The sequence below is a fragment of the Flavobacterium sp. genome (genome assembly GCF_040402835.1).
Lineage (GTDB): Bacteria > Bacteroidota > Bacteroidia > Flavobacteriales > Flavobacteriaceae > Flavobacterium.
The window spans coordinates 23,197-66,402 of the sequence record NZ_JBBALW010000018.1 but is presented as its reverse complement, the minus strand read 5'-3'; the positions used below and the strand labels follow the sequence as shown (position 1 = coordinate 66,402).

Below are 43,206 nucleotides of genomic sequence, written 5' to 3'. Positions count from 1 at the left end.
GTAACTAAAAATCAAAAAGATAGCTTGTGAAAAATCCTTAACTTAATGACATTGCAGTAGCGCGTGCAAGTGTATCATTTTTTTATTTGCTTACTGGGATGTTTCTGATTGCTTTTGTGGAAAAGTTGATGCCATAGACTTGAAAGAAAGATAATGCTTCAATCTATAAATACATATTATGTGGAACGGTATGGCATCGGCTTTTCCGCTGAAGCAATTACTTCGGTTTTTCTGGCAAATAAAAAAATGATACTCTTGCTGGCTTCTCTTGGTTTTGTGGGTAGATAAAATGGCTTTAACCATAGGCAAATCAACTACACAATAAAGCCATTTTATCTACTTACAAAAGCAATGAAAATATTACCGATTTAACCACAACGCTGATAAAACAGTTGTAAAGTTTTTGCGAGAAACACTATTTCAAGTTTAAAAAAAGGGTTCTTACGGAGCAGTAAAAGTGGTTTGCGAAGGACGGTTTTTTGAGCGGCTGGGTGATGCGATGGGAGCTGCTCAAAAAGTTGTCCTGGAGCAAACCACAAGCGCGTTGGGTATGGCGGCTGTTTTACATAAATGATATTATAGCTTCATTGCAAAAACCAAAAAAACAATAAAAACGCTTTGTAATGAACTATAATACTCAATTATGTAACACAGCTTGGGGAAAAAAATTTGCTCACGGCGTACTTATTTGTTTTTTAAAGGAGTTCGCCGTTGCCGGGGGCAGGTCTGGCGCAAGTTGCGAAGCGTAAGTGTTTTTGTCTCAAAAACTGTGACAGTAATTTTTTTTGGAGTGTTGGCAAAGAAGTGCCTTTTGAAATGTAAAACGTTATTTTACCACCGAACTTTTGGTAGTTTCTTTTAAAATAAAAAGTTGATTTGGAAAGATAATTTTGATTTAGATTTTCACACAAAATTATTATTAAATAATTGAATTACTTCTTTGGCATCATTACCAATATCTTTTCCCTCGTTAATTTTTGAAATTTTTTCAAGATCCGGTATTGCTTGTGCTATATCTTTATTTCCAATAAGTATTTCTTCTCTCACATAATTGATAAAAGCCAGCGAACTTAAATAAGAATTATTTTCTTCCTTTGCCATTGTCATTGACTCAAAATATAATTGTCTTCCAACATCATAAAAACCTTTCCTAAAATAAAGAAGACCCTTTGTGGCTGTAAGACATATTCCTGAAAAATTTCTCGATTTAATATCTTCTCTTTTTACATCTTTCAAATATTTCTCGGCTTCTTCAATTTTGTTTTGTAAACATAAAGAATATATAATATTATTAAGTAAATGTGGGTCATTTGGATGTGATAACAATCCTAATTTGGCAACTTCAACAGCTTGATTACTGTCTTTAAGTTTTCTAGAAGCAATTTCATTACCAAATAAAACTCCCAATTTCGAAAAGGGTTGGTCAAAAAACCATTTTTTTGAAAAATTAATTGATTCTTGCCAGTTTTCTTGTTCTGCGTATTCTCTTGCATTTGCCTCAAATGAATTAATCAATCTGAAATCATTAATATTTATGTGTATTAAATTTGCTTCTTCTTGGGAAGCCCATTCAGCTTGAGCAAGTGAATTATCATTTGGATGGATTAATGATTTCTCAAATAATTTTTTACTTTTATTAACGTTATCATTTTTTAGTTCTACTGAAGCAATTGAACTTGCAAGTTCAGAGGTGTTAAAAGGGTGAAAATTATTTGAATCGATTAATTGAATCCCAGATTTTGTAAATATTGAATTTCTATCTCTTAATGTTGCTAATGCAATTTCCGTTGCGATTAGCCAAGGATCGTGTTTTGTTAGGTTACTTTTACGGACTATATCGTGAGCTAAATCAATATCCCCAATATGGTACATAAAACCTTGCTATGCTTCTTAAAATGAAACGGTTTTCTGGAGCTAGAAACAAAGCGTTTTTTATTGCCCTTTCAGCCTTTACATCTTGACCTAATATTGAATAATACCTTGCAAGTTCAACCCAGTATATGGGGTTGTAAGGACTTTCAATTAATTTCCTTTTAAGATTATTTATTTTGATGTGTATTTCAAGTAAATTGGATTTGTCTCCAAAAAGCTCTGGTTTTGATATATCTAAACTTAATTCAATTTCTGTTTTTTTTAATTTTAAAACATTATTTGCCGCATCAATAATCGCTTTAGTTGCTATTTCTTTATTTTGCAAAACAAAATTTGAAATATCTCTAACTGTTTTATCATTTTCTTGATTACAAACTAATGCTACTCCTAGAATATCTCCTGCAATACCGATACATTTTGAATCATTCCAACTATCGATTAAATCAGAAATGTCAGGTTTAAATGACGAATCTAACTTAATACTTTTACTTCCGTTTAGTTCTCCTAATTTGGCAGTATTCTCGAAGCTACGCCAATTAGGAATTATATGCCTGTCTTTTTTTTCAAAGAAATTTGCCAATTTATTTAGTTATTTTATATTCAGCTTTACGAGCTAAAAGATTAAAAATTTCTATGAATCTATCCATTTGGTAATTATTTCCAATTGACTTTAAATTTTTAATATGACCTCTTTTTCTAGGATCAGGATAACAAAGCATTTTTATAGCTTCTAATAGTTTGGATTGGTCTGTAATATTTTCGGTATGCTCTTTTATAACTAGTAATGATTCATCAAAAGCATTTATCCAATATGGTAATGCGTTTTCAAAATTTAATGATATAATATTTATAGACGGATTAATTTTTTGAGACATTAATGCAGTCATATTTTGCCCAGTAAAATAATAGGTAGCCATACTACCTAACAAATAGCAATCAATAGCAAAAACTTTATCTTTCCATTCAGGCATAACGTATCTGTGAAAAACTTCTGGTGGAGCATAACGAGTATCGCCTGAAAAATTTAAATTCGAATGAGGAGAAGATAAAGTTTCACTTAAAGCTCTTCCTAAATCTCCAACTTTTGAAATACCATTTTCAAACACAAAAACATTTGATGGTTTGACATCTTGATGCGATACATCAATACTATGTAGTTGTTTTATGCCAGTAGCTACATTATGAAGAGATTTAAATTTCCAAGCATCGTCAATTAGACTTGTGAAATTCAAATGGTTTCTAACATCTCCATTAGCTTTTTCAAATATCATATAATATACATTAGGAACCATAAAACCCGCAATGTTTTCAAATGATGCTTCTAACAATTTTGAAACCTTTGATAAATTTTTATTTTTACATCGACTTAAAATTTCTTTTTCAAAATTATATGTATTTAACATTTCAGTCATCGCTTCTAAAAGGTCAACATCAGCATTTAAAAAAGAAAGTATATTAATAGCTTTCAAAAATCCGATTTGATTATCTTTTTTTACAATATAACAAACTGAAAAATTACCACCTGTTGAACCAGTTTTAAATTTGGCCTTTTCAATAACTAACCATCCCGTTTTTAGTGTCCTACCCTCTAATGCGTGAACTGCACTAATTTGATCTTCTGCTTTGTTTAAAAAAGTATCGCTCATTAATTAATTTATTTTTCATTAATTATTAGGTTATCATTTGGAATTACTTGTAACCTCTATATATTATCAAATATATGTAACTTTTATAATTCAATTTTTACTATTTATTTAATGTTTTTTGAAAACCTATTTGAAAACTACTATTATTCTATTTCTATTTATCTATATGATAATCAATAAGATAATTTGATTGTGTTTATGACTTAATTCTCACTCATCTTATCAATTATTCCTATTATTTTTGTTTTTTTAATTCAGTATTTAATGTTTCAAAAATAGTCATTAGCGAAATGAAGCAAACAAAGATGCGAGTTTAGGAATACTTGGACTAAACGAGGATTTTGTGCAGCTGAATGAGATAATGACTTCCAAATACAGTAAAATAATTTTTAGTTTTTTTTAATCCCAGTTTGCAACTTTTTATTCAATTTATATATTCCGTCTATTTGTTCCCTAGTATGTTCAAACATTTTTAAAATATGCAATTGACTAAATCCCAATTCTCTATAAACACACAATTTAGTTAATGCTTCTAAATAAACAGATGCATAATATATGTCTAATCCTATTAATGTATTTTTACTTGAGCTTCTATGGACAATATTATTTCTAGTATTTACAATTTGCTTAATGTAACTATCCATATCATTTGTCAATGGCAAAATAATTTGGAAATCCTCTTTTAAACTTTCTAATCTTTCTTTGAAACTTGGCTCATTTGCGAATGCTAATTTATCTTCGAACAACTTTATTTCATACGGAGTATTTAATTTAGATATTATTCCTTCTTTTATTTTTTTAAAATCTGCTTTTGGTAATCTTTGATTTTTTTTAAATCGTCTGTGATAAATTTCAATTGCAAAACAACTATTTAAAAAAAAAGTTTCTCGGCTTAACCCTGTTTGGAAATATTTTTCTAAAATTAAATCAATACTATCAGATAAATTAACTGAAACAAACCACTTCTTTAACATTTCCTCAATTTCATTTTCAATTTCTTTAAAAATTGGAATTTTTATACCATTTAATCCCGCATTTTTGAAATTGTATGATTTCATATAAAAATCAACTGTTTCTTGAAAATCTCCATTTTCCATATTTAATGCATCATCATAAAAGAAAAAAAGGTCTTCACTTTTATCAAAAACTCCTATGAAAGCTAAAAATTTTTTAAATTTTCTATAAATTTCAAGAAACTCCCATACTGTACTATTTCCATTTAAGGATTTAATATTTAGTGTGACATACTCATTTAACAAAATACCGGTTTCCCTATTCCAATTTTGATTACAGCCAAAAGCAACTTCTAAAGAAAATTTTTCAAAATTCCCTAAAATTATTGTTTCGGGAAGTTCGAGAGACATTGTTTTATGTAGTCTCAAATTATTTTTAAAACCTGTTTTTTTTAACCAACCTTTTAAAGCTGGCATTCTGACAGATAATTTTGAAAAAGTCAAATCAACTTCATTTTCGATATGAATACCACTTATGATATAATTTATACCGAAATTTACTTCATCTCCACCGCAACCTATAGTTCTGCCAATAACATTACATTCTATAAAAGTAACTTCCCCAAAGCCTGTGAAAGCTCCATTTATAATATTATATTGTTCCGTGCCATCCATACTTATTGGTGCTTTAAACCAAAAACTCTCTCCTTCTTTAAAAAGTTGTACTCCATTTATAAGTTGAAAGTCATCATTTTTAGGTAAATAAATATGACCAAAGTATGATTTCATAATTTTTTTGAGCTTTTATTAATTGCAAAGTTTATTGGTCTTTATTTATTTTTTTGACAACTGTATCATAGCCACTTTTAATACATTCCAACATAGTTTTGCAGTATGAATATCTGGATTGAAATTTTTACTAATTTGCTCATACGGATGGATATAATTTCTAAAATCTCTAACTGTATGGCTAAACTTTTTTACATCTTCTTTTAATAGACCTATTTCATTAGCCGCATCAATAAAATTACTTAATGTCCATTCGTGGAAAGATTTTACTTTACCTTCTTTATCTTTTGGGGCCACATTTGTCTGATTGAAATCTTTTGGATTTTTAGATGCAAATCCTAATAATATCCCCTCAAGTGAACTTCCTATAATTACAATTGCCGACAAAGGAGCATTTCCCTTAATGCTTGCTTTTATCTCTTGAATTCTGGAGTTTAATATATCACTTATTATTCCGTCTAAATTTAATTCGTAAATTGATACTTCATCAAACTCTTGCCTAATGAAATCTTCTTCATTTACTTCCTTTTTAACATCAAAATTTATTTTATCAGCCTTGCTAAAAGAAATATCTTTTCCGTTTCTAACAACTTTCCAATCATCGAAAGCTAGATAATCATTAAAAGAATTGATATGTTTATCTAACAAATCATAATTTCCAATAAAATTTACAGGAGCAAAAACCATTTTAATGCACTTGTCAATCTCTGGCGTACCATTAATTTCTTCTAATTTATCATCAGTATATTTCCACCTTGATGGAAAACCTTGACCGTAAAATTCCTTATAGCCTAATTGATTAAAGAAACTTACTAAATTTGAACCCGAACGATATTCAGTTTCTTCGTTTATCAACTCCCTTAATTTCTCTAAAGTCTTTTTACTTAACACCATTCCTTAAATTATTTATTAATTAATTTTGAGATTATTAGGAATTTTATTTTGGGATTATCATCTTATTATCTGAATCATATCTATAATTTACAATCTCCTCTGAAAGTATTAAATCAATAGCTTCATTGATTATTGGTAATGGAACAACGAACCATTCCCGTGGTGTTAATCGTCTTCCTTTAGTATCGTGTATGTCAATATTTAAACAAACAGCTCCAAAGAAACGATGTAATAATTGTTCAAATTTTTGAGGATTGATATTGTAACATTGAATTGTTGAAACTAAATGAACATCAGCCATTAAATAAGTAGCTTCTTTAGCAGCATTTTTTATCCTTTCTTTTACATCTGTCTTAGAATATCCTATTTTGTATAGGTTTTCAATACTAGCAATATCTTTATGGGTTGATTTTGATTTTAGAACATAAATCCAACCTATTTCTACATCGGCTTCATTTACAATATTGGCATTTTTGAATAATTCATTTTCTATCGATTTATCACTATCTGTTAAAATTTTTCCGTTATTGTATAGTGCTTTACCTAATGAACGATATAACATATTACTTTCGGTGCCGTTTTCAAAAATAATTCTTGTTCTTCCGTCTTTTCTTATCCTTTTTCGTGATGGGAAATTACTTTCAACATTCTCTATATCTGCTTTTTCTAAATACAATAAAATACCATCTAATACATAAAATTTATGTTCCTCAAGATTTTTCTCTGCATTTTCAAATTCTCCTAATTTTCGTTTTCCCGATTTTAATTCATTTTGAACTTGAATAAATAAATGTTCGTATTTATCAAAATCTACACATTTTTTTCTTCTTGCAACAAAATCAGCTTCTTCACGGTCTTTAGAACTTGTTACGTTTTTTAATTTGAAAATATCTAATGAATCATCCATATCGAGAATTCCTAAATCATCATCGGCTAAAATATCACTCACTGAATTTATTTCAACTGTTTTATGATTTAAAAGATTAAACTGGTCATACTCTCTTAACGATTCTGTTTTTTTACTATCCCCTCTTAAATTTTTTAATCTCGATAATAACTTAAATTCAGTAACATTATTAGCCGAAGGTTCTCTTTTGTTCTTTTCAAAAAAAGAATTAATTTCTTGGAACGATTCGATAAGTCGCTCGTCCTCTGTTTTGATACTTGATACTTTTTCTTTAGAATCTAAAATTCCGAAATCATCATCATCAAAAATATCTTTCAATGTTTGCTTCTTACTCATTTGCTTTTGCTTTACGCTTTTGCTCTTTTAAAAATAGTATTGCTTCCGCTAATCTTCTTTCTTGTGGGTCGAATGATTGTATGCTTGGGTGTTCGTTTGTTCGTGCTACCCAGTTTTTTACTTTAGGCCATAGAATTATGGCTTCTTCTTCGGTCATTTGAATTCTACCCGCATCGATGGTTTCTTGAATAGCTTTAAAAACAGATGCTGTAACCGATTTAGAAAGTATTTCGAATGCTTTTTGAAACGGATTGATTGTATCAATCAAGTCAAAATCAATGTCGTCAATATTGACAAAACTGTCTGCCATACGAATAAAACGCTTGTCTCCTTGCGTTTCAATATTGGCATTTTTTATTACAGAATCTACCACTACATACTGACGGACTTCTTCCACTTGTTCGTCTGTCAAATCGGGATAGGTTTCTCTAATAATTTTTGGAATCAACACTTTATTTATTACTTCGGGATCAACATTACCAGGTAATGCTTTTATCATTGTTTCGTTTTGTAATATAGTCGCTTTTAAGTCTGTAATATCCGATTCTATTATCGCTTTTACTCGGCTTGAACTCGCTACTTTAAAACCATTTATTCTAATTGTATTTTCATCATCTTCCGAATCGTCATCATCTTCTCCGGGAAATTTAGGTTTGAATTTGAAATTTGGTGCTAATACTTGTTCCATCAATAATGAAGCTGTTATCGCTTTTAGCATATTATTGACTGACAATTTTACTTCGCTATCTTCCGCATCAGGTTGAGCTATTAAATTGGTAAATTGAGCGTGTGATTTATTATTACTATCTCTAGTACAACGACCAATAATTTGGATAATTTCGGTTAGTGAACCTCTGTAACCAATTGTTAATGCGTGCTCACAATATGGCCAGTCAAAGCCTTCTTTTGCCATACCTAACGCTATAATAATATCTATATCATCTGGACCAGTAATAGTGCGTAAAAACCCTTGTATTTTATCTCGCTCTTTTTGATTATCGTTTACTAAATCGGCAACTTTTAATATTTTATCTGATTTTTTACTTTTTATAAATAAAACTCCAGTTTCTGGGTCTTGATATTCTAATTCTCCCAAACTATCAATAATCCTGCTTACTTCTTCCGTTTTATCTTTGGTTGATTCGCCAGAATTAACACTTGGAATGTGAATGATTGTTTTTAGGTTTTCGTCTAATATTTCATCAATTGCCGATGTGTAACGTCCTTGATAGAAATGATAACCAATACCTAATGTTTTAAGGTATTCATAACCATTTAACTGTTCATAATAATCATATTTAACTCTTGTAAATTTTTCCTCTAATTCAGGTAATAAAATGGGCACACTATCTCCGCGAAAGTAGGAACCAGTCATTGCCACAATATGTGCTGATGATTTAGCCATAATGTTACGTAAAACTTCGCCTAGTCTGTTTTCGCCATCTACAGAAACGTGATGAAATTCATCGATTGCCAGTACTGTTTCGTTAAAAACTTTTTCATCAATACCATCACAAGCAAAGCGAAGCGTTGCGTGTGTGCATATTAGAATTTTTTCATCACTCTCTAAAAACTTTTTAAAAGCACCTACTTTACTTTTTTCTCCTCCAGGTGTGCAAAGATTGTATATTGGATTTGGTTCCCAATCTGCAAAGAAACCATATTGAGAAAGTTGAGTTTTGCTAAAAGAACTACCAATAGATTTTTCGGGAACTGCAACAATTACTTTTTTTAACCCTTGATTCATTAATTTATCTAACCCAATAAACATTAATGCTCTTGATTTTCCTTATGCTGGCGGTGCTTTTATGAGCAGATGTTGTGCTGAACGAGCTTCAAAAGCACGTTCCTGCATTTCTCGCATACCAAACGCATTAGTGCTTTTGCTTTTTCCTGTATGGTTGTATGAAACGTGAACTATATCTGGCATATTTTATTTTGTTAATGCGTTATAAATTTTTAATTTTAATGTTTCCGAATAATCTGCCTCATAAATGATAGATTGTATAATTTCAAACAGCAAATCTTTATCTACTTTGTTATCAGCTACATAAACTGCTATGTTTTCCATTCGTTCCATAAATATTGACACTCTATAATCTAAACCGTTAATCTCTAGAAAATATGCCGATAAAACGATTGAAGCTCTCTTATTACCATCTTGAAAACTATGATTTTTGTTTATTGAATGAAACAAATGTGTTACTTTATGTTCTAAATCCGGGTAATACATATCATTTTGAACGTGGTCTAATGTACTATCCAACAAACCTATATTTAAAACACCAAGAGAACCACCTGATTTTATTATAATTTCATCGTGTACTTCAATGGCGTGTGCTGTATCAAAATATATAAATGCCATTTATCTGTCTTTAAGTCTTTTGAAAATTTCGATGTTTTCATCTATTCTTTCCTGTAATGTTTTGCTTTGTTCACCTAAAAACTTTTGATAATCGCTTGGCGATATACTTTGAATGTATTGTTCTAATCTTTGGTGTACTACATCCCTAAATCCATAATCTCTGGTTGCCATTTTTATTCGAGCATCTTCTAATTGTGGTATCCAAAAGCGTTGTTCACTAAATTTTTTAATTAATTGATTTAATTCTATTGGTGTTAATTGACGACCTAACTCTTGGTATTTATTTTTCATTTCGTCGGCAATACCAATTTCAAACGATGCAATTAATTTTAGAATTTCAGAATACATCGTTTCTCTTGGATTTTCTGTATCTTCTAATTTTAATACTTGTTTGTATTCGGCAGCATTTTCGTTAAAAATTGCTTGATAAACAGCATCTGTATAAATGCTATATTTTGCTTTGCCCATATCTAAATATCGGCTTAAAGCACTTACGTATTCCTTACGATATTGTGGTTCTCGAAGCATCGCAACCAAATAATCTTCATCACGCTGATTGATAAATTTAGTTGAACCACCTAGTTTTTGGCTTAAACTATCTATTACAATATCTAGTATTGAACTTCGTATTGATTTCGCTTTTTCGCTTTCTGTGAGCAACATTCCAATATTTAAAAATGCTCTAAAATTGAAGATTGCAAGTTTATTTAACTTATTAAGTTTCTGTTTATCAGTTAATTGTTTTCTGATAGGGACATTGATGTCCCTATCAGAATCATCATCGTTTTTTGACATAGGGACATTGGTGTCCCTATGTGAATCTTCTTCGATATCAGCATAAATTAAATGAGCGAAAAGCGTTTTAAATTCTTTGAGTTTTAATCCTTTTAAAACACAATACCCATTATGAGAAAGTTCTTTCTCGGCAGTTTCTATGTATCTTTTTATGGTTTTTGGACTAACCTCGTAAAAATCTGCAATCTGTGCTGTTGTAAACCTAATTTCATCTTCATATACCATACCTGATATTCCTAAAAATTCTTGAAAATCTTTCAAAAACTCGGGATTGTTTAATATGTTCTGACGGTCAACTGCCGATTTGGTTAAATTATTTGTCATAATTCAATATTACTTAATTTTTATTTTTTTGATTTTCTCCGGAGAAAATAAATCCTTTTTTATAGTCATTTTTTCATATTCGTTGAAAAGAAATTCTAATCTTTCGACATCACTTTCAAAAGGTTTTAGCCTGTAACAACGCTCAATAGCTAAATCCAGTTCGTGATGTGCTTCCTTTAAACCTTTTGGCATCTTATCCGGATCGTATAACTGTGCCAATGTTTTTTCGGGATGGTTTTCTCTTTCTTCTAAAATTGCAAAAACGTGCAGATTTATAATTTCTTTCTGCTTTGTTGTAATATCTGGAAAGGGAAAGGTGTTATAAAATAAAGTATTAGAATATTGAATTCTAGTTTCTAGCCTCCCTGCTACAGTCTGAACCCAAACATTGTGTATTTTTGAGGTAATTAATGCAAATATCCAAGGTTCAGCATCAAAAATTGCTCTCGCGCCGTTTGAGATAATATATTCAGAACTTAAAAAACCAATTGGAATATAAATTCTTTTCTCTGAAGTGGTTTGAGGTATTACTATGGTAGAGTTCTGACTAAAAAAGAAATCTCTAAATTGATGAGATTTTTTAGCTAAATCTTGAGCGCTTTTATCCCTACTATTTAAACGAAATTTTTTCGTTTTATTAATTCTATCACTAATTTCAGGAATAAGTAAAGCTTTATCTAAAATCTTGTCTTCAATCCATAAACAAAAACGACAATAATTATTTAATAGTTCTGTTGCTCCAATAAATTTTCGAATAAACTTAATAGATTCGGGATTTTCGATTAACAGTTTATTTTTTTCTTCTTCATCTAATAATAAATTTCCACCATCTACAGGTTTATTACCCGAAATCATTTTTGGTAAATTTGAAATTGAATCGGTTTCTTTTGAAATAAAAATATTACTTCCTGGTTGCAAATATCCATTAATGTTTGTCGTACTTTTTTTAAGATTATCAAAATAAATAATTTTCTCTTTACTTAAAACATTACGTATACCAACTACAACTACTGTAACACCTGCATTTCCTTTTGCATTATTTGTCCACTTAAATGATGTATGAGCAAATCCTATTTCTAAATCTTTTGAAAAAATATATGGCCAGAGTAATGAAACTTGTTCGCCTTGACAAATAGAATTCGTAGAAACAAAAGCGTACTGTGAATTTATTCCTTTTATATAATTTGTAGCTTTAATAAACCAAGCACCTATGTAATCTAAATTTTTATAATTTTTAAAGCCTTTAAAAACAATAGACATATCTTCTTTCTGCTCTTTGTTTTGCATACTCGAACCTAAATATGGTGGATTCCCTAAAATATAAATTTCATCATTTTTACTTTTTGGACAAGCTTTTTCCCAATTTATTCTTGTAGCATTGCCTTGTGTAATGTGTCCCGCTTCTTTGAGAGGTAGTATTGGTTTTGCTTTACCAAAATCGTGCAGCTCGTCAATAAACACTTTATTCATTTGATGTTCTGCTAACCAAAGGGATAAAATTGCCATTTCGTGTGCGAAATCGTCTAACTCTATTCCGTAAAATTGAGATAGTTTTATTTGTGTAAAAACAATAGAAACCTGCGATTCTAGTTCGTGTATTTGTTGTAGAATTCTAATTTCTAACCGTCTTAATTCTTTGTAAGAAATAATCAAGAAATTACCGCTGCCACAAGCAGGATCAAATATTTTTAATTTGGATAATCGGTGTAACAGTTTTTTTAACTTTGCCGGACTTTCTTTGCTCTTATCGAACTCTTCGTTTAATTCATTTAAGAACAGCGGCTCTATTACTTTCATAATATTAGGCACGGAAGTATAGTGCATTCCTAAACCACTACGGTATTCAGGGTTTACAACTGCCTGAATCATCGAACCAAAAATATCTGGGTTGATTTCTCCCCAGTTTAAATTGCCACATTCTAAAATTATCTTCCTTGCTTTTGAAGAAAATTTAGGCGATTTGATAGTATCACTAAATAATCCACCATTTACATACGGAAATGCTTCTAAAAATGCTGGCGCATCTTTATCTATTTCTGTATTTAGTTTTAAAAATAAACGGTCTAAAAATGAATCAACATCACTTCCATTTACATTTGTATGTTGTCCTAATGTATCAGTAAACATTCCCTCAACAGGAAATATATTCGTGTCTTCAGCAAAAAAACAAAATAGAATTCTTGATAAAAATATGTTTAAATTATGTCCACCATCATCATAAATATCGGGGTTTTCGTGAACCAAAATATCATACAACTTCGCCATTTCATAGGAGGCGTTTCTGTCGGCTGTTGTATCATTTTTAGATTTGTAAATCTCGCTATTAGCCCAAGGCAAGAAAAAATGATAGTGTTTATCAATTTCAAGAATTGGAATATCCAGTGTTAAACCCGTTCTTGTATCTTTCGCTAAAAGTGTTTTAAAATCGGTAACAATAACAAAACGAGGATTGTGTTTTAGGGATTCCTCATTTTTGGTAATTTCATCAATTGTTGTTAACAAGGAATCTGAAAGAACTTCTTTGAATAAAACTTTCTTTTTATACAATACTTCGCCAGGAACTTTTGAGAGGTTAAAATCGCCTTTCTTTAGTCTAGTTACCGTTGTTCTTGATATACCATAAGCTACTAATAATTCATAAATAAAGGTTTCTTTATCGAATGTGTTTATTAGGTTTTTAAGATTTATTTCTACTTGTGAGCTATTCATACAACATCTTTGGTCAAATTATTTCACCTCTGTTTTTGGTGTTATTCTATTTCTTCAATAACCTCGAAATAGGTTTTTAGCAATAGGATGTAAATGTATGAAAAAGCAATGAAAATAAAAATGAGGAAAACCGTAAACGTAGAAAAATAAGGAAAAATAAAGCAAAATAATTTAGGGTGTAGGGTGTAAGGGAAAAACGTGTAAAAGATTTTTTATTTTTTAGTATTGAAATAAAACGGATTTATTTGTAATATTGGGTGCAAACTGGGTTTTGTGGTTTATTAATTTGCAGTAGTAAGTTCTTATGTTACTCGATTTATTTTTTGAAAAAAAATAAAAAATGTTTGTGTAGAAAAGTGGTTACACCACCCTACACCCTAAAAATGATGCAAATTGAAGCAAAATCCTCACCCCAGCCCTCTCCAAAGGAGAGGGAGCCAAAACAAAAAAAATCTGTGGCTAAATTTTTCTTTAGCCACAGATTTATATGATTAACACAGATTATAATTTTACTTTTTATTCTTCGCCTTCTCTGTTTTTCGCATCGACTTCCTCGTATGTGAATTCCTTAACTGCATAGACTGGTTTTCCTTGCCGCATTAATCTAGTGAAATTGTGTTTTTTTAATGCTTTCCCCAATTTATTTATTGTTCCGTCATTCAAGTTTAATTTTGTTCTATCGGCTAATTTGGTTGCTATCTGTGACGCATTTAAAAAAAGTGTTGCTTCTTCTTTTGGACAAGGTTCAAACCACGTTAAAAGTAGTTCTTCCTCTGGGCTTCGGAGTTGATATTGTTCGTTATTTTCGGTGATTGATTTTATTTCTTCCTGGTCAAACCAAAACCTAAAACCACTTTTGAAAAGAAACAACGCTTGTGAAAAAGCCATATTAATATCTACATCGTGCTGGTATTTTATGCCTTCCAACTCAAAACAAAGAAACCTTCTGCTTCCTGTACTGTCGTTTAAGAACTGAGCCGTGTTGACACTTCCGGCAAAAGATGCGCGTCTGGGCATTGTTTCATTGTTGTGTCCGTAGGCTTTTCTCATTCTGATTTGGGTTTTTGTAATGATTTCTTTGAGTGATCCAATTTCAGAACGGTTTAGATTTTCGAGCTCATCCAAATTAATTAACATACATTCTGCCAGTTGAACTAAAGTATCTTTATTGTTTGGGTTTATAGTACCGGAAAACAAGTATTCTTTCAAAGGTTTCGGAACGAGTTTTTCAACCCAGGTTGTTTTTCCTAAACCTTGTTTGCCACTAAAGACAATAACCGTGTGATTAATTACTTTTTCATCAAGAACACAGCCCACCATAGCCACTAACCATTTTTTAAAACATTGCTGCCAAAGGTCTTGTTTTGTAGTAGTTATTGTATTAGCTAATTCGGTAATATAATCAGCCCCACCCCAGCCCTCCCCAAAGGGAAGGGAGCTATCCGGTTCATAATTTGGTAAGTTGTAGAAATAATCTTCAAAAGGGTTGAACAGAACGCAAAAATCAGAATACAGCAAGTTCCGTAATGATGAAAGGTTTGTTTTAATTCTACCTTTTAAACATTCGCGAAGCATTGAATTTTCAATAAAATCGTTCATTACATTCCACTTCTTTTTAGCCCCACCCGACCTCCCCAAAGGGGAGGAGTTAGAAAGCTGCTGATATTCCAGTTTTCCTGATACAATGTTGTGCCGAAATACATACTTGTTTGATAAAAATAGCTCTAAACGGTCTATTTGGGTTGGTTTTGGTTTGTCTTCATCGTCTTCATCATAATCGATGGTTTTAGGTTTTTGTCCCTCGACTGCGCTCGGGATGACAGTTTTGTATTTTTCGTTTTTACCAAACTCGTGACTATTTCCGTAAGCACTATTTACTGCTTGAGTTACTTCTTTTTCGTCATAGCCAAAATCTGTTAGGATATATCCCAATGCTTCGTGAAGTGAAACACCTTTACGGTTTAGATTATTCGCTAATTGATAAACGAATACATTTCGACTGCCTTCCACAAATTGCACTTTTTTTTCAGTGAATTTTATGCAGTGGTTGTATAACGCTTCGCTGTTGTTGGTTGTCGGTTGTTGGTTGTCTGGAAGAGATTGCTTCACTTCGTTCGCAATGACAGCTTCTATGACTTCACTCGCAAAGACGGTTGCGTTTTCATTTAGATATAGATTTTCATCCCAGGAATAAAAGCATAACCTCGTTACATCTTTGCCTGATTTGTCTATTTCTAATTTTAAAATACTCTCATAATGTGCTTGTACTAAGAGAAACGCTTCTTTGTGATTTGCTTTATCGGAATTGATTTTTACTAGAATTTTTAATCCGTTACCTGATGGACTTATGAAACTGGCATAGGTAAACTCACTTTGTGCAGCTAGGTTCTTTGCATTTTGCAAATCGCTTGTGCTTAATTTGTCGATGTCGAGAATAATACAATTTGAATAATCCGCTAGGAATTCCAATTTTCGACCTCCAACAAATTTACCTGAAGGTGTGAATGCTGGTAGTGATTTTTTGGCTTTATTGTAAGCTTCTATTTTGTTTTCGGCAAGTGATTTACGCAAGTAAATGATGCCGGGTTTGTATTTTCCGGTGCGGATTTCATCCAAGATTACCGGAATTGATTTGTGTTCAACTACTTCGTTGAAATTCTTGAAGACTGTTATCATTGTTTTGTTATTAATGGTTTATCTTTCTTTTTTTCTTGATAAAAAAAGAAACAAAAAAATCAAGTCTTGGAATTTTCAGCGGTCAATAACAATCTCATATCCTAAAAGAAAAGAACTCGCTGCGCTCAAACAGCTTTTCTTTTTACGGATATTTCGATTGATTGACGCTCGCTTACAAATCCCTATGACGGAGAAATTCGGGTTGATTGCTTTTTTTGGTTTACAATCACAGCTTTCACAAGTTCCGTTGCAGCTGTTCATACTATCTTCCTTTAAAAGATTTGTTGTAATGCTCCGTAAGGAGTTTTTCAACATCCGAGAGTTTGTAGTAGATTTTGTTCCCAACTTGACTGAATGAAATTTTACCTTCGTCTCTCCAGGTTTGAGCTGTACGTTTTGAAATTTTCATCAATAATAGAAATTCTTGATTGTCCAGAAAGGTTTCTTTCTTAGGGTCTGCCTTGATAGAAATTTGAGATTGAATTGTGTCTAATTTGCTCATTAGATCTGTGAACTGGTCTTTTGTGAAGATAATTGCATCCATTTTTAAAAGTTTTAAATTGTTATGGTGCAAATGGAAGAAATAAAAAAAAGTCCGATTAGACTTATTTGGTCTTATCGGACTAAATAGTTTGTTAGACCTTATGGGTGTTGAGAAGTTGAAATGTTAATTTTAGAAAAAATCGGACTACAGTTTTATTTTCCAATCATTATTTGGGTTCTTATCGGTACGCGTTGGTGATAAATACGTTTGAATTGTAAGCATTGAAAGTTCATTTCCATTTTCATCTACATAATTATCACAAATGAATTTTGCAATTTCTTTTATCTTATATGCGATGTAAGGTTTGCCATTTGGTTTTACATCATTCATCATTTGTTTGTAAGCATCCGTTAAAATATTAATTGGACCATTTAAACGGATTTTTAAAGTTGGTGCTTTTGCTAATTTTGCATTGTTTAATTTTTCTTGTTGTTCTTTATCATATTCAGAACGCATTTTGCGTAGCGTTTGTAAATGCTCAATTTGATGGTTACATTGTTCGTCGTAGGCTTGTAAAGTTGTATTAATTGAAAATTTATCAGCTTGTTTATAAGCAAAAGCTTCTTGTGTTAAATAAATAAGTTTTTCTGAAAAGTCTGATAGTGTTTCAATATGATTTTTGACTTCATAATAAGAAAAATATCTATCATCCGAATTAGCGTTAATTAGTCTTTTTGGAGTTTTTGGTTTTGTTTGAACTACTCTTGCAGATTGCAGCTCGGTTCTTTTTTTATCAATTAAAATGTACAATTTATTGTATCTACTCATTGCCGTTTTGGAGCTGAAAAAAGCTTCGTTATTGGCTAATAATTTTTCGAGTTTACAAATCCATATTTCCGGGTTCTTCACCTGGTTGAATTGATAATCGATAAAGTCTGGAAATTGAGATTGTTTAAGTTGTAATATTTTTGCAATTAAGGCATTGCAATAGTTTTGAATGTTAATTTTATCTTCAACGATTATATCAAATAAAGGATTTTTGGTCAGTGCCGTAGGCACTGCCAATAATTCTACAAACTCTGCGGTTTGCATATTTTGATCCTTTGAATTCAATTGTAATATTGTTTTTTTTGTTATTCATTTGGTATTGAAAGGTAATTAAAAGCGGTTTTTAATGGGTCGCTTTTTGGAAGTACTAGTGTTTTCAACTAGCGTTCATTTATCACTCGTCTAGAATGCTCTAAAAATTACTTGATTTCTCTGATGTAAATTTATAACATAAAAGAAATTCTTGTTAATGGATTTCAATTGAAGTTATTAACAATCGTTTAATGTCAATAAAATAGGTGCTTGACACCTTTTTTAGAAAATATAATTGTCAACTGCTTTGTCCAATTCTTCACTTATGATTTTAGCATATACTTGAGTTGTACTGATGTCACGGTGATCCATAAGTTTAGAAACGTGCTCAATTCTCATTCCATTATTTAAAGCATTTGTCGCAAAACTGTGTCTTGATAAATGGAACGAAAGGTCGAAAGGTAAATTTATTTTTGTCGCCATTTTTTTAAGATGCCAGTTTGCCAATTTGTTGAAAGCTGCTGTTTGAAAATAACGTTTTGCTTCGCTGTTCAAATAGCCTTCTTTGTCCATAATAACCGGAAAGATAAAATCATCGTGATTGGCGTTTATCTTTTTGTATTTTTCTAGAATATCGATTGCCACTTTACCAATTTTGAACTGGTGTACTCTTCCAGTTTTACGGATTAGTTTTTGAATTTTATGTTCAGTTTCATTGTAATTAGAATATTGCATTTCGATAACATCACTAAAACGCAAACCGCCAGCATAGATAGAAAATAGGAATAAATCCCTCCATAGTATAGCTTTTTTACCTTCTATTAGCTTTATTTGGGTTAAATCATCAATCTGTTCCTTGTTAAGAAATAGTCTTTTAGAAGGGCTGATTTTAAGTGTGATTTTATTAAATGGAAACATTATTTCAGGAATTACTTCTTCTCTAATAGCGTCTCTGAAAATGGTTCCAAGTACTATTATCGTTAAGCGTTGCGTTGTTGCACCGTTTTTTAAGGTGTTTGCTAAGTAAAATTTATAGTCGTTTAAAAGCGCAACCGTAATTTCATCAAAATAGACATCCTTTGTTCCCATATATTTTTCAAACTTTCCAACCTGCGATGAATAGGCTCTGTATGTGGAGTAGGACAGGGAACTTTTAATTTTTTCCAATCGTTTGTAGGCATACTCAAAAAAGTTTGGCACTTCTTTACCCTTGATGGCTTCTTTTAGTTTTTTAACCGATACCGTTTTTATTTTGCGTTCCATATCTGCAACCTGACCTTCAGCATCTGCAATTTTTTGAGATAATGCAGCATTCATTCTAGCACTGTTGGAATGGTTCTTTTTTACTTTCTGCTTTGCTTCATCCCACTCGCTCTCTTTGAGCTTCACTCCAGCAGTGATAAATTTCGTTTTTCTATCTTTTATAATTCGGATATACAAAGGGCTGTGTCCTGTTTGATCAACCTGGTGTGTTCTTAAAATTAGTTTAATTGAAGCCATAATAATAGGAATTTAGAATTGTTATACTACTTTTGTAAAGTAATGCAAACGAGTGAAAGTGTTGTAAATACAAGGTTTTCAATCGGGTGCATCGTGATACGAAGGTACAACAAATGGTATAACAAAACAAGTATTTTGTTGCTTTTTTGTGCTTTATTCTGCTCTTGCTGATTTTATAAAGTCAATGAATACAACACTTTAAGTGCAAATCGGAGGGTTGGAGGAAAAGTTGTAGATAACTTGTATATATACTCAGTTTTTAAGCCAAAAAGTGAGTATATCCATCTTTTTTGGCTGTATATACGCAACTTTAGTTGCGTATTATTTTTTATAAATTAACTCAATAACAGGTTTAATACAATTTTGAAGGTACTTTTATTTGCGACCATTAATTTAGTAAATATAGTTTTAATTTTTCAATATAGTTTTTTTTGAAGCCAAAATATAAAAATCATCAAAACAATTCTCAATCAGCCCCGATTAAGGCGGTATCCTCGCAGCGAAGCGAAGAGATTGAGCCGAAAGCGGGAAATGCAATTGCAAATACAGGAGGACAATTCGCTCCAAATGAAATAAAAAATAGTGACGTTAGATTTGCTCTTGCAATTTCTTGATGACATCTCTCAATTTTGCGGCTTGCATAAAATCTAAATCTTTAGCGGCTTTTTCCATCGCTTTTCGGTTTTCACGGATGCGCTTTTCGATTTCAGGTTTCGATAAATATTCAGGGATGGGCTCGGCAGCGAAATTCATAGTGTGTCCCAATTCAAATTCTACCAATGGATTTTTGGTGAAAGCGCTGTCGATTTTCTTGTTCAATGCCTGTGGAACTTGATTGTTTTCGGTATTGAAATTAATTTGTTTGGTGCGACGGTAATTGGTTTCATCGATGGTTTTTTGCATACTTGCCGTAATTTTATCGGCATACATAATGGCTTTTCCATTCAAATTTCTTGCGGCACGACCAATGGTTTGCGTCAAAGAACGGTGGCTTCTTAGAAATCCTTCTTTATCGGCATCCAAAATGGCAACTAAGGAAACTTCGGGTAAATCTAAGCCTTCACGAAGTAAATTCACTCCAATTAGGACATCAAAAATACCTTTTCGTAAATCTTGCATGATTTCAATTCGCTCCAACGTATCTACATCGGAATGTATGTACCGACAACGAATGCTAACTTTCGTTAGATATTTTGCCAATTCCTCCGCCATTCTTTTGGTTAATGTGGTTACCAAAACGCGTTCGTCTAATTCGCATCGTAATTGAATTTCTTCAATTAAATCATCAATTTGATTCAAACTTGGGCGAACTTCTATTACAGGATCTAACAAACCTGTTGGACGAATAACTTGTTCTACATAAACACCATCGCAGCGTTGCAATTCATAATCGGCGGGAGTTGCCGATACATAAATGACCTGGTTTTGCATTGCTTCGAACTCTTCAAATTTCAAGGGGCGGTTGTCCATTGCAGCCGGAAGTCGGAAACCATAATCTACCAAATTCACTTTTCGACTTCTATCGCCGCCATACATCGCGTGAACTTGCGAAAGCGTTACGTGGCTTTCATCGACAACCATCAGGAAATCTTTAGGGAAATAATCCAACAAACAAAAAGGGCGTGTTCCTGCCAATCGTCCGTCTAAATAACGAGAATAATTCTCAATTCCTGAGCAATAACCGAGTTCGCGAATCATTTCTAAATCGAAATTGGTACGTTCTTCTAAGCGTTTTGCTTCCAAATGTTTGCCGATTTCTTTGAAATAATCGACTTGTTTTACCAAATCTTGTTGGATTTCCCAAATGGCATTTTGCAATACATCGGGCGAAGTCACAAACATATTCGCAGGGTAAATCGTGAGTTTTTCAAATTTCTCAACTACTTGCGACGTTTTAATATCGAAACTTTCAATTTCTTCTATTTCATCACCAAAAAAGTGAATTCTATAGGCATCATCAGCATAACTTGGATAAACTTCAACTGTATCGCCTTTGATTCTGAAATTTCCAGGTGTAAAATCGGCTTCGGTTCTTGAATATAAACTTTGCACTAAAGTATGAAGGAATTTGGTGCGAGAAATGACTTGGTCTTTCTCAATTGCAATTACATTTTTCTGAAATTCTACAGGATTTCCGATACCGTACAAACATGAAACCGACGCCACAACCAAAATATCTCGCCGCCCAGAAAGGAGGGAAGCGGTCGTACTCAAACGCATTTTTTCCAACTCTTCATTGATAGATAAATCCTTTTCAATGAAAACTCCCGTGACAGGCATAAAGGCTTCTGGTTGGTAATAATCGTAATAGGAAACGAAATATTCCACCGCATTATTCGGGAAAAACTGCTTGAATTCGGAATATAATTGTGCTGCTAATGTTTTGTTGTGCGCTAAAACCAATGTTGGTCTTTGCACTTCTTCAATAACATTGGCAACGGTAAAAGTCTTACCAGAACCTGTAACTCCTAATAAAGTTTGAAATTGGTCGCCATCGTTTAACCCTCGAACTAATTTTTCGATAGCTTGCGGTTGGTCGCCTTTGGGTTGGTAATCGGATACAACTTGGAATTTCATTGATTAGTATTTCAATCGTTTTGGATTTTGTCTTGTATCCCAAACGGATAGAATTATGATATGAGTTTCGTTTATTTCATAGAAAATATAGTAATTTTCAATTAATAAACCGCGAACATTTATTAAATCTGTTTTTTTGCCAATATTTGGTTGCTGAAGAAGTTTTTTTAACTCAGTTTGAATAAGTGCATTTAATTTCAGGGAATATATTTTGCTTTTATTTCTAAAATTAAAATATTCGAAAATGGTTTTTAATAGAAACTTTGCGGATGTTGACCAAACTATTCTTCTCGCAACCATCTTTCCATTTCTTCATTTAAAACATCATTTTCAACAAATTTTCCTTCTAAATATTCTTTTTTAGAATTTAGAATTTCCTTTTTTTGCTGTTCGGTAAGAATTATTATTTTGTGTAAATCTGAATCGTAACTTTCAATACTTTTAGATTTACTATCCAAAATAGTATTTATTGCTGACAAAAAGGCTTCATCATCAATTTGTGAAATTTTAGAAATCAGAATATTTTTAAGTTCAGGGGTTTTCATTATGTATTTATTTCTATCAAATTTACAAAAAAAAACAATTATAGCTTCTTAAAACTTCCAACTTTTTTGTTGTGCTTCACTCATGAAAGTCCACGCTACAATTCGGCTAGTTTTTTGTCCTTGCGCCATGTCAATCGTTTTTACTTCAACGGCACTGACTTTGTTTAAAGTCTTATACAAGCTGGAAAGATTTTCTTTTTTGGATACCAATGTAGTAAACCAAAAGCACTGCAACGGATATTTAGCACTTTCAAAAATCATTTGCGTAATGAAACCCAATTCGCCACCTTCGCACCATAATTCGGCGTTTTGACCACCAAAATTTAGAAGAGGTTTAATGATTTTTTCTTTGGTGGAAGGTTCCAAATTATTCACTTTTCGTAACGAACTTTTAGTTGCTTCGGCTGCAGATGAATGAAAAGGCGGATTACAAATTGTGAATGCAAATTTATCTTCGGGCGTTATTATATTTTTGAAAATAAAACGAGATTCTACTTGAAGTTGCAAACTAATTACGTCTATCAATTGCGGATTGTTTTCAATGATTTTCTTGCAATTTTGAATCGCATTTTCATCAATATCAGTTCCCACGAAACTCCAATTATAAACCGAATTTCCAATGATTGGATAAATACAATTTGAACCAATTCCGATGTCTAAACCTTGTATGGTTTCCCCTTCAGGAATAATTCTATTGTTGCTTGACGCCAATAAATCAGCGACATAGTGAATATAATCAGCCCTTCCAGGAATTGGGGCGCACAAATAATCTTTTGGAATATCCCAATTCTGAATTCCGTATTCCGAAATCAATAAGGAATTATTTAGTGCTTTTACAGCTTCAGGAATACTAAAATCTATCGTTTCTGTACCGTATTCATTGGTAAAAACAAACGCTTTAAGTTCTGGGCAACTTGCTATTAATTGGTTGAAATCGTAGCCAAAACGGTGTGGATTTCTTGGGTGTAAATTGGTTTTCTCGGTAATCGTTTTTGTAGTCATCTTTCAAATTTCAACACAAAGATAGGCAATAGAATTTGGAATTAGCGCTTTAATCCAAACACTCCATTAAAAGTAAATCTCCTTCATTGTGTTCAATGGTAACCAAGCCGTCAGCAGTAACAAAATTGCTGCTTCCCGTCCTATAACCAATCGTTAAAGTGTCGTTTTGCAACGGATAATATAAGTTAGTAGAATGAATTCCTGTAACATTACCAATCGGAATTAAAGAAATTGGCGTTTTTGCGGTGTACCATTTTTCGTATTTTTTCTGCAAAAGAAACACTTTGGAATGGTCGTCAAAAATCACGATTTTAAGTTTTTCACGGTACCGAACAATGTTTGTCAAGTTCGTAATCGTATGATCGGCACGCCTTCCCGTTGCCCAAACCACGTTAACCGCAGGGATTTTTCTTTCGTGCAAATAATCAAATGCTTTCTCCAAATCGGTTTTATTTTGGTCTGGCGCATGAATAATCTCAATTGGGTAGTGGCTTTCCTTGTAGAAATTGGCATCAAAACCACGATCGAAATCTCCCAATAATACGTCTACTTTTATTCCGAGTTCCACCACGCGCTCCATTGCCGAATCCAAAACGATAACCAAAGGCGACCATTCCAGCAATTGCCCCAACAATTCATTGCTACAAGCAGCGCCATTGGCAATAATCAAAGCAGGTTCTTGGTCGTCGCGAACGATGTGGTGAGAAGACATTTTCTATTTTTTTGAACCGTAAAAGTACTACAACTTTTCCAATTTTTAAGAATGTGTTTTTTTTGGGCATGCCCCTTCGTAAAAACTTCGGGTCAGGCTCTTCACTTCAATCTCTGTTCCACTTCGTTCCACAGGGGATTTCCCCTGCGATCCTTCATGCGAACCCCGATTTATGATTTATGATTTTAGAATTTAGATTTTCCAAATAACCAAATCAACGGATAACCGAATCAACCCTTGGGTAATTAGAATTTCAGATTTGATTTGTCAATCTGAATTTATTTAAGGGACTGTTTTTTTTATTAAAACCTTTCATTTTCTTGTTTTTAGGGCACGAAGTCGGGAGACTTCGCACAGCAACCTCGACTTATAAGAACGTTTAATTTTATAGAACATTTCGGATAGGGGGAAACCCTTGCTGTTGGCAGTAGCAATTTTATTTAGTTTTAAGAGAACTTACAATTTCATCTGCTGACTTTTCCCAATTAATTTGCAGTTTTTCGATGCAATTAAAAGTGAATAATAAAATTTTTCCATCAACAATTGTGAAAAAATAGTAATTAAAAACTTTTTGGTCAATTGCTTGTGTTATAAATTTAAAATATCCAACTTTTTTTCCATTAATAACTTTTACGCCACCATTCAAAACTTTTAAATCAGGTCTGTTTCTTTTTAACTGTTGGATTTGGAAATCTTTAAATGAGTCCAATTGGCTTTCTGATGCAGGTTGGTTTGTCATATCCGCAATAAGATTGACCTCTCCATTTTTATCTGATAATACAAGTGTTGGTTTCGGTCTATTTTGATATTTTAATGTCCACATTTTATCAGTCATTTTAGTTAATTCCGTTGGGGAATTAAATTCGACTTTTCCATTTAGTAAATTCATTTTTTCCATTTTAATTTGGGCAAAACTTATAAATGGAATTAATACTGCAACTGATAAAATTGATTTTAATTTGTTTTTTCTCATTTTGTTTTATATTCGATTTTTGTTATTGTTACTGCCAACTTGTATATAGGCCCTACTAAGTAGCGCATATAAACCCAATTTTGGGTAGATTGTTGCTAGGCACTTGCATATTAATTTCAAATATAGTTATAACTAAATTACAAATCGTCAAATGGACTTTTTATTTGTATTTACACAATCTAATGGTACTCCCCAAAGTTTTATGTTTCTATGAATATTATTATAATTCTTATAAATAACGGGGTCAACCACGTCCTGAACTCCGTTTACCACGTTACCCAACGGGGTCAGTTGGGTTTTGAACGTGGTTGACCACGTTGTATAACCCCACGAATGGGGTTTCAGACGTGGTCGACCACGTTATGCAACGGGGTTGGTTGTCTAATTGACGTGGTTTACCACGTCCTATAACGTGGTCAGTTAGTTATTGAACTTGGTATACCACGTCCTACAACGTGGTTGACCACGTTTTAAAGCCATATTTATTATATTTAAAAATCCAAAAAATTAAAAGCAAGAAAATGACTACTCCAGTAGCCTCGATTACTTCACTATAGTTTTATTTTAATTGGAGTTCAGTGAATTTCATTTGAGGCGGTATCCTAGCAGCGAAGCGAAGAGATATAGCCGAAAGCGGGAATTGCAATTGCTGAAAGGCAGGAACAATTCGCTCCAAATTATATATCAGAAATAAATTCAATTCTATTTAGGTAGGTTTTAAACAAAAAAAGCGTCAGTTTCTTGAGGCTTTTTTTGTTTATTCGATATTATTTACTCAAATACATTTTCCGTCTGGAGTACAATTCATAAAACTGGTCGTCTTTTAAATCGTCAATAAACAATATGCTTTCCCCAGTGGATTTCATTTCTGGTCCCAATGCTTTGTTTACACCGTGGAATTTGCTAAATGAAAAAACGGGTTGCTTGATTGCATATCCTTTTAGTTGCGGGTTGAATTTGAAATCGGTTACTTTATTGTGCCCCAACATTACTTTTGTGGCATAATTTACATACGGTTCGCCATAAGCTTTTGCAATAAAAGGAACCGTTCTTGAGGCTCTGGGATTGGCTTCAATAATATAAACGACTTCGTCTTTGATGGCAAATTGGATATTAATTAAGCCAACAGTTCGCAATGCCAATGCAATTTTCTTAGTATGATCTTTTATTTGAGTCATAACCAATTCACCTAAATTAAATGGTGGTAAAGTAGCATTACTATCGCCTGAATGCACACCACAAGGTTCGATATGTTCCATTATTCCAATGATATACACATTTTCACCGTCGCAAATGGCATCGGCTTCAGCCTCAATTGCACCGTCAAGATAATGATCTAAAAGTAATTTATTTCCAGGAATCGATTTTAATAAATCAATTACGTGTTCTTCTAATTCTTGTTTATTGATAACGATTTTCATTCCTTGACCACCCAAAACATAGGAAGGTCTGACCAAAAGTGGGAAATCTAAAACATCTGCTAAAGCACTTGCTTGGTCTGCATTTTCAGCAATTCCGAATTGAGGAAATGGGATTTTCAACTCTGTTAATAGTTCCGAAAAACGACCTCTATCTTCGGCTAAATCTAAAGCATCAAAAGAAGTTCCAATAATTTTAATGCCGTGTTTAGATAATTTTTCTGCTAATTTTAATGCAGTTTGACCACCCAATTGAACAATTACGCCTTCTGGTTTTTCGTGACGAATAATATCGTAAATATGTTCCCAAAATACGGGTTCAAAATACAGTTTATCAGCAGTATCAAAATCAGTAGAAACGGTTTCAGGATTGCAATTAATCATAATAGTTTCATAGCCACATTCTGCCGCAGCCAATACGCCGTGAACGCAAGAATAGTCAAATTCAATTCCTTGCCCAATTCTATTTGGTCCTGAACCTAAAACTATCACTTTTTTCTTTTTAGAAACAACGCTTTCGTTGTCCACATATTTTTCTCCGTTTGCTTTTTCAATCTCCGCTTCAAAAGTCGAGTAGTAATAAGGCGTTTTCGCTTTAAATTCGGCAGCACAAGTATCTACTAATTTATAAACGCGTTTTACATTTTTTTCTTCACGTAATTTATAAACCTGACTTTCCAAACAGCCCATCATGTGTGCAATTTGTCGGTCGGCAAAGCCTTTTTGTTTGGCTTCCAAAAGTAATTCTTTAGGTAAAGTATCCACTTTAAATCTAGAAACTTCGCGTTCTAAAGTATATAATTCTTCATATTGTTTTAGAAACCACATATCAATTTTAGTGATTTCGTGAATTCTACTCAATGGAATTCCCATCGCAATAGCGTCATAAATCACAAAAACCCGATCCCAACTCGCAAAAGTCAGTTTTTCGATAATTTGATCGTAGTTTTTATATCCTTTTCCGTCGGCACCAAGCCCATTTCGTTTGATTTCTAATGATTGTGTTGCTTTGTGTAAGGCTTCCTGGAAAGAACGACCAATTCCCATTACTTCACCCACAGATTTCATTTGCAATCCTAAAGTTCTATCAGCACCTTCAAATTTATCGAAGTTCCAACGGGGTATTTTTACAATTACATAATCTAAAGTTGGTTCAAATAAAGCCGAAGTTGATTTTGTAATTTGGTTTTGTAATTCATCTAAATGATACCCTAAAGCCAGTTTTGAAGCAATTTTCGCAATTGGATAACCTGTTGCTTTTGATGCTAATGCAGAAGAACGAGACACACGAGGATTGATTTCGATGGCTACAATATCTTCTTTTTCATCAGGTGAAACGGCAAATTGCACGTTACAACCACCCGCAAAATTCCCGATACTTCGCATCATCAAAATGGACATATCTCTCATTTTTTGAAACGTGGTATCCGATAAAGTCATTGCAGGTGCAACCGTAATACTATCGCCAGTATGAATTCCCATTGGATCCATATTTTCGATAGAACAGATGATTACAACATTGTCATTTTTATCGCGTAAAAGTTCTAATTCGTATTCTTTCCAGCCAATTAAAGCCTTGTCAATCAGGACTTCGTGAATTGGAGAAGCTTCTAAACCTCGAGTTAATAATTCGTCAAAATCCTCTTTAGTATGAACAAAAGCAGCGCCAGTTCCACCTAAAGTAAATGACGGACGGATTACTAATGGAAATCCGAATTCCTGGGCAATTTCTTTCCCTTTTAAGAACGAAGTTGCTGTTTTTGCAGGAGCTGTTGGGATATTAATTCTATGTAAAAGTTGTTTGAATTGCTCTCTATCTTCGGTAATATTGATTGCATTGATGTCAACACCAATTAATCGAACACCAAAATCTGCCCAAATTCCTTTTTCATCTGCTTCTAAGCATAAATTCAAAGCGGTTTGTCCGCCCATTGTTGGTAAAACAGCATCAATTTGAGGATGTGCTTTTAGAATTTCAATAATGGATTTTGTAGTTAAAGGTTTCAAATAAATATGATCCGCCATAGAAGGATCGGTCATAATTGTGGCAGGATTTGAATTTATCAAAATCACTTCGATGCCTTCTTCACGAATGGAACGCGCTGCTTGAGAACCTGCATAATCAAATTCGCAGGCTTGCCCGATAACAATTGGTCCTGAACCTATTATTAAAACCGATTTTATTGAATTGTCTTTTGGCATTGTGTAGTTAGTTTGTTGTGTTGTTGTTATATTTAAGGTTTTGTTGTAATTGAAACCTTTAACGAGTTTTTTACTTATTAGATATAAAAAAAGGCGATACTAATAACAGTAACGCCTTTATATATGTTTAAACAAACATTATTTTTTGTGTCTTGGTTCGCAAGAAACTGTCAATTTATGTCTTCCTTTAGCTCTTCTACGAGCAAGGACTTTTCTTCCATTTGCAGAAGCCATTCTGTCCATAAATCCGTGCTTATTTCTTCTCTTTCTTTTCGATGGTTGAAACGTTCTTTTGCTCATTGTTTGTTATCTTTAAAATCTTGTATTAAAATATCATTGGGAGTTTTAAATACTATATGCTTTAAAACCGAGTGCAAATATACAAAGACTTTTTTTCTTTGCAAGTAGTTTTGTAAAAATATTTTAAATTCCTTTTACTATCTTTGCAAAATCATTTAATCAAATAGTATGTTTCACAAAAATATCAAACTAATTTTCGCTGCACTTATTATCTGTTCAGGAATTTGGAGGTTTACTGAAAGCGAAATTGGAAATGGAATTTTCCTTATTTTTTTATCTATTATTCCAATTTTCTTATATTATAAAAACGAATTTATTTTATTGGCTTTTTTAAAGTTAAGAAAACAAGACTTTCCAGGTGCGCAAAAATGGTTGGCACACATCAAAAACCCTGAATCTGCTTTAGTTCGCAAGCAACAAGGCTATTTTAATTATCTTCACGGAATTATGCTTTCTCAAACTAATTTGATTCAAGCGGAGAAATATTTCAAGAAAGCAATTGAATTAGGATTGTCAATGGATATGGATTTAGCAGTTGCAAAATTGAATTTAGCGGGAGTTGCAATGACAAGAAGAAGAAAATTAGAAGCGACTACGTTACTAAATGAAGCTAAAAAATTAGACAAGCAAAACATGCTTAAAGATCAAATCGTAATGATGAAAGAGCAGTTGAAAAAGATGTAGTTTTATTTATTTTATAAAAAGTGAAGGCTGTATTTAAATACAGCCTTCACTTTTTAATTCAATAATACCAATATCAATAAAGGAAAAATTAATCCTGCAATTGCTAATTTCCAACCTCTTTTTTTGAAAGAAAATTTACCAGAAGGAATCATTATCATTCCTGTTATTGCAATTACAATTAAAGAAATTCCGAATAAATCGCCATAATAAATCCACCAATTTGAGTTGGTTTTATGCAGTCTCATCGTTTGGCTAATAATAGGGGTTTTAATAAAGGATACTATTTCTCCTTTTCCAGTTTTCATATCAATTTCGACATCGTGTTTTTCAAAAGAAATTTTCAAGTTTCCTTTTTTGATGTTTTGTCTGCGTATTTTGTCATCAATACTTAATAATTTTCCTAAATTTTCCGCAAATTGGTCAGTAATTTCAATTTCTGCTGGAAGTTTAACTTTTATCGCTTTTGTTTCCACAGTGTATTTTTCAGGATGCCAACTATCACGATGGTTCATCAAAATTCCAGAAAATGCAAAAGAAATGATTAATCCAATATAAAAATAGCCTAAATCGCGGTGTAAATTTCGTGCTTTGATGCTTTTCATTTTAAAAAGTATAAGATAATGTAGTTGTTAGCATTCGTGGTGCTATAGGAGTAACCGTATTATCATCGTAGACATAATAACTTAAAACATTGCTTAGGTTTGTTAGTTTTGTTCTGATACCAAAGTTTTTTATAGAATAACCCAAAGAGACATCAAACTGTAAATATCCGTCTACAGGTATTGGTTTTCTTGCTAATTCAGCTGGAGTAGAAGCATTGTTTGGTCGTAATCTTCCGCCTAATGTTTTTCCATAATAAGAAGAAATTATTCCTAATTCAAATCCGCGCAATTTGTTATCTTGTCCGAAAGTGTAAAACAAACTGGTGTTAGCTGTATTTTTTGGTGTAAATCGTAACGCTGTTCCTTTATCGTAAATATTACTTATTGTGTATTTTGTTTCGTTAAAACTATAACCTGCAATCATTCTAAATCCTTTATAATCTCCAGTAATATCCAATTCTAATCCTATACTTTGATACGCACCAGCCAATTCTTTAATAGAAGTATTGTTATTACCATTGGAAAAATCGGTTTGTGCTAAATTGGTATAATCTATTACATATCCAGTCAAATTTATAGATAAGTGATTTTTTAGAAGGTCATTTTTGAATCCTATTTCATATTGATTAATTTTTGATGTAGGTAACGCTTTAAAATCTTTGTCCGTTCCTGTATTTAGTACGAAAGAGTCGGAATAGCTAGCAAAAATAGAATTGTTTTTTGCGGGCTGGTAAATCCAACCCAATCTTGTAGAATACACATTGTCGTTGGTTTTCGATTCAATATTAATATTGGATGCAACCGTTAATGTATTGGTAGTATTGTCTAAATAACTATAACGCAAACCTGCCAAAACTTTAAATTTTTCACTAATCTCTACTAAGTCTTGGGCGTAAATTCCAAATCTTTTTACTGTAGCCAAAGCATTAGTGTTAATTTCCATTTCTGGAATTATAGCTGATTGGTAGTTTGTATTTTTGCTGATGATAACTCTAGGATTGTAAATATTTATCTTGTCAAAATAAATTATATTTTTAAATAATCTAGTGTCTGTCGTACTTTTGTCTGCATCAGATCCAACAAGCAACGTATGTTTTATTTTGCCAATAGCAAAAGTCCCTGTTAAATCAATTTCTGCTAAACTGTAATCTTGTTTGGCATCATTTTTTTGTACGCCTCGTGTCCAATCTCCATTAGTTTGTACCAAATTAGTGCTATTAGGACGCAAGCTTGACTGTAAAAATGTTGTGTATCCTTGATAAGAATACAATGCTTTTAACTGCCAATTTTCTTTCAACTGATGTGTTAATGTGGAAGTGAAACTTTCTTGTTTTGAATTGAATTCTCCCCAATCAAAACCTAAGAAAGAGTTTCTTGGTAAATCAATAACTTTATAATCAATAGTAGTAAGACCAAAATCTGGAGTTCTTTCGTCTTTTAAATAATCACCTTCAATTAATAAAGTTGTTTTTTTATTTAAATTTATTAAAAAGGAAGGATTGAAGTAAATTCTGTTGCTACCCACATAATTTCTAAAACTATTTCCTTTTTCATAGCTAGTAATAATTCTGTAAGCGAGCATTTTACTATCGTTTACACTACCATAAACATCTATGGTAGGTTTGAAAAAATTATATTCAGAAACCCTTAAATTTATTTCTCCGCCTTGGTAAAACCTAGGTTTTTTGGTTATCAAGTTTAAAATTCCGCCGGGAGCAACATTTCCGTATAAAAGTGCAGAACTTCCTTTCACAATTTCTATAGATTCAACGGAACTGGTTTCTGGAATTAAAGAACCGTTGAAACGAACTCCGTTTTTAAATGTATTTCCACCACTAAATGAAAATCCGCGTGAACCAATTTCTTCTTGATTATTACCCGATGCGTTACTTGCCCCAGAAACATATACTCCGTTTGTATTTTTTACAGCATCGGATAATCTTAAAATTTGTTGTTGCTTGATTGTTTCACTTTCTATAATGGATATTGCTTGTGGCAAATCCAAAGTTTTGATCGATATTTTTCGAGCAGTTATTGGTTTTTTCTGTTGATTTGTTATCACAATAACTTCTTGAAGAATTTGTGTTTTTCTTGGTTTTAAAGTATCATTTTCTATAATGATATCTTCTGATGGATTAACTTGTGAATCGAAATTTTTGGCTTCCTGACCAAAATTAGCAGCACTAACAAACGATGTAAGTGTCAAAATGAAAATATATTTATACATTTATTTAGATTAATTAAAAATAATTGTGCAAATATATATACGAATAATGAATAAAAAAAGTTTATTTATAATTATTATAAATAATATTTTTAAGGTTCTGAATATTAAGCAAATAAAACGGAGTACTATTAAAATACTTACATTGTAGTTTGAAACCGAAACCCATAGTCCAGACCAACTTGCCGCCAGGCAGTTGGAAGCGGCATCCCACGCTTTTTAGCCTAGATTCAGTGGATAGCGGGATAAAGCTTAAAAAAAATCGAAAATGAGTTTGCTTTATAGTATCAACTATTTTTTGTAAATTTGCACACTTAATTATTGAAAAAATAACATGTTAGACAGACTTCAAATAGTAAAACAGCGTTTCGATGAGATTTCGGATTTGATTATTCAGCCCGATGTGATTAGCGATCAAAAGCGTTATGTGCAATTGAATCAGGAATATAAAGGATTGAAAACGCTTGCCGATAAACGGGACGAGTATGTCGTTTTGATGGGAAATATTGAGGAAGCTAACGAGATTATTGCCGATGGTAGTGATGCAGATATGACCGAAATGGCTAAGATGCAATTGGAAGAAGCGAAGGAACGTTTACCTTTATTAGAGGACGAGATTAAGTTTTTGTTGATTCCGAAAGACGAGGAAGATGCGAAAAATGTTATGGTGGAGATTCGTGCTGGAACTGGTGGAGACGAAGCGAGTATTTTTGCAGGTGATTTGTTTAGAATGTACACTAAATATTGTGAAAATAGAGGTTGGAGAACTTCAGTAGTGGATATGAATGAAGGAACTTCTGGGGGTTTCAAAGAAGTAATTTTTGAAGTTACAGGCGAAGATGTTTATGGAACTTTGAAGTTTGAAGCGGGTGTTCACCGAGTGCAACGCGTTCCACAAACGGAAACGCAAGGTCGAGTTCACACTTCGGCTGCGACGGTTATGGTGCTTCCAGAAGCCGAAGAATTTGATGTTCAAATTGATATGAACGATGTTCGTGTTGATTTTTTCTGTTCGTCAGGACCTGGAGGACAATCGGTAAACACTACGAAATCTGCTGTTCGATTGACGCACATTCCAACAGGATTAGTGGCGCAATGTCAGGATCAAAAATCGCAACACAAGAATAAAGATAAGGCGATGGGCGTTTTACGTTCTCGTTTATACGAACAAGAATTGGCAAAAAAACAAGCGGAAGACGCTACAAAACGTACTTCTCAAGTGAGTTCTGGAGACCGTTCGGCAAAAATTAGAACCTATAATTATTCGCAAGGTCGTGTAACGGATCACCGAGTTGGATTGACTTTATACGATTTAGGAAATATTATGAATGGCGATATTCAGAAAATTGTAGATGAATTGCAATTGGTGAATAACATGGAGAAATTGAAGGAAGCGAGTGAGGTATTTTAAGGCGATGAAGAGATAATTTACTTGGTCAAAGACAAGCATAGCCCTCAGTTTCAACTGTGGGAAAATTCACGAAACGGTCAAATATAAAAAAAATCCCACGGTTTAAACCGTGCGCAATATTTGAAACGTGTAAACACAAAAAAACCCTGTTGAAACCGTGGGCAATGTATCAAACGGTCAAGTACAAGCATAGCCCACAGTTTCAACTGTGGGAAAATGTGAATCGAAAAATTAGAACATATAGAATTTAATAGAATTGCTTCGCCTGTTCGCTTTTGTTTGGGTCAAGAATTTTTAAAATTTTTAATTCTTTAATTCGTGGCAAAAAAATAGGATTTCCTTGCGAACTTTGCGAAAAACTTTGCGAACATTGAGTTAAACACACAACAATGATAACTAAAGAATTAATTCAACAAATCAAAATCAAAAAATCCTTTCTTTGCATTGGTTTGGATGTTGATTTGTCTAAAATCCCACCTCATTTATTAGCATTAGAAGACCCGATTTTCGAGTTCAATAAGTCTATAATTGATGCGACACATGATGTGGCAGTTTCCTATAAACTCAATACTGCTTTTTATGAAGCGTATGGAATTAAAGGTTGGATTTCATTACAAAAAACAATCAACTACATCAATGAAAATCATCCTGAAATCTTCACAATAGCGGATGCAAAACGAGGAGATATAGGGAATACGTCATCGATGTACGCCAAAGCGTTCTTTGAAGATTTGAATTTTGATAGCGTAACTGTTGCACCGTATATGGGAAAAGATTCGGTTGAACCCTTTTTGGCTTTCGAAAACAAGCACACAATTATGCTGGCTTTGACTTCTAATGAAGGTGCTTTTGATTTTCAAACCTTGAAAATAGATGGTGTAGAATTGTACAAACAGGTTTTAGAAATTTCAAAAACTTGGAAAAATTCTGAAAACCTTATGTACGTTGTTGGGGCTACAAAAGCGGAGTATTTCACTGAAATCCGAAAAATTGTACCTAATAGTTTCTTGCTTGTTCCTGGTGTTGGCGCCCAAGGTGGAAGTCTTTCGGAAGTTTGCAAATACGGAATGAATGCCTATGTTGGATTGCTAATCAATTCTTCAAGAGCTATAATTTACGCTTCTAATGGAACTGATTTTGCTGAAAAGGCTAGGGAAGAAGCTCAGAAAATGCAGTTGGAAATGGCAGAAATCTTAAAAACTACTATTTTTTAATAAATTTATAAGTTTGAATACCCGAATTTGTATTTATTTTCAAAAGGTAGATTCCGTTTTGATAGTGAGATATATCTAAAATAGTTTCCTCTGTATTTAAGACGTAAGAATTTAATTCTTGACCCAAAATGGAATAAATTGTTATTTGATTTCCAATTTGATTTTCCGAAATTTTAAGGTTTAGTTTGTCCTTAGCAGGATTGGGAAATAAAAGTAAATCTTTCTCTTTAGTTACATAGCTATTTCCTAAACTTGTTTGTTGGTAAACCCTAACATAGTCTACTTCCATTGCTGATTGAACAAAACTGGCAGTTACACTCGGCTCTATAGCTACATTTAATAAAATATATTGTTCAGCATCAAATGGCCAAGTATATTGGTTTTTTACAGCTGGATTGTAGGTTAAATGATTAATCCCATCAACACTAAATGTTAATTTTTGAGAATCCCATTCTAAAGCATAAATATGAAAATCAGTTGAAACTCCTGGTTTATTTTGTGAGTTTGAAACATATTCACCCACTGATAAATTCCCATTAATAGGATGATGAACTGCGCTAGATACTACATTTTGATTGGTTCCCCAATGCTCCATAATATCAATTTCCCCGCATGCAGGCCAACTTGCAGTTCCAAAAGCGCTGGTCCAATAACCTCCTGGCTCAATAATATTTTTTCCAAGCATCCAAATTGCAGGCCATGTTCCAGCACCAGTTGGAAGTTTAGCACGCACTTCTACACGCCCATATTTGAATGCAAATTTTGAATTCAATCGAGCCGAGGTGAATTGCTTGGTTTTTCCCTGATCGGTAAAGGCTTCCCTCTTGGCAACAATACTAAGAATCCCATTATTAATAGTTGAATTTACCTGACGATTGGTATAATGTTGCAATTCACCGTTGTACCAGCTATTTCCATTTGGAAGTTGGGTTTGCGGAAACCATTTTGTAGCATTTACAGCACCATTGGTATCAAATTCATCACTCCAAACTAAATTGTTGTATAGTGTTGCGGCACCTGAATATAAAAAATCATCTAGGAAAGCAACAACCTGAGAAGTGTTATTTTCGCCATTTACTTGAAGTACAACTCTACTAAAATCAGATCGGATTATTGGATTAGCTGAATTCGAATCTAAATTTACATAAGTATCTGTTGCGAAATTAAAAGTTATCGTTTGCCATTGATTTAATACAATTGGCTTTATAATTTCACATTGCGTTGACCAAGGCGAAGCGAGCGAACCATTTTGAAGTTTTAGTGAGATTTGATTCGTTCTATTTCCTGTAATTCCACTTGAGGGAACATATATTTTTAAAGAAAAAACACTACTAGTTGCTAAATTATAATTGAATCCTGCATCAAAACGAACATTTGCATAAGGTCCACCAATATCAGAATATTTCAATACTTTTGAAGAGGTGTTTATTCCAATTTGATAAGGATTTGTAAAATTGGTATCCATTCCACAGTCATCTCCAAACCAACTGTTTATAGTACTATTGCCTTCAAAGTTGTCCTGAGAAATTTGAACTTGTGAATAAATCAGTGAGGACGAAAATAGGATTGTTGAAAAAATAAAATTCCGCATTTAGAATGATTGAGTTTAATTATTATAACTAAACAAATATAGTATACATTATTGCTAATATAGTTTAACATACCTATACAAAAACCATACACAATTGGATTTTATTGTTTAAAAAGCAATAAATTTACATTTTATAATAATTGAGTTTATGGCTATGAAATTGGTTGACCAAATCGGAATTGATCATATTTTTGAATCCTCGCCAACGCGAATAATTTCTTTAGTTCCCTCCCAAACGGAATTGCTATTTGATTTAGGTCAGGAAGAAAAAATTGTTGGTATTACTAAGTTTTGTGTGCATCCGTATCATTTTAAAACTACAAAAAAGAGTGTTGGCGGCACTAAAAACATCCATTTTGAAAAGATTAGATTATTGAAACCCGATTTAATCATTGCCAATAAAGAAGAAAACACGAAAGAAATTATTGAAGAATTGAGAAAAACTTGTCCTGTTTGGGTCACTGATATTATTACAATTGAAGACAATTTCAGAATGATTTCCGACTTCGGGCGATTACTTAATTGTCGAACCGAGTCACAAAAATGGAACGATAAATTGGCATTTGCCTTGAGCGATTTTCAAAATTTTGTAAAAGAAAAACCTTTTGTGAAAGTTGCCTACTTCATCTGGAAAAATCCCTTTATGGTTGCGGGCTCTAATACATTTATAGATGAATTATTGAAGCTCAATCACTTCCAAAATATATATGAAAACAAAGGGCGTTATCCTGAAATTGAACTCAAAAAAATACGAATAGATGGCGATCCCGACATTGTATTTTTATCGTCTGAACCTTTCCCGTTCAGGGAAGAAGATGCTTTCGAAATTGGAAGAGCAACACACCACGCCACTACTATTTTTGTAGATGGTGAAATGTTTTCTTGGTACGGAAGCCGCTTGTTAAAAGCCTTTGAATATTTCAAAATTTTACACAATTCAATTTGAGTTTTTTTTTATATTGTAAATAATTAAACATAAATCAGTTACATTTACCAAAAAAAGAGTGATACATTATACCATTTACGAAAACAAAAAAAGTGCCCCCTGGGTAACCTTCGTGCATGGTGCAGGTGGAAGTTCCTCTATTTGGTTCAAGCAAATTCGTGATTTTCAGAAGCTGTACAATGTACTACTATTGGATTTGAGAGGTCATGGGAATTCGAACCAACAAATTAAAATTGCTTTCAAACAGAAATATACTTTTTCGGCTTTGGCCAATGACATTCTGGAAGTTTTAGACCATCTGAAAATTGAAAAATCCCATTTTGTCGGTATTTCATTAGGTACTATTTTAATTCGTCAATTGGCAGAAATGCATCCAAATCGAGTTCAAAGTATGATACTCGGCGGTGCTATTCTAAAAATGAATTTTCGTTCACAAATCCTAATGAAATTGGGGGATATTTTCAAATATTTATTGCCGTATTTGGTTTTGTATAAGTTTTTTGCTTTTGTAATTATGCCTAATAAAAACCACAAGCAATCCCGTTTATTTTTTATTAATGAAGCCAAAAAACTATATCAAAAGGAGTTTATAAAATGGTTCAAATTAACAGCAGAAATCAATCCAATTTTGAAATGGTTCCGCCAAGCAGAATTGAATATTCCAACTTTATACATCATGGGTAAAGAGGATTATATGTTTCTGCCTTCGGTTAGAAAAGTAGTAGATAAACACTTTAAATCGTCACAATTATTTGTAGTTGAACAATGCGGACACGTAGTAAATATTGAACAACCTACAATTTTTAATATTACGGTTATTTCCTTTATAAATAGCCAAAAATAAAAAAGCCATTCCCCGAAAGTAATGGCTTAATTCAAAAAAAACTAACTTTAAACTGTCTGCAAAAATCATCATAATTTAGCATTTGAATGTTAAGTTGATATTATTTCTGTGTTATTGTTTAGGGTATTATTCTTATTTTTTATCCTGCATCGCAAAAATACTTTTTAATAATGGCGAAGTTCTTGCTTTTAAATTCACCCTAATTTCTTTTTCCTCTACAGCAACCATTTTAAAAACGCCTTTCATCGTTTCCTTAGTAACATAATCCTTTAAATCAGGCGAAACTTTCCTAATTAATGGAATCGAATTGTATTTATTTATCAGCTGTTCCCAAATTTTATCTGCGTTCACTTTGTCCAATGAAGTCGAAATTACAGGGCTAAATTTATCATATAATGCAGTCGAAGTTGCTGTTTCTAAATAGGTTGTCGCCGAATTTTCATTCCCCATTAAAATCGTTTTGGCATCTGTGAATGTCATATTTTTTACTGCATCCACAAATATTGGTGTGGCTTCTTTTACTGCATTTTCAGCAGCTCTGTTCAGCAATTTCAAGCCTTCATCTGCCAAATTTGACATTCCTAAACTTCGTAAGGTTCTATCTACTTTTTGTAATTCTGAGGGTAGTAAAATTTTCACCAAATCATTTTTATAAAAGCCATCTTCCGCAGTTAATTTTGAAACTTGTTTCGTAATTCCATTGTTCAACGCTTCTTTTAATCCCGCACTAATATCCGGAATTATTGCCAAATTTGTGATTTTAGGAACTTTAATCTTTGCAAATTTTTTCAATTGATCGAGTTGTGCAGTAGCAATTAATGGCACAAATAAAAGGAGCATAATAATTCTTTTCATAACTTTTAATTTCTACAAAGATATACAAAATCTATTCCATTTTTTTTTGGAGCTGTTACCTGCTATCCGCTATATCCACACAAAAAAGCGTGGGATACCGCTGCTATCAGGGCTATGACCTCAGTATTAATTTTGATATTTTTGCAGAAAGTAATTTTTATGTAAAAATTCACATTATCATAAAGTATGTTTTTTACTATTATTGATAAATTATTTTTAAAAAACTCGTAAATTGCAGCTTTAAAATTATCACATTCATAAATGGAAGTTCAAAAACCCTACATACCCGTTCATAAAGTCCGAATTGTAACCGCTGCCGCTCTTTTTGACGGACACGATGCGGCTATAAATATTATGCGAAGAATTATCCAATCTACAGGAGTTGAAGTAATTCATCTTGGACACGATAGAAGCGTTGAAGAGGTTGTAAACACCGCTATTCAAGAAGATGCCAATGCAATTGCACTAACATCCTATCAAGGCGGACACAATGAATATTTTAAATATATGTATGATTTGCTCAAAGAAAAAGGAGCAGAACATATCAAAATTTTTGGTGGTGGCGGAGGTGTAATTTTGCCTTCTGAAATTGCAGAATTACAAGCCTACGGAATCACACGCATTTATGCACCAGACGATGGGCGCGCTATGGGATTACAAGGAATGATTAATGATTTAGTGCAAAAATCAGATTATGCAAATCCCCCTTTGAACCTTACAAAAGGCAAAACTATCGAGAAATCGATTGCCGATAAAGACGTAACAACTCTTGCAAGATTAATTTCGTTTGCAGAAAATACTCCAGATGAATTTCATAAAGTATTTCCGAAATCTTCTCAAGCTCACCCTTCGGGGGCGGGGAGGGCTCCCGTTCTCGGAATTACAGGAACTGGCGGTTCTGGAAAGTCCTCTTTAGTTGACGAATTGGTTCGCCGATTCTTAATCGATTTCCCTGAAAAAACCATCGGATTGATATCTGTAGACCCATCAAAAAGAAAAACTGGTGGTGCATTATTAGGCGACAGAATCCGTATGAATGCTATCAATAATCCTAGAGTTTATATGCGTTCATTGGCAACACGCCAATCTAATTTAGCTCTTTCAAAATACGTTGCCGATGCCATCCAAGTTTTAAAAGCTGCAAATTATGATATCATCATTTTGGAAACTTCTGGTATTGGGCAATCGGATACGGAAATCATGGATCATTCCGATGTTTCTTTATATGTGATGACACCAGAATTTGGAGCTGCAACCCAATTGGAAAAAATCGATATGCTTGATTTTGCCGATTTAGTAGCACTAAATAAATTTGATAAACGAGGTGGACTTGATGCGGTTCGCGATGTGAAAAAGCAGTACCAACGCAATCATAATCTTTGGGATGTAAATCCTGACAATATGCCTGTATTCGGAACTATTGCTTCTCAATTCAACGACCCAGGAATGAATACGCTTTACAAAGCGATAATAGATAAAATCGTTGAAAAAACGGAAAGTGATTTGAAATCAACATTCAAAATCACTCGTGAAATGAGCGAGAAAATATTCGTAATTCCACCTCATAGAACCCGTTATTTATCTGAAATTGCAGAAAATAATCGTAAATATGACGCCACTTCATTGTCACAACAAAAAGTAGCGCAAAAATTATATGGTATTTTCAAAACTGTTGAAAGCGTTTCTGGAAAGGAACCAATCTTGAATAAATCGGGCATTGAAATTTTAAACGCTGCCAATGAAAAATCAGAAGACAAGGTTTTTATTTCTCTTTTATTAAATCAATTTGAGAAATTAAAAATGGATTTAGATCCCTATAATTGGGAAATAATATTGACTTGGAATGATAAAGCTGCTAAATATAAAAATCCATTTTACACCTTTAAAGTAAGAGACAAGGAAATAAAAATTGCCACCCATTCTGAAAGTTTGTCGCACACGCAAATTCCAAAAATTGCAATGCCAAAATACGAAGCTTGGGGCGATATTTTGCGTTGGAACTTACAAGAAAATGTACCTGGAGAATTTCCATTTACCGCTGGTTTGTACCCTTTTAAAAGAGAAGACGAAGATCCATCTCGAATGTTTGCTGGCGAAGGTGGGCCAGAACGAACCAATAAAAGGTTTCATTATGTGAGCGCAGGATTACCAGCAAAAAGACTTTCTACAGCTTTTGATAGCGTGACTTTATATGGAAATGACCCACATATCCGACCAGATATTTACGGAAAAATCGGAAATGCTGGTGTTTCAATTTGCTGTTTGGACGACGCTAAAAAATTGTACTCGGGTTTCGATTTAGTACACGCATTAACATCTGTGAGTATGACTATAAACGGGCCTGCGCCAATGTTGCTCGGCTTTTTTATGAATGCTGCAATCGACCAACAATGTGAATTTTACATCAAAGAAAACGAATTAGAAAAAGAAGTTGAAGCTAAAATTGATGCAATTTACAAACAAAAAGGAACTGCAAGACCAAAATACCAAGGGGATTTACCTGAAGGAAATAATGGTTTAGGCTTACTACTTTTAGGAGTTACTGGCGATTTAGTTTTGCCAATATCTGTTTATAATGAAATAAAAATCAGAACCCTTTCGCAAGTTCGTGGAACCGTTCAAGCTGATATTTTAAAAGAAGATCAAGCACAAAATACTTGTATTTTTTCTACAGAATTTGCTCTTCGTTTGATGGGTGATGTGCAGGAATATTTTATAAAAAACAATGTAAGAAATTTTTATTCGGTTTCCATTTCGGGCTATCACATTGCAGAAGCAGGGGCAAACCCAATTTCTCAATTGGCATTTACACTTTCTAATGGCTTCACTTACGTGGAATATTATCTAAGTCGTGGAATGGATATTAACGATTTTGGACCAAATTTATCTTTCTTTTTCTCGAATGGAATTGATCCTGAATATGCGGTTATTGGTCGTGTAGCTCGTAAAATTTGGGCTAAAGCGATGAAAAATAAATACGGTGCCAATGAAAGAGCGCAAATGTTGAAATACCACATTCAAACATCTGGACGTTCTTTGCACGCTCAAGAAATTGATTTCAATGATATTCGTACTACCTTACAAGCTTTATATGCAATTTACGACAACTGTAACTCATTGCATACCAATGCTTATGACGAAGCAATTACAACGCCAACAGAAGAATCAGTGCGTCGCGCAATGGCAATTCAATTGATTATAAATAAAGAATTGGGGTTGACTAAAAACGAAAATCCTATTCAAGGTGCTTTTATAATTGAGGAATTAACTGATTTAGTGGAAGCTGCAGTTTTAGAAGAATTTGATAGAATTACGGAACGTGGTGGCGTACTTGGCGCAATGGAAACGATGTACCAACGCTCAAAAATCCAAGAAGAAAGTTTGTATTACGAAACCTTGAAACACACAGGTGAATTTCCAATAATTGGAGTAAATACATTCTTGAGTTCTAAGGGTTCACCAACCGTTATTCCAGCAGAAGTTATTCGTGCTACAGAAGAAGAAAAGCAATTCCAGATTGATATGTTGAACAATTTACACCAATCAAATCAGGATAAAGTAAACCAACATTTGAATGATTTACAAGAAGCAGCCATCAAAAACGAAAATTTGTTTGAGCATTTAATGGAAGCTACAAAAGTATGTTCTTTGGGTCAAATCACGAGTGCATTATTTGAAGTTGGCGGTCAGTACAGAAGGAATATGTAAGCAGAGAACCGCTTTTTGCAATGCAAAAAGCGAGTGAATCGCTTATCCCGCTTTTTAGCGGGATTTTT

33 protein-coding genes are annotated in these 43,206 nt (G+C 32.9%); 6 read left to right on the top strand and 27 right to left on the bottom strand.

Going from position 1 to position 43,206, the window contains the following annotated elements; translation table 11 throughout:
• Window positions 1–903 precede the first annotated feature (903 nt).
• The 23 genes from AC9UEH_RS07855 to rpmH form a co-directional block, all read right to left on the bottom strand.
• Entirely contained in the window at window positions 904–1,872 is a 969-nt protein-coding gene (locus AC9UEH_RS07855) for a tetratricopeptide repeat protein (protein ID WP_509530495.1), read from the bottom strand.
• A complete protein-coding gene (locus tag AC9UEH_RS07850; protein ID WP_509530492.1) occupies window positions 1,850–2,452 on the bottom strand; it encodes a tetratricopeptide repeat protein in 603 nt (200 codons plus the stop codon). Before AC9UEH_RS07850 ends, AC9UEH_RS07855 begins: the two co-directional genes overlap by 23 nt.
• A 1-nt stretch (window position 2,453) precedes the next feature.
• Complete coding sequence (locus AC9UEH_RS07845) at window positions 2,454–3,518, bottom strand: protein kinase domain-containing protein (protein WP_509530490.1); 1,065 nt, start codon at window positions 3,516–3,518, stop codon at window positions 2,454–2,456.
• 389 nt (window positions 3,519–3,907) lie between these two features.
• Window positions 3,908–5,260, bottom strand: a complete 1,353-nt coding sequence (locus tag AC9UEH_RS07840; RefSeq protein WP_509530488.1) for a HEPN domain-containing protein — start codon at window positions 5,258–5,260, stop codon at window positions 3,908–3,910.
• Window positions 5,261–5,305: 45 nt separating this feature from the next.
• Window positions 5,306–6,154: a hypothetical protein gene (locus AC9UEH_RS07835; RefSeq protein WP_509530485.1), complete on the bottom strand. Its 849-nt coding sequence runs from the start codon at window positions 6,152–6,154 to the stop codon at window positions 5,306–5,308.
• A 43-nt stretch (window positions 6,155–6,197) separates the two neighbouring features.
• Window positions 6,198–7,397 carry a GIY-YIG nuclease family protein gene (locus AC9UEH_RS07830; protein ID WP_509530482.1) on the bottom strand — a complete coding sequence of 400 codons (1,200 nt, stop codon included), beginning with the start codon at window positions 7,395–7,397 and terminating at the stop codon, window positions 6,198–6,200.
• Window positions 7,390–9,144, bottom strand: a complete 1,755-nt coding sequence (locus AC9UEH_RS07825; protein ID WP_509530480.1) for a DEAD/DEAH box helicase — start codon at window positions 9,142–9,144, stop codon at window positions 7,390–7,392. The genes AC9UEH_RS07830 and AC9UEH_RS07825 overlap by 8 nt, the downstream gene beginning before the upstream one ends.
• Window positions 9,145–9,186: 42 nt before the next feature.
• Window positions 9,187–9,327, bottom strand: coding sequence for a hypothetical protein (locus AC9UEH_RS07820; RefSeq protein WP_509530477.1), 141 nt, complete (start codon window positions 9,325–9,327; stop codon window positions 9,187–9,189).
• 3 nt (window positions 9,328–9,330) lie between these two features.
• Window positions 9,331–9,762 (bottom strand): type II toxin-antitoxin system death-on-curing family toxin, encoded by a 432-nt coding sequence (locus AC9UEH_RS07815; RefSeq protein ID WP_509530475.1) that lies wholly within the window; start codon window positions 9,760–9,762, stop codon window positions 9,331–9,333.
• Window positions 9,763–10,881 carry a tudor domain-containing protein gene (locus tag AC9UEH_RS07810; protein WP_509530472.1) on the bottom strand — a complete coding sequence of 373 codons (1,119 nt, stop codon included), beginning with the start codon at window positions 10,879–10,881 and terminating at the stop codon, window positions 9,763–9,765.
• Between the two features lie 9 nt (window positions 10,882–10,890).
• Window positions 10,891–13,590: a class I SAM-dependent DNA methyltransferase gene (locus AC9UEH_RS07805; protein WP_509530469.1), complete on the bottom strand. Its 2,700-nt coding sequence runs from the start codon at window positions 13,588–13,590 to the stop codon at window positions 10,891–10,893.
• A 516-nt stretch (window positions 13,591–14,106) separates the two neighbouring features.
• On the bottom strand, window positions 14,107–16,266 hold the full coding sequence (locus AC9UEH_RS07800; RefSeq protein WP_509530467.1) for a VapE domain-containing protein: 2,160 nt from the start codon (window positions 16,264–16,266) through the stop codon (window positions 14,107–14,109).
• Between the two features lie 262 nt (window positions 16,267–16,528).
• The gene (locus tag AC9UEH_RS07795; RefSeq protein ID WP_011964270.1) at window positions 16,529–16,810 is read right to left on the bottom strand and encodes a helix-turn-helix domain-containing protein; all 282 of its coding nucleotides are present in this window, start codon (window positions 16,808–16,810) and stop codon (window positions 16,529–16,531) included.
• Window positions 16,811–16,954: 144 nt separating this feature from the next.
• Window positions 16,955–17,842 carry a hypothetical protein gene (locus AC9UEH_RS07790; protein ID WP_509530462.1) on the bottom strand — a complete coding sequence of 296 codons (888 nt, stop codon included), beginning with the start codon at window positions 17,840–17,842 and terminating at the stop codon, window positions 16,955–16,957.
• Window positions 17,843–18,112: 270 nt separating this feature from the next.
• Window positions 18,113–19,330: a tyrosine-type recombinase/integrase gene (locus AC9UEH_RS07785; RefSeq protein WP_509530459.1), complete on the bottom strand. Its 1,218-nt coding sequence runs from the start codon at window positions 19,328–19,330 to the stop codon at window positions 18,113–18,115.
• Between the two features lie 588 nt (window positions 19,331–19,918).
• Window positions 19,919–21,907 carry an excinuclease ABC subunit UvrB gene (uvrB, locus tag AC9UEH_RS07780; protein WP_509530457.1) on the bottom strand — a complete coding sequence of 663 codons (1,989 nt, stop codon included), beginning with the start codon at window positions 21,905–21,907 and terminating at the stop codon, window positions 19,919–19,921.
• A gap of 3 nt (window positions 21,908–21,910) precedes the next feature.
• The gene (locus AC9UEH_RS07775) at window positions 21,911–22,207 is read right to left on the bottom strand and encodes a type II toxin-antitoxin system RelE/ParE family toxin (protein WP_509530455.1); all 297 of its coding nucleotides are present in this window, start codon (window positions 22,205–22,207) and stop codon (window positions 21,911–21,913) included.
• Window positions 22,189–22,452, bottom strand: a complete 264-nt coding sequence (locus tag AC9UEH_RS07770; RefSeq protein ID WP_509530452.1) for a hypothetical protein — start codon at window positions 22,450–22,452, stop codon at window positions 22,189–22,191. Before AC9UEH_RS07770 ends, AC9UEH_RS07775 begins: the two co-directional genes overlap by 19 nt.
• 48 nt (window positions 22,453–22,500) lie before the next feature.
• Window positions 22,501–23,454 carry a 23S rRNA (adenine(1618)-N(6))-methyltransferase RlmF gene (rlmF, locus tag AC9UEH_RS07765; RefSeq protein WP_509530450.1) on the bottom strand — a complete coding sequence of 318 codons (954 nt, stop codon included), beginning with the start codon at window positions 23,452–23,454 and terminating at the stop codon, window positions 22,501–22,503.
• A 49-nt stretch (window positions 23,455–23,503) separates the two neighbouring features.
• Window positions 23,504–24,166, bottom strand: coding sequence for a thiamine diphosphokinase (locus AC9UEH_RS07760; RefSeq protein ID WP_509530448.1), 663 nt, complete (start codon window positions 24,164–24,166; stop codon window positions 23,504–23,506).
• 436 nt (window positions 24,167–24,602) lie between these two features.
• Complete coding sequence (locus AC9UEH_RS07755; RefSeq protein WP_509530446.1) at window positions 24,603–25,139, bottom strand: DcrB/PsbP domain-containing protein; 537 nt, start codon at window positions 25,137–25,139, stop codon at window positions 24,603–24,605.
• Window positions 25,140–25,906: 767 nt separating this feature from the next.
• The gene (gene carB / locus AC9UEH_RS07750; RefSeq protein ID WP_509530443.1) at window positions 25,907–28,759 is read right to left on the bottom strand and encodes a carbamoyl-phosphate synthase large subunit; all 2,853 of its coding nucleotides are present in this window, start codon (window positions 28,757–28,759) and stop codon (window positions 25,907–25,909) included.
• Between the two features lie 138 nt (window positions 28,760–28,897).
• Window positions 28,898–29,059, bottom strand: coding sequence for a 50S ribosomal protein L34 (gene rpmH / locus AC9UEH_RS07745; RefSeq protein WP_007136275.1), 162 nt, complete (start codon window positions 29,057–29,059; stop codon window positions 28,898–28,900).
• Window positions 29,060–29,227: 168 nt separating this feature from the next.
• On the opposite strand from rpmH, the gene AC9UEH_RS07740 reads away from it, so the two are divergent.
• On the top strand, window positions 29,228–29,743 hold the full coding sequence (locus AC9UEH_RS07740; RefSeq protein ID WP_509530435.1) for a DUF2892 domain-containing protein: 516 nt from the start codon (window positions 29,228–29,230) through the stop codon (window positions 29,741–29,743).
• A 53-nt stretch (window positions 29,744–29,796) separates the two neighbouring features.
• On the opposite strand, the gene AC9UEH_RS07735 is transcribed toward AC9UEH_RS07740, so the two are convergent.
• Together AC9UEH_RS07735 and AC9UEH_RS07730 are read right to left on the bottom strand one after the other, a co-directional pair.
• A complete protein-coding gene (locus AC9UEH_RS07735; RefSeq protein WP_509530433.1) occupies window positions 29,797–30,345 on the bottom strand; it encodes a PepSY-associated TM helix domain-containing protein in 549 nt (182 codons plus the stop codon).
• A gap of 1 nt (window position 30,346) precedes the next feature.
• Complete coding sequence (locus AC9UEH_RS07730) at window positions 30,347–32,572, bottom strand: TonB-dependent siderophore receptor (protein WP_509530431.1); 2,226 nt, start codon at window positions 32,570–32,572, stop codon at window positions 30,347–30,349.
• Between the two features lie 331 nt (window positions 32,573–32,903).
• Between AC9UEH_RS07730 and prfA the strand changes: the two genes are divergently transcribed.
• Both prfA and pyrF read left to right on the top strand, forming a co-directional pair.
• On the top strand, window positions 32,904–33,980 hold the full coding sequence (gene prfA, locus AC9UEH_RS07725) for a peptide chain release factor 1 (RefSeq protein ID WP_509530429.1): 1,077 nt from the start codon (window positions 32,904–32,906) through the stop codon (window positions 33,978–33,980).
• 389 nt (window positions 33,981–34,369) lie between these two features.
• Complete coding sequence (pyrF, locus tag AC9UEH_RS07720; protein ID WP_509530426.1) at window positions 34,370–35,194, top strand: orotidine-5'-phosphate decarboxylase; 825 nt, start codon at window positions 34,370–34,372, stop codon at window positions 35,192–35,194.
• Here the strand turns inward: pyrF and AC9UEH_RS07715 are convergent.
• Window positions 35,184–36,785, bottom strand: a complete 1,602-nt coding sequence (locus tag AC9UEH_RS07715; RefSeq protein WP_509530423.1) for a family 16 glycosylhydrolase — start codon at window positions 36,783–36,785, stop codon at window positions 35,184–35,186. The genes pyrF and AC9UEH_RS07715 overlap by 11 nt on opposite strands.
• Window positions 36,786–36,933: 148 nt before the next feature.
• Between AC9UEH_RS07715 and AC9UEH_RS07710 the strand changes: the two genes are divergently transcribed.
• On the top strand, window positions 36,934–37,731 hold the full coding sequence (locus AC9UEH_RS07710) for an ABC transporter substrate-binding protein (protein WP_509530421.1): 798 nt from the start codon (window positions 36,934–36,936) through the stop codon (window positions 37,729–37,731).
• 58 nt (window positions 37,732–37,789) lie between these two features.
• Window positions 37,790–38,575 (top strand): alpha/beta fold hydrolase, encoded by a 786-nt coding sequence (locus AC9UEH_RS07705; RefSeq protein ID WP_509530418.1) that lies wholly within the window; start codon window positions 37,790–37,792, stop codon window positions 38,573–38,575.
• A gap of 132 nt (window positions 38,576–38,707) precedes the next feature.
• On the opposite strand, the gene AC9UEH_RS07700 is transcribed toward AC9UEH_RS07705, so the two are convergent.
• Complete coding sequence (locus tag AC9UEH_RS07700; protein ID WP_509530416.1) at window positions 38,708–39,430, bottom strand: DUF4197 domain-containing protein; 723 nt, start codon at window positions 39,428–39,430, stop codon at window positions 38,708–38,710.
• Between the two features lie 261 nt (window positions 39,431–39,691).
• Between AC9UEH_RS07700 and AC9UEH_RS07695 the strand changes: the two genes are divergently transcribed.
• On the top strand, window positions 39,692–43,138 hold the full coding sequence (locus tag AC9UEH_RS07695) for a methylmalonyl-CoA mutase family protein (RefSeq protein ID WP_509530413.1): 3,447 nt from the start codon (window positions 39,692–39,694) through the stop codon (window positions 43,136–43,138).
• Window positions 43,139–43,206 lie beyond the last annotated feature (68 nt).

What these genes read in the sequence shown, in the direction of transcription:
- AC9UEH_RS07855 (WP_509530495.1), bottom strand. Translation starts at nt 1,872, where the DNA reads ATGTACCATATTGGGGATATTGATTTAGCTCACGATATAGTCCGTAAA.
- AC9UEH_RS07845 (WP_509530490.1), bottom strand. Translation starts at nt 3,518, where the DNA reads ATGAGCGATACTTTTTTAAACAAAGCAGAAGATCAAATTAGTGCAGTT.
- AC9UEH_RS07840 (WP_509530488.1), bottom strand. Translation starts at nt 5,260, where the DNA reads ATGAAATCATACTTTGGTCATATTTATTTACCTAAAAATGATGACTTT.
- AC9UEH_RS07835 (WP_509530485.1), bottom strand. Translation starts at nt 6,154, where the DNA reads ATGGTGTTAAGTAAAAAGACTTTAGAGAAATTAAGGGAGTTGATAAAC.
- AC9UEH_RS07830 (WP_509530482.1), bottom strand. Translation starts at nt 7,397, where the DNA reads ATGAGTAAGAAGCAAACATTGAAAGATATTTTTGATGATGATGATTTC.
- AC9UEH_RS07825 (WP_509530480.1), bottom strand. Translation starts at nt 9,144, where the DNA reads ATGAATCAAGGGTTAAAAAAAGTAATTGTTGCAGTTCCCGAAAAATCT.
- AC9UEH_RS07820 (WP_509530477.1), bottom strand. Translation starts at nt 9,327, where the DNA reads ATGCCAGATATAGTTCACGTTTCATACAACCATACAGGAAAAAGCAAA.
- AC9UEH_RS07815 (WP_509530475.1), bottom strand. Translation starts at nt 9,762, where the DNA reads ATGGCATTTATATATTTTGATACAGCACACGCCATTGAAGTACACGAT.
- AC9UEH_RS07810 (WP_509530472.1), bottom strand. Translation starts at nt 10,881, where the DNA reads ATGACAAATAATTTAACCAAATCGGCAGTTGACCGTCAGAACATATTA.
- AC9UEH_RS07805 (WP_509530469.1), bottom strand. Translation starts at nt 13,590, where the DNA reads ATGAATAGCTCACAAGTAGAAATAAATCTTAAAAACCTAATAAACACA.
- AC9UEH_RS07800 (WP_509530467.1), bottom strand. Translation starts at nt 16,266, where the DNA reads ATGATAACAGTCTTCAAGAATTTCAACGAAGTAGTTGAACACAAATCA.
- AC9UEH_RS07795 (WP_011964270.1), bottom strand. Translation starts at nt 16,810, where the DNA reads ATGGATGCAATTATCTTCACAAAAGACCAGTTCACAGATCTAATGAGC.
- AC9UEH_RS07790 (WP_509530462.1), bottom strand. Translation starts at nt 17,842, where the DNA reads ATGCAAACCGCAGAGTTTGTAGAATTATTGGCAGTGCCTACGGCACTG.
- AC9UEH_RS07785 (WP_509530459.1), bottom strand. Translation starts at nt 19,330, where the DNA reads ATGGCTTCAATTAAACTAATTTTAAGAACACACCAGGTTGATCAAACA.
- uvrB (WP_509530457.1), bottom strand. Translation starts at nt 21,907, where the DNA reads ATGAAATTCCAAGTTGTATCCGATTACCAACCCAAAGGCGACCAACCG.
- AC9UEH_RS07775 (WP_509530455.1), bottom strand. Translation starts at nt 22,207, where the DNA reads ATGGTTGCGAGAAGAATAGTTTGGTCAACATCCGCAAAGTTTCTATTA.
- AC9UEH_RS07770 (WP_509530452.1), bottom strand. Translation starts at nt 22,452, where the DNA reads ATGAAAACCCCTGAACTTAAAAATATTCTGATTTCTAAAATTTCACAA.
- rlmF (WP_509530450.1), bottom strand. Translation starts at nt 23,454, where the DNA reads ATGACTACAAAAACGATTACCGAGAAAACCAATTTACACCCAAGAAAT.
- AC9UEH_RS07760 (WP_509530448.1), bottom strand. Translation starts at nt 24,166, where the DNA reads ATGTCTTCTCACCACATCGTTCGCGACGACCAAGAACCTGCTTTGATT.
- AC9UEH_RS07755 (WP_509530446.1), bottom strand. Translation starts at nt 25,139, where the DNA reads ATGAGAAAAAACAAATTAAAATCAATTTTATCAGTTGCAGTATTAATT.
- carB (WP_509530443.1), bottom strand. Translation starts at nt 28,759, where the DNA reads ATGCCAAAAGACAATTCAATAAAATCGGTTTTAATAATAGGTTCAGGA.
- rpmH (WP_007136275.1), bottom strand. Translation starts at nt 29,059, where the DNA reads ATGAGCAAAAGAACGTTTCAACCATCGAAAAGAAAGAGAAGAAATAAG.
- AC9UEH_RS07740 (WP_509530435.1), top strand. Translation starts at nt 29,228, where the DNA reads ATGTTTCACAAAAATATCAAACTAATTTTCGCTGCACTTATTATCTGT.
- AC9UEH_RS07735 (WP_509530433.1), bottom strand. Translation starts at nt 30,345, where the DNA reads ATGAAAAGCATCAAAGCACGAAATTTACACCGCGATTTAGGCTATTTT.
- AC9UEH_RS07730 (WP_509530431.1), bottom strand. Translation starts at nt 32,572, where the DNA reads ATGTATAAATATATTTTCATTTTGACACTTACATCGTTTGTTAGTGCT.
- prfA (WP_509530429.1), top strand. Translation starts at nt 32,904, where the DNA reads ATGTTAGACAGACTTCAAATAGTAAAACAGCGTTTCGATGAGATTTCG.
- pyrF (WP_509530426.1), top strand. Translation starts at nt 34,370, where the DNA reads ATGATAACTAAAGAATTAATTCAACAAATCAAAATCAAAAAATCCTTT.
- AC9UEH_RS07715 (WP_509530423.1), bottom strand. Translation starts at nt 36,785, where the DNA reads ATGCGGAATTTTATTTTTTCAACAATCCTATTTTCGTCCTCACTGATT.
- AC9UEH_RS07710 (WP_509530421.1), top strand. Translation starts at nt 36,934, where the DNA reads ATGGCTATGAAATTGGTTGACCAAATCGGAATTGATCATATTTTTGAA.
- AC9UEH_RS07700 (WP_509530416.1), bottom strand. Translation starts at nt 39,430, where the DNA reads ATGAAAAGAATTATTATGCTCCTTTTATTTGTGCCATTAATTGCTACT.
- AC9UEH_RS07695 (WP_509530413.1), top strand. Translation starts at nt 39,692, where the DNA reads ATGGAAGTTCAAAAACCCTACATACCCGTTCATAAAGTCCGAATTGTA.